The organism is Marixanthomonas ophiurae, from assembly GCF_003413745.1.
Lineage (GTDB): Bacteria > Bacteroidota > Bacteroidia > Flavobacteriales > Flavobacteriaceae > Marixanthomonas > Marixanthomonas ophiurae.
Window position 1 is genome coordinate 1,960,831 of record NZ_QVID01000001.1, and the last position, 57,671, is coordinate 2,018,501.

At 35.2% G+C, this 57,671-nt stretch carries 55 protein-coding genes and 1 tRNA gene (2 of these 56 only partly in view); 32 read left to right on the top strand and 24 right to left on the bottom strand.

From position 1 onward, the window contains the following. A protein-coding gene (locus DZ858_RS09010; protein WP_117159222.1) for a SulP family inorganic anion transporter crosses the window boundary here: on the bottom strand, window positions 1–300 show its start. The gene continues 1,317 nt to the left of window position 1, outside the view; the window shows 300 of its 1,617 coding nt (coding positions 1–300); it begins with the start codon at window positions 298–300; its stop codon lies beyond the left edge, outside the window. Between the two features lie 119 nt (window positions 301–419). Beyond that, entirely contained in the window at window positions 420–2,525 is a 2,106-nt protein-coding gene (recG, locus tag DZ858_RS09015; protein WP_117159223.1) for an ATP-dependent DNA helicase RecG, read from the bottom strand. A gap of 94 nt (window positions 2,526–2,619) precedes the next feature. On the opposite strand from recG, the gene DZ858_RS09020 reads away from it, so the two are divergent. The 5 genes from DZ858_RS09020 to DZ858_RS09045 all read left to right on the top strand — a co-directional run bounded on the left by DZ858_RS09020 (window position 2,620) and on the right by DZ858_RS09045 (window position 8,606). Then, window positions 2,620–4,677, top strand: a complete 2,058-nt coding sequence (locus DZ858_RS09020; RefSeq protein ID WP_117159224.1) for a M1 family metallopeptidase — start codon at window positions 2,620–2,622, stop codon at window positions 4,675–4,677. A 33-nt stretch (window positions 4,678–4,710) separates the two neighbouring features. After that, window positions 4,711–5,622, top strand: a complete 912-nt coding sequence (locus DZ858_RS09025) for a patatin-like phospholipase family protein (RefSeq protein ID WP_117159225.1) — start codon at window positions 4,711–4,713, stop codon at window positions 5,620–5,622. Between the two features lie 184 nt (window positions 5,623–5,806). Then, window positions 5,807–6,514, top strand: coding sequence for a hypothetical protein (locus DZ858_RS09030; protein WP_117159226.1), 708 nt, complete (start codon window positions 5,807–5,809; stop codon window positions 6,512–6,514). 646 nt (window positions 6,515–7,160) lie between these two features. Further along, window positions 7,161–7,934, top strand: a complete 774-nt coding sequence (locus tag DZ858_RS09040; RefSeq protein WP_117159228.1) for a sensor histidine kinase — start codon at window positions 7,161–7,163, stop codon at window positions 7,932–7,934. 36 nt (window positions 7,935–7,970) lie between these two features. Next, window positions 7,971–8,606: a response regulator transcription factor gene (locus tag DZ858_RS09045; protein ID WP_117159229.1), complete on the top strand. Its 636-nt coding sequence runs from the start codon at window positions 7,971–7,973 to the stop codon at window positions 8,604–8,606. A gap of 4 nt (window positions 8,607–8,610) precedes the next feature. Here DZ858_RS09045 and DZ858_RS09050 read toward each other — a convergent pair whose 3' ends face one another. Both DZ858_RS09050 and DZ858_RS09055 read right to left on the bottom strand, forming a co-directional pair. After that, a complete protein-coding gene (locus DZ858_RS09050; protein ID WP_117159230.1) occupies window positions 8,611–9,132 on the bottom strand; it encodes a DUF7935 family protein in 522 nt (173 codons plus the stop codon). Between the two features lie 30 nt (window positions 9,133–9,162). After that, complete coding sequence (locus tag DZ858_RS09055) at window positions 9,163–10,776, bottom strand: FMN-binding glutamate synthase family protein (RefSeq protein ID WP_117159231.1); 1,614 nt, start codon at window positions 10,774–10,776, stop codon at window positions 9,163–9,165. A gap of 187 nt (window positions 10,777–10,963) precedes the next feature. Between DZ858_RS09055 and DZ858_RS09060 the strand changes: the two genes are divergently transcribed. Beyond that, the gene (locus DZ858_RS09060) at window positions 10,964–13,285 is read left to right on the top strand and encodes an ATP-dependent helicase (protein WP_117159575.1); all 2,322 of its coding nucleotides are present in this window, start codon (window positions 10,964–10,966) and stop codon (window positions 13,283–13,285) included. A 15-nt stretch (window positions 13,286–13,300) separates the two neighbouring features. On the opposite strand, the gene DZ858_RS09065 is transcribed toward DZ858_RS09060, so the two are convergent. Both DZ858_RS09065 and DZ858_RS09070 read right to left on the bottom strand, forming a co-directional pair. Next, a complete protein-coding gene (locus DZ858_RS09065; RefSeq protein WP_117159232.1) occupies window positions 13,301–14,236 on the bottom strand; it encodes an alpha/beta hydrolase in 936 nt (311 codons plus the stop codon). Between the two features lie 118 nt (window positions 14,237–14,354). Then, complete coding sequence (locus DZ858_RS09070) at window positions 14,355–15,236, bottom strand: alpha/beta hydrolase (RefSeq protein ID WP_117159233.1); 882 nt, start codon at window positions 15,234–15,236, stop codon at window positions 14,355–14,357. Between the two features lie 140 nt (window positions 15,237–15,376). Here DZ858_RS09070 and DZ858_RS09075 point away from each other — a divergent pair, with 140 nt between their 5' ends. After that, a complete protein-coding gene (locus DZ858_RS09075; RefSeq protein WP_117159234.1) occupies window positions 15,377–15,994 on the top strand; it encodes an L-threonylcarbamoyladenylate synthase in 618 nt (205 codons plus the stop codon). Here DZ858_RS09075 and DZ858_RS09080 read toward each other — a convergent pair. From DZ858_RS09080 to DZ858_RS09105, 6 genes are all read right to left on the bottom strand, one after another. Then, window positions 15,991–16,332, bottom strand: a complete 342-nt coding sequence (locus DZ858_RS09080) for a hypothetical protein (protein ID WP_117159235.1) — start codon at window positions 16,330–16,332, stop codon at window positions 15,991–15,993. The two genes, DZ858_RS09075 and DZ858_RS09080, sit on opposite strands and share 4 nt — an antisense overlap. Window positions 16,333–16,336: 4 nt before the next feature. After that, window positions 16,337–16,819, bottom strand: a complete 483-nt coding sequence (locus tag DZ858_RS09085; protein ID WP_117159236.1) for a nuclear transport factor 2 family protein — start codon at window positions 16,817–16,819, stop codon at window positions 16,337–16,339. Window positions 16,820–16,890: 71 nt separating this feature from the next. Then, window positions 16,891–17,751 (bottom strand): OmpA/MotB family protein, encoded by an 861-nt coding sequence (locus DZ858_RS09090; RefSeq protein ID WP_117159237.1) that lies wholly within the window; start codon window positions 17,749–17,751, stop codon window positions 16,891–16,893. A gap of 84 nt (window positions 17,752–17,835) precedes the next feature. After that, on the bottom strand, window positions 17,836–18,828 hold the full coding sequence (locus DZ858_RS09095; RefSeq protein WP_117159238.1) for a glycosyltransferase family 2 protein: 993 nt from the start codon (window positions 18,826–18,828) through the stop codon (window positions 17,836–17,838). A gap of 89 nt (window positions 18,829–18,917) precedes the next feature. Beyond that, window positions 18,918–19,292 (bottom strand): PUR family DNA/RNA-binding protein, encoded by a 375-nt coding sequence (locus tag DZ858_RS09100; protein ID WP_117159239.1) that lies wholly within the window; start codon window positions 19,290–19,292, stop codon window positions 18,918–18,920. A gap of 64 nt (window positions 19,293–19,356) precedes the next feature. Beyond that, window positions 19,357–21,111, bottom strand: coding sequence for an ABC transporter ATP-binding protein (locus DZ858_RS09105; protein ID WP_117159240.1), 1,755 nt, complete (start codon window positions 21,109–21,111; stop codon window positions 19,357–19,359). 119 nt (window positions 21,112–21,230) lie between these two features. Between DZ858_RS09105 and DZ858_RS09110 the strand changes: the two genes are divergently transcribed. From DZ858_RS09110 to yajC, 4 genes are all read left to right on the top strand, one after another. Next, the gene (locus DZ858_RS09110; protein WP_117159241.1) at window positions 21,231–22,328 is read left to right on the top strand and encodes a Glu/Leu/Phe/Val family dehydrogenase; all 1,098 of its coding nucleotides are present in this window, start codon (window positions 21,231–21,233) and stop codon (window positions 22,326–22,328) included. Window positions 22,329–22,415: 87 nt separating this feature from the next. Then, on the top strand, window positions 22,416–23,360 hold the full coding sequence (nusB, locus tag DZ858_RS09115; RefSeq protein ID WP_117159242.1) for a transcription antitermination factor NusB: 945 nt from the start codon (window positions 22,416–22,418) through the stop codon (window positions 23,358–23,360). 51 nt (window positions 23,361–23,411) lie between these two features. Beyond that, window positions 23,412–23,894, top strand: coding sequence for a DUF1573 domain-containing protein (locus tag DZ858_RS09120; RefSeq protein ID WP_117159243.1), 483 nt, complete (start codon window positions 23,412–23,414; stop codon window positions 23,892–23,894). A gap of 29 nt (window positions 23,895–23,923) precedes the next feature. Further along, window positions 23,924–24,226, top strand: coding sequence for a preprotein translocase subunit YajC (yajC, locus tag DZ858_RS09125; protein ID WP_117159244.1), 303 nt, complete (start codon window positions 23,924–23,926; stop codon window positions 24,224–24,226). Between the two features lie 75 nt (window positions 24,227–24,301). On the opposite strand, the gene pepT is transcribed toward yajC, so the two are convergent. Further along, complete coding sequence (gene pepT / locus DZ858_RS09130) at window positions 24,302–25,543, bottom strand: peptidase T (protein ID WP_117159245.1); 1,242 nt, start codon at window positions 25,541–25,543, stop codon at window positions 24,302–24,304. 89 nt (window positions 25,544–25,632) lie between these two features. Here pepT and DZ858_RS09135 point away from each other — a divergent pair, with 89 nt between their 5' ends. The 9 genes from DZ858_RS09135 to DZ858_RS09175 all read left to right on the top strand — a co-directional run bounded on the left by DZ858_RS09135 (window position 25,633) and on the right by DZ858_RS09175 (window position 36,699). Next, entirely contained in the window at window positions 25,633–26,679 is a 1,047-nt protein-coding gene (locus tag DZ858_RS09135) for a quinone-dependent dihydroorotate dehydrogenase (RefSeq protein ID WP_117159246.1), read from the top strand. Between the two features lie 5 nt (window positions 26,680–26,684). Next, a complete protein-coding gene (locus DZ858_RS09140; protein WP_117159247.1) occupies window positions 26,685–27,320 on the top strand; it encodes a LysE family translocator in 636 nt (211 codons plus the stop codon). 54 nt (window positions 27,321–27,374) lie between these two features. After that, window positions 27,375–28,238 (top strand): hydroxymethylglutaryl-CoA lyase, encoded by an 864-nt coding sequence (locus DZ858_RS09145; RefSeq protein ID WP_117159248.1) that lies wholly within the window; start codon window positions 27,375–27,377, stop codon window positions 28,236–28,238. 1 nt (window position 28,239) lies between these two features. Beyond that, window positions 28,240–29,781: a bifunctional metallophosphatase/5'-nucleotidase gene (locus tag DZ858_RS09150; protein ID WP_117159249.1), complete on the top strand. Its 1,542-nt coding sequence runs from the start codon at window positions 28,240–28,242 to the stop codon at window positions 29,779–29,781. 83 nt (window positions 29,782–29,864) lie between these two features. Further along, window positions 29,865–30,338: a heme-binding domain-containing protein gene (locus tag DZ858_RS09155; protein WP_117159250.1), complete on the top strand. Its 474-nt coding sequence runs from the start codon at window positions 29,865–29,867 to the stop codon at window positions 30,336–30,338. A gap of 135 nt (window positions 30,339–30,473) precedes the next feature. After that, window positions 30,474–31,688, top strand: coding sequence for a DUF4856 domain-containing protein (locus tag DZ858_RS09160; RefSeq protein WP_117159251.1), 1,215 nt, complete (start codon window positions 30,474–30,476; stop codon window positions 31,686–31,688). Between the two features lie 72 nt (window positions 31,689–31,760). Then, entirely contained in the window at window positions 31,761–32,897 is a 1,137-nt protein-coding gene (locus DZ858_RS09165; protein ID WP_117159252.1) for an imelysin family protein, read from the top strand. A gap of 3 nt (window positions 32,898–32,900) precedes the next feature. After that, a complete protein-coding gene (locus DZ858_RS09170) occupies window positions 32,901–34,262 on the top strand; it encodes an HTTM domain-containing protein (protein WP_117159253.1) in 1,362 nt (453 codons plus the stop codon). Beyond that, on the top strand, window positions 34,243–36,699 hold the full coding sequence (locus DZ858_RS09175; RefSeq protein WP_117159254.1) for a TonB-dependent receptor: 2,457 nt from the start codon (window positions 34,243–34,245) through the stop codon (window positions 36,697–36,699). Before DZ858_RS09170 ends, DZ858_RS09175 begins: the two co-directional genes overlap by 20 nt. Before the next feature lie 11 nt (window positions 36,700–36,710). Here the strand turns inward: DZ858_RS09175 and DZ858_RS09180 are convergent, their stop codons facing one another. Further along, the gene (locus DZ858_RS09180; RefSeq protein ID WP_117159255.1) at window positions 36,711–36,959 is read right to left on the bottom strand and encodes a hypothetical protein; all 249 of its coding nucleotides are present in this window, start codon (window positions 36,957–36,959) and stop codon (window positions 36,711–36,713) included. Window positions 36,960–37,165: 206 nt separating this feature from the next. Between DZ858_RS09180 and guaB the strand changes: the two genes are divergently transcribed. Further along, window positions 37,166–38,638 (top strand): IMP dehydrogenase, encoded by a 1,473-nt coding sequence (gene guaB, locus DZ858_RS09185; protein WP_117159256.1) that lies wholly within the window; start codon window positions 37,166–37,168, stop codon window positions 38,636–38,638. Window positions 38,639–38,672: 34 nt separating this feature from the next. Here the strand turns inward: guaB and DZ858_RS09190 are convergent, their stop codons facing one another. The 3 genes from DZ858_RS09190 to DZ858_RS09200 all read right to left on the bottom strand — a co-directional run bounded on the left by DZ858_RS09190 (window position 38,673) and on the right by DZ858_RS09200 (window position 39,967). After that, window positions 38,673–39,182, bottom strand: a complete 510-nt coding sequence (locus tag DZ858_RS09190; protein ID WP_117159257.1) for an OmpH family outer membrane protein — start codon at window positions 39,180–39,182, stop codon at window positions 38,673–38,675. Window positions 39,183–39,266: 84 nt separating this feature from the next. Continuing rightward, entirely contained in the window at window positions 39,267–39,509 is a 243-nt protein-coding gene (locus DZ858_RS09195; protein WP_117159258.1) for a hypothetical protein, read from the bottom strand. After that, on the bottom strand, window positions 39,509–39,967 hold the full coding sequence (locus DZ858_RS09200) for an SRPBCC family protein (RefSeq protein WP_117159259.1): 459 nt from the start codon (window positions 39,965–39,967) through the stop codon (window positions 39,509–39,511). Before DZ858_RS09200 ends, DZ858_RS09195 begins: the two co-directional genes overlap by 1 nt. A gap of 163 nt (window positions 39,968–40,130) precedes the next feature. On the opposite strand from DZ858_RS09200, the gene DZ858_RS09205 reads away from it, so the two are divergent. The 7 genes from DZ858_RS09205 to DZ858_RS09235 all read left to right on the top strand — a co-directional run bounded on the left by DZ858_RS09205 (window position 40,131) and on the right by DZ858_RS09235 (window position 48,985). Next, on the top strand, window positions 40,131–42,089 hold the full coding sequence (locus DZ858_RS09205; RefSeq protein ID WP_117159260.1) for a peptidylprolyl isomerase: 1,959 nt from the start codon (window positions 40,131–40,133) through the stop codon (window positions 42,087–42,089). Beyond that, complete coding sequence (locus tag DZ858_RS09210; protein WP_117159261.1) at window positions 42,089–42,943, top strand: peptidyl-prolyl cis-trans isomerase; 855 nt, start codon at window positions 42,089–42,091, stop codon at window positions 42,941–42,943. The genes DZ858_RS09205 and DZ858_RS09210 overlap by 1 nt, the downstream gene beginning before the upstream one ends. Next, entirely contained in the window at window positions 42,930–44,378 is a 1,449-nt protein-coding gene (locus tag DZ858_RS09215) for a peptidylprolyl isomerase (RefSeq protein WP_239990751.1), read from the top strand. Before DZ858_RS09210 ends, DZ858_RS09215 begins: the two co-directional genes overlap by 14 nt. 91 nt (window positions 44,379–44,469) lie before the next feature. Then, on the top strand, window positions 44,470–45,423 hold the full coding sequence (locus tag DZ858_RS09220; protein ID WP_117159262.1) for an AAA family ATPase: 954 nt from the start codon (window positions 44,470–44,472) through the stop codon (window positions 45,421–45,423). Beyond that, a complete protein-coding gene (locus tag DZ858_RS09225) occupies window positions 45,423–45,623 on the top strand; it encodes a hypothetical protein (RefSeq protein ID WP_117159263.1) in 201 nt (66 codons plus the stop codon). Before DZ858_RS09220 ends, DZ858_RS09225 begins: the two co-directional genes overlap by 1 nt. A gap of 433 nt (window positions 45,624–46,056) precedes the next feature. Further along, a complete protein-coding gene (locus DZ858_RS09230; RefSeq protein ID WP_117159264.1) occupies window positions 46,057–48,321 on the top strand; it encodes an aconitate hydratase in 2,265 nt (754 codons plus the stop codon). A 100-nt stretch (window positions 48,322–48,421) separates the two neighbouring features. Further along, window positions 48,422–48,985: a TlpA family protein disulfide reductase gene (locus DZ858_RS09235; protein WP_117159265.1), complete on the top strand. Its 564-nt coding sequence runs from the start codon at window positions 48,422–48,424 to the stop codon at window positions 48,983–48,985. Between the two features lie 2 nt (window positions 48,986–48,987). Here DZ858_RS09235 and DZ858_RS09240 read toward each other — a convergent pair whose 3' ends face one another. From DZ858_RS09240 to DZ858_RS09270, 7 genes are all read right to left on the bottom strand, one after another. Beyond that, complete coding sequence (locus tag DZ858_RS09240) at window positions 48,988–49,479, bottom strand: nucleoside deaminase (RefSeq protein WP_117159577.1); 492 nt, start codon at window positions 49,477–49,479, stop codon at window positions 48,988–48,990. 28 nt (window positions 49,480–49,507) lie between these two features. Further along, window positions 49,508–50,200 carry a lycopene cyclase domain-containing protein gene (locus DZ858_RS09245; RefSeq protein ID WP_117159266.1) on the bottom strand — a complete coding sequence of 231 codons (693 nt, stop codon included), beginning with the start codon at window positions 50,198–50,200 and terminating at the stop codon, window positions 49,508–49,510. Window positions 50,201–50,203: 3 nt separating this feature from the next. Beyond that, window positions 50,204–50,656, bottom strand: a complete 453-nt coding sequence (locus DZ858_RS09250) for a sterol desaturase family protein (RefSeq protein ID WP_117159267.1) — start codon at window positions 50,654–50,656, stop codon at window positions 50,204–50,206. 2 nt (window positions 50,657–50,658) lie between these two features. Then, window positions 50,659–51,501: a phytoene/squalene synthase family protein gene (locus DZ858_RS09255; protein ID WP_117159268.1), complete on the bottom strand. Its 843-nt coding sequence runs from the start codon at window positions 51,499–51,501 to the stop codon at window positions 50,659–50,661. Continuing rightward, entirely contained in the window at window positions 51,498–52,964 is a 1,467-nt protein-coding gene (locus DZ858_RS09260; RefSeq protein WP_117159269.1) for a phytoene desaturase family protein, read from the bottom strand. The genes DZ858_RS09255 and DZ858_RS09260 overlap by 4 nt, the downstream gene beginning before the upstream one ends. A gap of 58 nt (window positions 52,965–53,022) precedes the next feature. Further along, a complete protein-coding gene (locus tag DZ858_RS09265; RefSeq protein ID WP_117159270.1) occupies window positions 53,023–53,934 on the bottom strand; it encodes a MerR family transcriptional regulator in 912 nt (303 codons plus the stop codon). 130 nt (window positions 53,935–54,064) lie between these two features. Next, window positions 54,065–54,148, bottom strand: a tRNA-Leu gene (locus DZ858_RS09270). Window positions 54,149–54,375: 227 nt separating this feature from the next. Between DZ858_RS09270 and DZ858_RS09275 the strand changes: the two genes are divergently transcribed. The 4 genes in view from DZ858_RS09275 to DZ858_RS09290 are tightly spaced (at most 53 nt apart) and all read left to right on the top strand, a layout consistent with a single transcriptional unit that may run on beyond the window. Continuing rightward, the gene (locus tag DZ858_RS09275) at window positions 54,376–55,101 is read left to right on the top strand and encodes a response regulator transcription factor (protein ID WP_117159271.1); all 726 of its coding nucleotides are present in this window, start codon (window positions 54,376–54,378) and stop codon (window positions 55,099–55,101) included. A 5-nt stretch (window positions 55,102–55,106) separates the two neighbouring features. Beyond that, window positions 55,107–56,486: a sensor histidine kinase gene (locus tag DZ858_RS09280; protein WP_117159272.1), complete on the top strand. Its 1,380-nt coding sequence runs from the start codon at window positions 55,107–55,109 to the stop codon at window positions 56,484–56,486. A 53-nt stretch (window positions 56,487–56,539) separates the two neighbouring features. Beyond that, window positions 56,540–57,043: a hypothetical protein gene (locus tag DZ858_RS09285; protein ID WP_117159273.1), complete on the top strand. Its 504-nt coding sequence runs from the start codon at window positions 56,540–56,542 to the stop codon at window positions 57,041–57,043. Window positions 57,044–57,082: 39 nt separating this feature from the next. Further along, a protein-coding gene (locus DZ858_RS09290; protein ID WP_117159274.1) for a SulP family inorganic anion transporter crosses the window boundary here: on the top strand, window positions 57,083–57,671 show its 5' end (the start). 1,088 nt of this gene lie beyond the right edge of the window; the window shows 589 of its 1,677 coding nt (coding positions 1–589); it begins with the start codon at window positions 57,083–57,085; the stop codon falls past the right edge of the window.

A 57,671-nucleotide genomic window follows, 5' to 3' on the forward strand; every position in this document is an offset into this window, starting at 1 on the left:
TAGTCCTAAGTTATCAATAGGAGCAGCTAAGGTGCTCCCCACTTCATTTCCTTTTTGTATCAAATGGACCATCACGATTGCTGTTGCGCCAGTTGCACCAGAAATCATTCCTGGACGACCTCCAAAAAGTGCGGTAACAATACCCATCATAAAGGCTCCGTATAGTCCGATTAATGGATCTATCCCTGCTACAAAAGCAAAAGCAACAGCTTCAGGGACTAATGCTAATGCTACGGTTAATCCCGAAAGAATATCATTCTTAGGGTTCTGTGTAAAATTTTTGATGGTTTTCTGTATCATTTTCTTCGCTTAAAAAGTCGGCAAAGATACACGATTATTCGAGAGTTAGAAAGTAAAAAAGATACTTCAATTTTAATAAGTTATAAAATTTTACTTAAACGAAAAGATAAAAATTAATTTTAAGAGATGTAATTCCAGATATTTTTAAACTTTACCAATTGCGAATAGGTGTGTTTAATAGGTTTGTTTTCTTCGGAAGCTAAAGCAGGGTCAGTTTTGAGAGTTTGCATAGCATAACTTCTTGCTATTTTTAAAATAGCCGAATCTTTCACAATATCAGCAATGCGAAGGTTGAGCACGCCACTTTGTTGGGTGCCCATAATATCACCCGGACCGCGTAGTTTTAAATCCACCTCGCTAATTTCAAAGCCATCATTTGTTTGAGTCATTGTCTGCAAGCGAGTTTTAGCATCACTGCTCAATTTATGGCTCGTCATTAAAATACAGTAACTTTGTTCAGCGCCACGACCTACACGACCTCTTAATTGGTGTAATTGAGATAACCCGAACCGCTCGGCACTTTCAATAACCATAACCGAAGCATTTGGAACATTTACGCCAACTTCAATTACGGTTGTGGCAACCATTATTTGAGTTTCGCCACGAACAAACCGGTTCATTTCAAAATCTTTATCGGCGGGTTTCATTTGTCCATGGACAATAGAAATTTGATAGTTGGGTTGCGGAAATTCTCGAACGATACTTTCATACCCATCCATCAAATCTTTATAGTCTAAGGCTTCACTTTCTTGAATTAATGGATAGACAATATAGACCTGTCTGCCTTTTGAAATTTCATCTTTTAAAAACCGAAAAACCTTCAGTCTATTCGAGTCAAAACGATGGACGGTTTTGATGCCTTTTCTACCCGGTGGAAGTTCATCAATTACGCTAATATCGAGGTCGCCATAAACGCTCATGGCGAGGGTGCGTGGAATAGGGGTGGCGGTCATAACAAGTACGTGTGGCGGGTACTCATTTTTGTGCCATAATTTGCTTCGCTGCGCTACTCCAAAACGGTGTTGTTCGTCTATTATGGCAAGCCCTAAATTCTGAAATTTAACCTTGTCTTCCAGTAGCGCATGGGTGCCAATTAGGATGTTTATTTCGCCATTTTCGAGTTTTTTATGGATTTCTCTTCTTTTTGAAGTTTTAGTTGAACCTGTAAGTATTTCTATACTGGTGTTCAGTTTGTTACATAATTCTAATAAACCGTTGTAGTGCTGGACTGACAAAATTTCAGTAGGGGCCATTAAGCACGCTTGAAAACCGTTATCAATGGCTATTAACATTGACATGAGCGCTACAATGGTCTTCCCACTTCCCACATCTCCCTGTAAAAGTCGATTCATTTGTGCATTGCTGCCCAAATCGTTCCTAATTTCTTTGATAACTCGCTTCTGTGCATTCGTTAATTCGAAGGGTAAATGGTGGTTGTAAAAGGTGTTAAAATTCTCCCCTATTTCTTCAAAAGGATAGCCTTTAATTTTGCTTTTATGTTGTAGATTTTTCCGAAGTAATTGAAGTTGAATATAAAATAATTCTTCAAATTTTAATCGGTATTGAGACCGTGCTAAAAGCTCTGGACTTTGTGGAAAATGTATGTTTAAAAGTGCAGTACTTTTTGAGACTAATTTTAACGAATCGAGAATGGTTTTTGAAAGCGTTTCAGAAAAATTTCCTTTTAGTTCTGTGAATAATTGTTGCAACAATCCGATGATCACTTTATTGGTAATTCCGCTTTTTGAAAGTTTTTCGGTGGAAGGATAAATGGGTTGCATAGCAGAGCGAACACCTTCTTTATGTTTTGAAACTAATTCCATTTCTGGATGCGGCATGGAGAACGTACCGTTATACCAATTCGTTTTTCCGAAAACTACATACGGCACATTGATTTTTACATTTTCCCGAATCCACTTATGTCCCCGAAACCAAACCAATTCCATTTTTGAAGTACCATCAGTAAAGGTTGCTACTAATCGTTTTCCTCGCTTTTGTTCAACGGTTTTTAAATGAATTACTTTCCCTACAATTTGCACTTCAGCACTATTGCGTTGCAATTCGGTGATTTTATAATATTTGGTGCGGTCCAAATAGCGATTGGGAAAGAGGTTTAAGAGATCTTGAAAGGTGTGAATACCCAATTCTTTTTTGAGCAAATCGGCTCGGTTAGGTCCTACGCCTTTTAAATAATTGATTGGAGTTTGTAGAAAGCCGCCGTTCATATCACGAAAATACAATATTCCTGTTAAGAGCGGAATTACAGACAGATTTTTTAAAGTTATTTGGTTAATTTGTGAGCCTATTGAAATGTTACTTATGAATAAATTTTGTACTTGTTTACTGGTCTTACTTAGTTTTTTCGGAAATGCGCAACAAACAGAACTAGTTGATTTTTTATCGGTTACTGCTGAAATTATTCCAAATGCTTCTGAAGAAAGCGTAAAAGGAACGGTTTCATATCAGTTTAAAATACTTCAGAAAACAGATTCGGTGTATTTAGATGCGATTAATATGCAGGTAGAGGAATCAAAATCAAATCGAGTTTCAATTTCTTCCGAAGAAAAAAAGATATGGCTCATTGGAAATTTCAGAAAAGATAAAAATTACGAGGTTACATTCTCATACACGGCAACCCCAAAGCAAACGCTGTATTTTCCTGGTAACCAAATTTGGACGCAAGGGCAAGGTAAATACACGTCACATTGGTTGCCCAGCATAGATGATATGAACGATAAGTTGGAATTTGATCTAACGATTGCGGCGTCAAACAATAAAACAGTACTGGCAAACGGCAAACTTGTAGAAAAAAAGCAAAAAGACAGTTTACAGTATTGGCAATTTGATATGCAACATCCTATGGCGAGTTATTTGGTAGCTTTTGCCATTGGTGATTTTGATAAAAAAGAAATTACGTCACAATCCGGTATTCCTATTGAATTGTATTATAAACCGGAAGACGCCAATAAAGTAGAGCCTACCTATCGTTACACGAAACAGATTTTCGATTTTTTAGAGTCTGAAATTGGCGTGCCGTATCCGTGGCAAAATTACAAGCAAGTTCCCGTTCGGGATTTTCTGTATGCTGGGATGGAAAATACCACAGCGACTATTTTTTCGGAAGCTTTTGTAGTAGATTCCATTGGATTTGCAGATCGAAATTATGTAAATGTGAATGCACACGAGTTGGCACATCAATGGTTTGGCGATTTAGTTACTGAAGCTAGCGGAACGCATCATTGGTTACAAGAAGGGTTTGCTACGTATTTTGCGCAATTGGCAGAACGGGAAGTGTTTGACGATGATTATTACTACTGGAAACTGTATAATTCTGCCGAGCAATTGAAAGAGATGAGTGATTCAGGGAAAGGAGAAATGTTGTTAAATCCGAAGGCAAGTTCGTTGACCTTTTACGAAAAAGGGGCGTGGGCGTTGACGCTTTTAAGACAGAAAATAGGGGATGAGGCTTTTAAAACTGCTATAAAAAATTATTTAGAAACGTATCAGTTCAACAATGTTACGACGGATGATTTTTTAGCGGAAGTAAAAAAAGTCACCGATGGTGATATTTCAGAATGGGAAGCAGATTGGTTGCAACAAAGTGCTTTTAAAGCAGAACAAGCACTGGGTTATTTATCGCAATCGAGTTTTATGAAATCATATTTTGAAATTTCAGCATTGCGAAATACTCCATTCAGTGAAAAGAAAAACGACTTATCTTTTGCATTGACGGCGCCAAACGATTTTATTGGTCAGGAGGCTGTTTACCAACTTTCAGGAGAGCCCATAGCACAAACGCTGCCTTTATATAGAAAAGCGCTTACAAGCGATAATTTATATGTTAGACAAGCCGTGGCGAATACGTTGGCCACCATTCCGAAGGAATTGCAAACAGACTATGAATCATTATTAAATGATAAATCGTACGTCACGCAAGAAGCCGCTTTGTATAATCTTTGGATCAACTTTCCGAAGAAAAAAGGAGAGTATCTCAATGAAATGAAAGGGGTTGAAGGGTTTCAGAATAAAAATATACGTCAGTTATGGTTGGTTTTGGCCATGGTTACGGAAGGCTATGAAATCGAAAATAAGCAACAATTTGCTTCAGAATTAATTAATTATACGTCAAACGAGTATAGTTTTGAAGTTAGGCAAAAAGCATTGGAGTATTGTAGCGAGCTTCAGATTTATACAGAAGAAGTGTTTAAAAACCTTGTAAACGCTTCAGTACACCCTAATTGGAGGTTTAAAAAACTTGCTAGAACAATGTTGGATACTATTCTGCAAAATTCAGAGTATAAAGAACAGGCAAAAAAGTTGCTGCCGGTTCTTTCAAAAAAAGAACGAGAATTTTTAAGAGGGAAACTTTCAGAATAGAAAGCAATTGTTACTTTTATGTAAATCAAATTTATGCGCGCATTAGTAATTTCAGGAGGAGGGAGTAAAGGGGCATTTGCCGGTGGTGTTGCTCAATACTTGATGGAAGAACAGCATCATAAATATGATATTTTTGTGGGCACCTCTACCGGAAGTTTACTTATTTCACATTTAGCGCTTTCCAAAATTGAAAAGATTAAAGAGGTGTATACTTCGGTAAACCAAAATAATATATTCAGCAATCGTCCTTTTCGCGTTAAAAAAGGAAAGTTTGGGAGTATGGAAATTGGCATTGACCACTTTAGTGTCTTACTTAATTTACTTCGTGGGAGTAAAACCTTTGGGGAAAGTCAAAATTTGAGAAAACTCATTAAAAAAACCTTTACTGAAGTTGAATTTAATCAGCTTAAAGAATCTAGAAAAGAAGTGGTAGTTACAGTTTCTAACCTTTCTTTAAATCAAGTGGAATATAAATCTATCAATGATTTCAACTACAACGATTTTTGTGACTGGATTTGGATTTCTTGCAATTATGTACCTTTTATGAGTTTGGTGCAAAAAGATGGCTGCGAATATGCTGATGGCGGTTTTGGTAGTATGGTGCCTATTGAAGAAGCCATAAATCGTGGGGCAACAACAGTAGATGTTATTATTCTAGAAACCGAAGTCACGTACTACAATCGGTTACCTTCAAGAAACCCCTTTTCATTATTGACAAACATGCATTCTTTTATGTTGGACAGAGTGGAAAAACAGAACATCCGTATTGGTAAATTTGTCGCAGGAAACCATGATGCGATAATTAACCTATATTACACACCAACGGTGTTAACTACAAACTCCTTGATCTTCAATAAGGAAAAAATGACCCAATGGTGGGAAAGTGGTGTTAAATATGCCCAAATGAAAAATAAGGAGCTTAACGAAATCAAGGATACCGAATAGCCATTTATAAAAAGAGGTTTTAACCCATGCTCATAGGGGATTTTACCCCTTTTTTTTAATTTGGATAATTATATATTGTTGATAAATAGGTTTTTATGGTAACTTTACTTTTCAAGGGTTTACCACGGCCTTTCAATTTTAGTAAATTCAACTTAATTTTATATTAACCAATAACAACCAAACTATGAAAACACAACAAAAAAACCTTAGAAGAATTCTTTTTCTTTCTTTATTGGCCAGCAGTTTAATGGCTTGTGAAGGAATCCCGGATAAAACAGACGATGACGTTACCGATTACGATGGGCCACCAAAACAAATTATTACTGTACAACAAGCTAAAACCATGTACGATAGTTATACAAAGCGACGCGTTTCTATCATTAAAGATTTTGAAGAAGCGGAAGATAGTACTCAGGAATTTCATCCAACTCGCTATGGTCAATACACATATGAAACCATGAAACATTATATGGACTTTATAGAAGATGAAGCCAAACTGGCAAAAGTAGAAATTAAGGGGCTACGGTTCTATTTTTCAAATTATCCGGCAGATGGGAGCGTGGGGAGCGCAAAATATGCACGGCATAATTCGTTCTTTTTGCTGCCAACTACCGATTTTAACGGGAAAGAACTTGGTTTCTTTATTCGAGTAGATGACAATGGTGATCGTACAGCCGTACCAGTTCAAGATGTTGTAAAAAGGTCTAACAGCAAATTACGTAAAAAAGGCAATGGTACAGAACAGCAAGGAAATCCAGGCTTCGGTAGTAAAATGTTATTACTTAATCCCGTGTTTCAAGGAGGAGGTGTTGAAGATATAAGCTTGGTTTTGAATGACGCCTCGTTAATACCTCCACCATCTACTGGAAAAGATGATTTTGGTAATAATTAATTAAAGATTAAAGGTAAGTGGACGAAATTCTTAATAGTACTTTTCAGTATATAGTATTTGCATTTTATGGGATTGCCGCATTAACGGCAATCCTTTTTTACAGCAACTACAAGCATACTGTTTTAAAGTACTTTGTTTGGATATTGATTTATACTTTCATAAATGAGGTTTCAGCAAAGTATGTATATTATTGGGTGGATAAAAATGCAATAATGTACAATGTATTTAATACCATTTATTTTCTCTATTTTTTTTACGTATTCTGGAATTTTATCAGGAGTAAAACCTATAAAAATTGGATTGTTTATAGTGTAATTTTATTTTCAATTGTTACACTAATCAATGTATTTATAATTGATATTCTTGAAGAGACTTTAATGTACAGTTATATTACTGGTTCCTGCTTGATTATATTTTGTATAATTTTGTATTATATTGAAATACTTTCAGATTCTAGAGTACTGCACATAAAAGAAGATCTCCTTTTTTGGATTAGTATCGGGTTGTTGCTGTTTTATGTAGGATATATTCCTATAAAAATATCGAGAACTTTCTTTGCCACTAATATGGATGTTTTTCTAACCTTATTCAATGTTCAGCGAACTCTAATAGTCATTATGAACAGTTGCTTTATAATAGGTTTTCTATGGACCAAAAAGAAATAGCTGGTTTAGTTTCGGTTTTAATCCTACTTGTTTTAGTAGTGGTTATAATTACGCTATTCACTGTCTTTGTTCGTCGGAAAAATAAATTACTAGAAGAACAGGAACGAACCAAAAAAGCTTTTGAAAAAGAACTTTCAGAAACCCAGATTGAAATTCGCGAAGAAACCCTACGTAATATTAGCTGGGAACTGCACGATAACATAGGACAATTAATGACACTCGCCAAAATACAGGTGCAATTGGCCAAAAACCGGCCAGAAACCTTAGAAGAAGTAGCAGATACAATTGGGAAAGGTATTCACGAACTGCGCACCCTATCAAAATTAATAAACCCAGAAGCCTTAAAAAGCCTTAATTTGGTTGAAGCTCTTAATTTGGAAATAGAACGCTTTAACCGGTTGGAGTTTATTAAATCTAATATTTTGGTTACAGGTAAAGAGTATGAAATTGATAATGAAAAAGAAATTATTATTTTCAGAATTTTGCAGGAGTTTTTCTCAAATACCATAAAACATTCTAAAGCTTCACATCTAAATGTAGAGGTAGATTATAGACCAGATCAACTTGTAATTTCAGCTATTGATAATGGAGTAGGGTTTACTAGTGATGGTGATTTTTCTGGGATTGGCATGAAAAACATGAAAAATAGAGCAAAAGTTATTGGGGCAGATTTTAAGATTACTTCAGAAAAAAACAAAGGAACTGCTTTAAAACTGAACTATAAATATGATTCCAATGAACTTGATGTTTTTTAACACACTCAATAGTAGATATTTATGTAACTTAGATGTATGAAAAACAAAGTTGTAGTAGTAGATGATCACACTTTATTGCTCGAGGCGATAGGTGGTTTGGTACGCGAATTTGAAAACTTTGAGGTATTGTACTTATGCAAAAACGGACAAGAATTTATAGATAAGCTTAAAATACCTAGTAATATTCCAGATGTGGTATTAATGGATATCAATATGCCGTTGTTGAATGGTATTGAAACCACGAAGGTTTTAAATGATAAATTCCCTCAAGTAAAAGTATTAGCATTATCGGTTGAAGAGAATGAAAAGACCATTTTAAAAATGTTACGAGCTGGAGCAAAAGGGTATTTAATGAAAGATACCAAAAAAGAAATTTTGGAAGAAGCCCTTAACCAAGTTATCGAGAAAGGTTATTACCATACCAATACTATTTCAAAGTTATTAATAGGTTCGCTAACTAAAGATGAAACAGCGGTACAATTAAAAGAACGGGAAGTAGAGTTTATAAAACACGCCTGTACCGAAATGACTTACAAAGAAATAGCCGGAAAAATGTTTTTGAGTCCCAAAACCATTGAAGGGTACCGTGACTCCATTTATGAAAAACTCAATCTAAAAAACAGAATTGGCTTAGTGCTTTATGCGATTAGGAATGGATTATTTGAACCTTAAGTAGTTAAAGTAACTCCCCAACTTCCTTTTTAACGTATGTAAGTGCTTTTTGTGAAGGGGTTACTTCTTCCATAAAATGGCGTAACACCCATTCTTGCATGGTGTTTGCTGTATTTCCGTTTTCATGCATGGCTCCTTGTCGTATAACATGAATAGTAGCGTTTTTTGCAGCTTGTATTAAATTCCAACACTCCAGAGAAACATAAATTTGTTGAGTGATATTATGTTCAAACTCTTGTTCAATATTTTTTATTAATAATCTTTCATAATCTTCCACACTTTCTGAATAAGGTTTTACCCTTACTAGCAGTTTGTTTGGGTCAATCCGTTCCAATAAAAGTGTTAACCGTTCGTAGGCCTGCAATCGTGTGGGTAGTAATTTGTTTTGGGCTTCTTTTTGTATTAAATATCTGCGTCGGCCTTCTTCGTTGGCTGTATGCCCTTTAAAAAAATAATAGGCAACAATACCAACTACAATAGCAGGTAGTAAAAAGGCCACATAACTTATAAGCTGTTCTATTTCCATTGATGGGTGTTTTGATGATAAAAATAAAAATTAATACCGAACCTTGTTTTTCTTTTTCATATCTTTTACATGCTTCTTTTCTTCTTTTCTATGGTAATTACCACCTAGATATGGGCTATCTTGTAAGCTTTGCATACTTTCAAAAGGAACAGATGTTTTTACATAGGTAAAGGTTTGTGCAAGATTTTTCATTAAATTTCGATCACCTAGGGTAATTTCTACATCATCCATAGTAAGTTGACAAGGGTGTTCATAACCACAAGCGTGTGTCATTTCAAGAAACTCTTTTCTAAAATTTTTAAAATAGAAATGTGTTCTAACAGATTTATCATCAATATTGATACCTCGTTGCAACCATTTATTTTGTGTAGCCACTCCACTTGGGCACGTATTGTTGTGACATTGTTGTGCTTGAATGCAGCCAATAGATAGCATGGCTTCACGTGCAACATTAATACAATCTACACCCATTGAAAATGCCATTACTGCTCGAGCAGGAAAGCCTAACTTACCACTGCCAATAAAAACAATGCGATCACATAGGCTATGTTTTTTAAAAATTTGATATACTTCAGCGAAGCCAAAAATCCAGGGAAGTGCTACGTGGTCTGCAAAACTAGGTGGGGCTGCACCTGTGCCACCTTCACCGCCATCGACTGTTATAAAGTCTGGACCTTTACCAGTTTCTTCCATTATTTCAGCAAGCTTTTTCCAGTCTTCCAGTTTTCCCACTGCCGATTTAATCCCTACGGGTAATCCGGTAGCTTCTGCAATATCTTCAACAAAATCAATTAACCCTTCAATGCCCTCAAAAGCAGTATGTGATGGTGGTGAGATTACATCTTTCCCCATGGGTACGTGACGAATTTCAGCAATTTCAGCAGTTATTTTTGATCCAGGTAAAACACCGCCCTTACCAGGTTTTGCCCCTTGTGATAGCTTTACTTCGATAGCACGCACTTGTGGATTATCATTAACGAGCTGGATCATTTTTTCCATAGAAAAACCTCCTTTTCCGTCCCTAACTCCAAAATAACCAGTGCCAAAGTGAAAAATAACATCGCTTCCTGTTTTATGATAAGGAGACAAACCACCTTCACCTGTATTGTGGTAGGCACTTGCAAAACCACACCCACGGTTTAATGATTCAACTGCTCTAGCTGAAAGCGAACCAAAACTCATGGCCGAAACATTAATTACCGATGCCGGTCTGTAGGGTTTTTGCCTTCTGCCTTCACCCATTACCTTAGCACACGGTAAAAAGTAGGGGTCATTTACATTAGGATGTCCTTTTTTTAATTTATAGGGTAGCATTGCATTGTTAACAAAAATGTAATTAGGCTCATAAATATCCCTATCGGTACCAAAACCTTCATAATTGTTTTCATTTTTTGCCGAAGCATAAATCCAACCCCGTTCAATGCGGTTAAAGGGAAGTTCTTCCCGGTTATTAGCTACGATATATTGCCTAAGTTCAGGACCAATGCTTTCTAGCATATACCTAATATGCCCAACGATAGGGAAGTTGTGTAAAATCGTGTGCGTTTTACTAAAAAAAATATCTTTAATGGCAATTAACACTAATACGATAAGAACCCAACCCCACCAAGGAATTGATTTGATAAATTCTAAAAAGGAATCCATTAATAAAATAATTTATGAAGTTATATAAAAGCAACTAATTTTATAATGCTTTTAAAAATTAAAGATACTTGTTTTTGCAGAAAAGACAAGAGACCGTTTTGTTTATAAATTATAGGGAAAGCGCGTATGGTTTTAATTGATTTTAAGTATTTTTCAGCTTCGGAAAATTTCAGAAAAACAAATAGATTTGCAAGAATACCTTCAACAGTTAAATGAAGCACAGCGTGCGCCAGTATTACAAAAAGATGGTGCCATGATTGTAATAGCCGGTGCCGGTTCTGGGAAAACCCGTGTATTGACATATCGAATTGCCTATCTTATGTCGCAAGGTGTTGATCCTTTTAATATTTTATCGTTGACTTTTACTAATAAAGCAGCACGAGAAATGAAAGGGCGAATTTCTCAAATTGTTGGAAGTAGTGAAGCTAAAAACTTGTGGATGGGAACGTTTCACAGTGTTTTTGCAAAAATCCTTCGGTTTGAGGGACATCGATTAGGGTACCCTTCAAACTTTACAATTTATGATACACAAGATTCTCATAGTGTTATTCGGGCTGTAATCAAGGAAATGCAACTGGATAAAGATGTGTATAAATACAAGCAGGTTTATTCCCGTATTTCTTCCTATAAAAACAGCTTAATAACGGTTAAAGCATATTTTAATAATGCTGAACTGATGGAGGCCGATGCCATGGCTAAAATGCCGCGTTTAGGAGATATTTATAATAATTATGTGGAGCGTTGCTTTAAAGCAGGAGCGATGGATTTTGATGATCTTTTGCTTAAAACAAACGAACTGCTTACTCGTTTTCCAGAGGTGTTGATGCATTACCAAAACCGGTTTCGATACATTTTAGTAGATGAGTACCAAGATACCAACCACAGCCAGTATTTAATAGTAAAAGCATTGAGTGACCGGTTTCAAAATATTTGTGTGGTAGGCGACGATGCGCAAAGTATTTACGCCTTTAGAGGAGCAAACATCAATAATATTTTAAACTTTCAGAAAGATTATGACGATGTTAAAATGTATAGGCTAGAGCAAAACTACCGTTCTACCAAAAACATTGTAAATGCAGCCAACAGCATTATTGAAAAAAACAAAACCCGACTTGAAAAAATAGTGTGGACTGCCAATGATGAAGGAAATAAAATAAAGGTAAATCGCACGATGACCGATGGAGATGAAGGTCGCTTTGTAGCCAGTTCTATTTTCGAAACGGCGATGAACAATCAATTAAACCATAATAATTTTGCTGTTTTATACCGTACCAATGCACAATCGCGAGCCATTGAAGATGCGTTGCGAAAACGAGACATTCCATATCGAATTTACGGTGGATTGAGTTTTTACCAAAGGAAAGAGATTAAAGATGTAATAGCTTATTTACGCCTTATTCTAAACCCGAAAGATGAGGAAGCTTTAAAACGTGTTATTAATTATCCTGCAAGAGGGATAGGGCAAACTACAATGGAACGAATCACTGTTGCGGCTAATCATTACAATCGCTCTATTTTTGAAGTAATGCAGAATTTGGATAAGATTAATTTAAAAATTAATAAAGGCACACAAGGTAAGCTCGAAGATTTTGTGACGATGATCCAAAGCTTTCAGATATTTAATAAAAATCAAGATGCTTTTCAGGTTGCAGAGCACGTAGCCAAAAAAACAGGTTTGCTTCAAGAATTGAAAAAAGATGGAACTCCTGAAGGTATAGCACGTATTGAAAATATTGAAGAGCTATTAAACGGAATGCGCGATTTTGTGGAAGAACAAAAAGAGTTAGCAGATACTACAGGGTCTTTAGCTGAATTTCTTGAAGATGTAGCCTTAGCGACCGATTTAGATAATGAGAAAGGTGATGATGACAAAGTAGCGCTTATGACCGTGCATTTAGCAAAAGGTCTTGAGTTTCCATATGTTTATATTGTTGGGATGGAAGAAGACTTATTTCCTAGTGGGATGAATATGAATAGTCGTGCCGAACTGGAAGAGGAACGCCGACTGTTTTATGTAGCTTTAACACGGGCAGAGAAACAAGCTTTTTTAACCTATACACAATCTAGATATCGATGGGGAAAGTTAATCGATGCTGAACCTAGCCGATTTATCGAAGAAATTGATGAGAGTTTTTTAGAATACCTTACTCCAAAAACTGAAAATCGTTTTAAAACTCTTATTGATGCTGATATTTTTGATGAGGTGGACAAAAGTAAATTAAGACTTAATAAACCAAAAGCTGGAACACCACCTTCAAAAGGTCCATCTGAAGCTCAGTTACGAAAACTGAGAAGGTTAAAGCCCGTCTCTAGTGATACCAACAAAAATTTTGATCCTAAAGCAGCTAACCTTGATATAGGAACCATGGTAGAACATGTCCGTTTTGGAAAAGGGAAAATACTTTCTATAGAAGGAAAAGGAGCCGATACAAAAGCAGAAATCCAGTTTGAGAATGGAGGACTAAAAAAATTGTTGCTCCGCTTTGCCAAACTGGAAGTGCTCTCTTAAATTATAGAAACTTATTTATTGTATCTCTAAATATTCATCGATGAATAATGCTAATTCATTATGAAGGTTTTCATAATTAGCTTCTGTCCAATTATTATGGCCGCCATTGTATGTGTGAAAGCTTTTATCAATATTATTATTATTCAACTCTTCTTTTAAAACATAGGCATTGTTAATAGGCACAATAGGGTCATTAAGACCATAAAACATAATGGTAGGACTCGTTTTTTGATCAATTTGATGTGCAGGGCTTAGTATTTCTAGGTTTTCTGAAATATTAGGATATTCATTTTCATCTATTAGCATATCCATTAATTGTTCAAAATCTGGTCTATTTTGATAAAAAGGATCTGTAAAATCTGTAGGGCCTACCATACTGCAAACAAACTTTACTAAGTCACCTTTGTCATATGTGTAGTCATACATCATCGCAATGTGTGCTCCAGCACTGGCTCCTACAAGGCCGAACTCTGGCAAGATCTGTAATTCTTCGTGATTATTATATAGTACTTTAATTAAGGTGTGGAGATCGTTAAATTGATTGGGAAATGCTGGAGTTTGCCGGTTTGCTAATACATAATTCATATTAACAATGGCGTGATCCGGGTTTCGTTCTTGAATATCGGATATATATTTTTCCATTCCTACCTTATCGCCATTTATCCAACCACCTCCGTGCAACAAAATGATAACTTTTGTTTTATTAGACGAATGACCTTCAGGAAGGTATATGTCATAAACTTGTTGCGGATGCTCTCCGTAGGGTAAATTTTCAAAAATGGCTTTGGAAGTACGAAATTTGCTTATAACTGAATGTTCCGATACAGCTTCTTTAATAGCTATAGTATAATTGGATTCTTGGGAAATTTCGGTTCCAATTTCATCTGATGTACACGAAGTGATGACAAGTAAAAACGATAATAAGACGGGGATAAATCGGATGAAATACATAAAAATTAGGTTTAAATGCAAATTTAAACGAAATAATGTTAACAAAAAATTTTCAAAAGACTATTTTGGCTTTCGTAACAGTTTGTTTATAAATGGTTTTACTTTTAGTGATACTCTTTTACTCGAGAATAGGAAGGTGTTCGTTTATAAATGAACTTAACTGTAGCTGTAAGTCTGTATTTGAAGCTTGACTCCAATTACCGTGTCCGCCTTCATAAACAGTAAAACTATTAGAAACCATATCGTTAGACAACTTAGTTTGCAAGGTTTCTCCGTTATTGAGCGGCACCAATGGATCTTCGTCTCCATAGAAAAGTATGGTAGGACTGCTATTTTCGGTTGTTTGTAACGCGGGACTTATAAGTTCGGCAATATTGCTATTTTCAGGGTAAGCAGATTCATCTACCAAAGCATTAAGCAATACTTGAAAATTTGGATTTTCGGTATAAAAAGGATCCGTAAAATCTGTAGGACCCACAATATCACAAATCATTTTTACCTTATCGTCTGTATCATAAACGTAATCGTACTGTAAAGCAATATGTGCTCCAGCACTTGCGCCAATTAAGCCAAATTCGGGGAGCAGTTCTAGTTCTTCACTTTCTTGTGTCAATTTATTAATTACTTTGCCTAAGTCTAAAAATTGATTGGGAAACGCCGGTGTTGAAGGTGGAGCTGCCAATACATAGTTTATATTTACTATAGCATGGTTAGGGTGTTTTTCTTTTAGAATAGGGATATACTCACTCATATCTTCCTTATCACCGTCTACCCAACCGCCACCGTGAATGAGTATGATTATTTTTGTTTTTTCAGAAGAACGTCCTTCTGGTAGGTAGAGATCGTACTTTTGTTTTGGGTTGTCGCCGTATGAAACATTCAGTTGGGTTTCCTCACCCAATGGTTGTTCATTCTCAAAAGTAGGTTTGCTTTCATCGCTACAAGCAGCAAGAAGCAGGCTCATTGTGAAAACAATTATAGTAAGGAAGCTTTTTTTCATAAAAAGTATATTAAGCTTTATTTCCTTAGAACGCTTTATTAATTGAGAGATTGTATATAATATTTTTAAATACTTTTTTTTAAGGGATTTTGAATATACGAAAGAATACAACTATCTTTAAAATACCCAAAAAGGTTATTATGGCAGAATTTATAAAACTATACGAAGAGAATCCAAACCCAAAAGATGTAAAAAGAATTGTAAAAATAATTAGGGACGGAGGTTTGGTTATTTATCCTAGTGATACTGTGTACGCATTAGGGTGTGATATTACAGATAATAGGGCTTTAGAACGTGTAGCTCAATTAAAAGGGGTAAAGCTTGAAAAGGCCAATTTTTCTTTTGTTTGTGAAGACTTGAGTAACCTCTCAGACTACGTAAGGCAAATTAATACCTCTACTTTTAAAATTTTGAAACGAGCATTGCCAGGACCTTACACTTTTATACTTCCTGGTAATAATAACTTACCTACTGTTTTTAAAAAGAAAAAAGAAGTGGGAATACGGGTGCCTAATAATAATATAACTCGTGCTATAGTAAGAGAATTAGGGAACCCGATTGTTTCAACATCCATAAAAGATGAAGATGAAGTTATTGAGTATACAACCGATCCTGAACTTATTTTTGAAAAGTGGGAGAAATTAGTAGACGTAGTAGTTGATGGTGGTTATGGAGACAACGTACCTTCAACCGTTATTGATTTAACAGGTGACGAACCTGTATTGATACGGGAAGGAAAAGGAAGCTTGGAAATTTAATTTTCTCTTAATAAATGTTTAAGGCCAATAAAAATGCTTTGTTCGGCCGCAGTGAATTCATCATCTATATAAAAAAGCTCTTTAATACGTTTAAATAGGGAGTCTATTTCCTTTTTGGTGTAGTTGTACTTTTCTATTGTGTATTCAATTTTTTGAATGCTTTCATAATCACTGTCTTTCTCAAATTCATTGTGAATTTTTTTATAATCGACATTGCTTACTTTAGATTTTATATAGTCTACTTCTTCTTTGGTTTCAATAAAATCTGCGTGCGCACAATATAATAAGATATAAGCTTTTAATTCTTCTCGTGTCCAATTGGTTGTTATTGATTCCATTGTTTTATTTCTTATTATTTTTTTCTTCAAAATCGGTGAGTCGTATGTTGGTTTGTTTATTTAGTTTCTTCTTAAAAAAAGCTGTCCAGCCTAATAAAAAACCAGTGACACCCATAGATTGTTTAGACCATTTGTAGAGATTAAAGCTATCTAGATGGTTTATAATCTTCCCGTCTTTAAACTCAAATTTGGCATTGATAACATTATGCACTTTTCTACCTTTTTTTCCGAAGGTATAATAGGCTTCCCAACGGGCTGTTCCTTTTTCAGGAGTGTATTCTATATGCGTAGTTTTTATTTTAAAATCCTTTCCTTGTTGTGAACTACACAACATGCGCCACATATTTTTTGCTTTTTCTCCCCTTAATATCCCGAAAGCGGGATCTTCAAAAGTTACATCGTCGTGATATGTTTCTACCATGCGTTCGGCATCTAAATGCTCAAAAGCTTGATAAAATTTTTCAATGATATTTTCTTCCTGTTTCATTGTTATTACTAATGTAGCTAAAAAAACCCGGCAACTTGCCGGGTTTTAAATTATTTTAAGATTTTGTAACCTTAGTTTATTTTTGGGTCTTTCAATCCATCTTCAATCATATTATAAAATTGATCGATTTTAGGTAATACTACAATTCGTGTTCTACGGTTTTTAGATTTACCATCAGATGTATCATTACCAGCTAAAGGAACATACTCACTACGTCCACCAGCTGTCATACGGGCTGGAGCAACGCCAAAGTCATCTTGAAGTGTTCTCACTACAGCTGTAGCACGAAGTACACTTAAATCCCAGTTATCTTGAATACATCCTGTACTAATAGGATCAGTATCTGTGTGACCTTCAACTAAAAATTCAAAATCTGGTTTCGCCTTAACAACAGTGGCTACTTTTCCTAGTACCTGACGGGCTTTACTAGTAATTTGGTAACTTCCACTTCGGAATAATAACTTGTCCGAAATATTAACGAAAACAACTCCTTTTTCGACACTTATTTCAATGTCTTCATCATCTAAGTTGCCAATGGCACCTTTTAAACTTTGTACTAAAGCAAGGTTTACAGAGTCACGACGCGTAACTGCATCTTGTAATTTACGTATGGTAAGGTCTTTCTCTTTTAAACTTTCTAATGATTTTTCTAAGTTTGAAGCACCTTTTCTTGTAAGGTCTGTAAAGTCACCAATTTGCTTAATTAAATCACCGTTAGTAGCATTTAATGAAGCTACTTGGCTTTTTAAAGAGTTGTTTGATGCTTCTAATCCTGATTTTTCGGAAAGGCAATCGTTTAATTTAACGGTTGCTGTGTTCAACAAATCTTGTGTTTTTTCTTGCTTGTCCTGTAAATCAGCATATTTCTTTTTCGAAACACACGAAGTAAACAGAAGACCAGAGCAAGCAGCCAGAATCAATATTTTTTTCATAATTATCTTGTTTAAATTGTTACCCAAAATTATCAAAAGCAAGAGTAGCTGGATAACGATTAACAATACTTTAAGTAAAATTTATCAGAGGTCGTTAAAACGTCGCTTGTTTCGGGCAAAATATAACCAAACAACAGTTTTTTTGTTGAAATATTCAAAATTTGAAGCATATAATTTTCTCTTTTTCAGAAAAGTATAAAAAAGAGTATAAAAACTTATGTGTGCTTTAAATATTGCTCCAATGTGTTTAAATTTTCCTTGTATTAAAAATTGGGTTGCAGCTAAACCGTCTAAAAGCATCCTGATTAAGAGTATAAAAAAAACCTTTGGACCTTTTATGTTTTTAAGTAACATAAGTAAGGTATTTCTAAAATTATAAAAGGTCTTTTTTGGATTCTCAGTAGCTAATGTTGCACCACCAACGTGATATACTTTTGAAGCCCCTACATATTTAATTACTCCTCCATTACTTTGCAATCTCCAACAAAGATCGATTTCCTCTTGGTGCGCAAAAAAATCTTCATCAAAACCATTAACTTTTTCAAAAGCATCTTTTTTTATAAATAAGCAGGCACCACTGGCCCAGAAAATTGTTTTTTCGTCATTATATTGACCAGTATCCTTTTCAATGGTATTAAAAATACGGCCCCTACAAAAAGGATATCCTAGTTTGTCAATATATCCACCGGCTGCACCAGCATATTCAAAATAGTCTTTGTTTTTGTAATCGAGTATTTTAGGCTGTGCGGCTACAAGGTTAGGTGTTGTTTTAAAGGCTTCAACAATGGGGGAGAGCCAGTTTTGGGTTACTTCCACGTCACTATTAAGTAATACAAAAATATCTTCCTGTAAGTTTTTAAGTGCCTCATTATAACCTTTGGCATACCCGCCATTTATTTTGTTTTGTATAATGGTAACTTCGGGAAAGTTTACCGCAAGATAGGATACAGAATCATCAGTCGAGGCATTATCAGCTACATAAACTGTTGCTTCTTTGGAAAAAGCCAGCACCGAAGGCAAAAAGGTTTCCAATAACTGCTTTCCATTCCAGTTGAGTATGACTATGGCTATTTTCACGTTTGCAAAATAGTGAAATTTAAGTTTAAAAAATAAAACCGCCCCTGTTGTAGGGACGGTTTTAATATGTTTTTTAAACCTGAGTTGGTTTATATATCGTCAAAACTCACATCAGTAAAATCAGATGCTGCAGAATCCACTTGATTGGTTTCTTCTTGCTCGTCTTTTTTATAGTTTTTTTGGTGACGTTCGCTAATTACTTCTTCACCTTTTTCATTAATGATAAAATCTGTCATTTCTTCAAGGTTATCTCTAAAATCCTGAAAATCTTCTTTATACAAGTAGATCTTATGTTTCTTGTAATGGTACGATCCATCGTCATTTGTAAACTTCTTGCTTTCAGTTATTGTTAGGTAATAATCTCCGGCTTTTGTAGCTCTTACATCAAAAAAATACGTGCGTCTTCCCGCTCGCATCACTTTAGACTGTATTTCTTCTTGCTCCATCGTATGCTGCTCGCTCATTAGTTTTAGGTTTTGTTAAGTTTTTCCAAAAATCTAAAAAAAATAGATATATGACAAGTATTCATTACATTTCTTTTTCTGAAAGTTGCTTAGCATACAATTCTTTATAGTACCCTTCTTCTTTTATAAGTTGATTATGAGTGCCTTGCTGGATTATTTTTCCCTCATCCAGTACAATAGTTTTATCGGCATTCTTGGCTGAAGAAATCCGGTGACTTACTATAATTGTTGTTTTATCTTGGGAAATTTCGTGCAAATTATTTAAAATTTCCTCCTCGGTTTCGGTATCTACTGCGGAGAGGCAATCATCAAACAATAAAATTTGTGGATCTTTAATAATAGCGCGAGCTATCGATACCCGTTGTTTTTGTCCACCACTTAGTGTAATACCACGTTCCCCGAGAACTGTATCGTAACCCTTGCTAAAACCGATAATGTTTTTATGCACTGCAGCCCGTTTTGCAGCTTGTATCACTTCGGCTTCATCGGCTTCTTCTTTACCAAAACGAATGTTGTTTTTAATACTGTCGCTAAATAAAAATGCATCTTGGGGTACATAACCAATGCTGCCTCGCAAACTATCTAAGTTTAATTGTTTAACAGGGGTGTCATCTATTTTTAGATATCCTTTTTGTACATCATACAATCGACCAATTAACTCAAGTATGGTCGATTTACCAGATCCTGTATGGCCAATTATAGATAATGTTTCTCCAGGTTTAACTGTAAATGAAACATCTTTTAAAGCCGTGATATTGGTGTCGGGATAGGTATAGGATAAATTTTCAAACGCTATTTTTCCGCGAATAGGGGTTTCTTTTGCAGTTTGATTTGTAATCTCTGGTTCTTCACTTAAAAATTCATTAATTCGTTTCTGTGAAGCTTCTGCACGTTGTATCATCGAGCTTACAAAGCCTACTACAGCTACTGGCCACGTTAGCATGTTTACATAAATTAAGAACTCCACAATCGTTCCTACTTCAATTTTTCCATCTATAAAACGTTGTCCTCCTATGTAAATTACCAAAATATTACTGGCACCAATTAATAAAATCATCAATGGGAAGAAAAGTGCTTGTACTTTAGCCAGATCTATGTTTTTTTCACGGCTACCTTCAGCTAAATCTGCGAAATTTTCATTGGTGCGTGGTTCAATTCCGTAGGCTTTAATTACAGCCACCCCACTAAAACTTTCTTGTGTAAAGGAGGTGAGCTTTGATAGGTATTGTTGAACGGCTGTACTTTTTTTGTTTATTTCAACACTCAATTTATAAATAAGAACTGAAAGTATGGGCAATGGAGCCACGGCATAAGCTGTAAGTACGGGAGCCGTGTAAAACATATAGCTTATAGCTACCACAAAGAGTGTTATCGTCCTAGTACTATACATCACGGCTGGTCCCACATATAGTCTCACTTTAGATACGTCTTCACTAATACGATTCATTAAATCACCAGTACGGTTCTGTTTGTAAAAGCTTAATGAAAGTCGTTCATACTGCTGAAATATTCTGTTTTTAAGATCGAATTCAACATGACGTGACACAACTATAATGGTTTGCCGCATGAGGAACGTGAAAAAAGCTGAAAGTAGGGTAGCGCCGACAATCAATAAGATATTTTCCAGTAGTTCACTCTTTACATAAGCAAGGTCTGTAATATCACCATTAATATAAGCACGAACTACATCTACGGAATCTCCGATTTTTTTTGGAACAACAATGGTAAAAATAGTGGCAATAATGGTAATTAAAAGCCCTGCTAAAAGGCGACCTCGGTATTTTATAAAATATTGATTGAGATATTGTAACTCTTTCATCTAGCGTTCTAAAATTTATTAACAAATTCTTCTTTTAGCGATAAATTCTTTGTGTGATTATCAATAAACCCGTATTTTTGCACGTCCTTTTTAAGGGATGCATAAAAAACAAAAATATTATGGTGACTGAAGTATTAAATACAAATGAACTTCAAAAAGTAGACCCTGTTTTCGGGCAAATGTCTTTCGACAATCACGAGCAAATCGTTTTTTGCAACGACAAAGATACAGGATTAAAAGCAATAATTGGTATCCACAATACGGTTTTAGGACCTGCACTTGGAGGTACCAGAATGTGGCAATACACGAGTGAATGGGAAGCCTTGAATGACGTGCTTCGCCTATCTCGAGGTATGACTTTTAAATCTGCTATTACTGGGTTAAACTTAGGTGGAGGAAAAGCTGTGATTATTGGTGATGCTAAAACGCAAAAAACACCAGAACTAATGAAACGCTTTGGTGAGTTTGTTCATTCATTAAGTGGAAAGTATATAACAGCGGAAGATATTGGAATGACAACAGGCGATATGGATCTTGTACGCTCAGTGACACCTTATGTTACAGGTATTTCTGAAACATTAGGTGGAGCAGGAAATCCATCTCCTATTACAGCTTATGGTGTGTTTATGGGTATGAAAGCAGCTGCAAAGTATGCTTTTGGAACCGACATATTAGAAGATCGTGTAGTATATGTTCAAGGAATTGGAAATGTAGGAGAAGCTTTGGTGGAAAACCTTACTAACGAGGGAGCTAAAGTGTATATTACAGATATTAATCAAGAACGTTTGGAAGAAGTTCGTGATAAGTATAGCGCAACTATCTATGAAGGCGATAATATCTATGCAGAAGAAATGGATATTTATGCACCGTGTGCCCTTGGAGCAACTATAAACGACCAAACCATAAACCAGCTTAAGGCTAAAGTGATTGCAGGAGCAGCTAACAACCAGTTAGCCGAAGAGCAAAAACACGGTTTACAATTACGTGAAAAAGGTATCGTTTATGCCCCTGATTTTTTAATTAATGCCGGTGGAATTATAAATGTATATGCCGAGTTGGAAAACTATGGTCGTCAAGAGATAATCCGTAAGACGGAAAACATCTTTAACACGACACTCGAAATATTAAAGAATGCTGAGAGTAAAGATGTTACTACACATCAGGCTGCCTTTGATATGGCAAACGCTAGAATAGCGGCAAGAAAAGAGAAAATGTAGTTTTTAACTATATTAAAATAGTATATTTGCAACGCACAAGAAAAAGCTTGTGCGTTGTTTATTTATAAATGTTCTTTATTTTAAAATATGCTCACAAGAAGACATATTAGGGTCAAAGTTTTACAGTCAACTTACGCTTTTTTTCAAAGCGAACATCAAGACCTTGACAAGCAGGAAAAATTTCTATTGTACAGCATGGATCAAATGCAAGACTTGTATGTTTTGCTGCTTCAATTAATGGTTGAAGTAAAGGATCACGCTGAAAATTTTCTTCAGAAATCACAACAAAAACATTTGGCAACAGCCGAAGAGAAAAATCCGAATCGAAACTTTGTTGATAATAAAGTAATTCAGCTTATTGAAGCAAATCCAAATCTTGCTGAAATACTGAAGAATAAAAAACTGAATTATTGGCAAGATGACAATGAATATATCAATATTATATTCAATGCATTAAAAGAGAAGGATTTTTATCAAGAGTATATTTCCAAAAAGGAGGTTTCATTTAAAGAGGATAGGGATTTTATTGTTAAGTTTTATAAAGAAGTAGTAGCTCCTGACGAAAAGCTTTACGACTACTTGGAAGATAAACGCTTAACGTGGTTGGACGATTTTCCATTGGTAAATACTGCAATGGTAAAAATGCTTTCTAAAATTTCAGAAAAAAATGTAGCTACTATTTTGGTTCCATCTTTGTATAAAAATGACGATGACCGTGAGTTTGCTCTACAATTGCTTCGGAAAGTAATACTGAACAATGAAAAACTGGATAATGAAATAGATGGCAAAACACCAAATTGGGATAAAGATCGTATTGCGCATATTGATATGATTATTCTTAAAATTGGTATTTCAGAATTTCTGTATTTCCCTTCTATTCCAGAACGTGCTACTATAAACGAATGTCTTGAGATATCAAAAGAATACTCAACGCCTAAAAGTAGTAGCTTTATTAACGGAATATTGGATAAGCTTGTAAAAGAATATACAAAAGAAGGTAAACTGAATAAATTAGGCCGAGGCCTTCAATAGAAGTAAAAAAATAAGTATTTTAGCGGCGCTTAAACATAAAATATATATACTATGAAAAAATCGATTTTAATTTTAGCTGTATTATCTGCTTTTGCATTTACATCGTGTAAAGAAAAAGCTTCAGATAAAGTAAATGAAGAAAATGTAGCAGCAGCTGCAGACCGTGATGCAGACGCATCTAAATTTCCGGTCATGAAATTTGAAAAAACAGAATATGACTTCGGAACTATTGCCAAGGGTGAGAAAGTAGAACACGAATTTAAATTCACTAACACTGGCGATGCTCCTTTAGTAATTGTTAATGCTACTAGTAGCTGTGGTTGTACTGTGCCAGAATATTCAAAAGAAGCGATAGCACCGGGTGAAGACGGAAAGCTTTTAGTTAAATATGATGGTAGTGGAGTTAATCAAGTGAGCAAAACTGTAACTATTGTTGCTAATACAGAAAAAGGAAAAGAGACCTTAAAAATTAAAGCCTTTGTAACGCCTAAAAACGGAGCTAATGAAGGTCAAAACATGCTTAAAACGAGCTAATTTATAAATTAAAAGAATAGACTATTTTTATGGAACAAATTCAAGGCTTTCTTCCTATTATCTTATTGTTTGCTGTGATGTATCTTTTTTTAATACGTCCGCAAATGAAAAAGCAAAAGCAAGAAAAAAAGTTTGCTAAAGAAATTAAAAAAGGGGATAAAGTAATCACCAAAAGCGGGATGCACGGTAAAATTTTAGATTTAAATGACGATGGTACCTGTATTATCGAAACCGGTGCCGGTAAAATGAAATTTGAACGTTCTGCTCTTTCTATGGAAATGAGCGAAAAGATGAACGCTCCCAAGACTCCTGCTAAAAAGGAAAAGAAATAGTTTTATTTTAACAGAATTAAAAAACCGCAATATTTTTAAATATTGCGGTTTTTTTGTTTGTAAGGATTAGCTTATTTATGCTTCTTTTTCTGCTAGCAATTGAGCAATGTTTACAATTACTTCTATAGCCTTTTGCATATTCTCTAACGGTACATATTCATAACGACCGTGAAAGTTGTGTCCGCCAGCAAAAATATTGGGGCAAGGCAAGCCCATAAAACTTAATTGAGAACCATCTGTACCACCTCTAATAGGTTTAATAATAGGTTTGATATCTGCTTTCTTCATTGCTTCTTCGGCAAGATCAACGATATGCATTACAGGTTCAATTTTTTCACGCATATTAAAGTATTGATCTTTTATTTCAATTGTAATCAATTCTTTTTCGTGCTGTGCGTTGATTTCATCTGCTAATTTAACCATCATTTCTTTTCGAGCTTCAAAATGGTCTTTATCGTGATCTCGTATAATATATTGTAGCTTGGTGCCGTCCACTTCTCCATTTACACTTTGCAGGTGGAAAAAACCTTCGCGACCGTCAGTATGTTCTGGTGTTTCCATTCTAGGTAAGGAATTAATATAATCTGTAGCAATGTACATGCTATTGATCATTTTTCCCTTGGCTGTTCCTGGATGTACAATTTTACCTTTAACAGTTACAACGGCTCCAGCTGCATTGAAGTTTTCATATTCCAACTCGCCAATTTGGCTGCCGTCCATGGTATATGCCCATTCGGCACCAAATTTTTCTACATCAAATTTGTGGGCACCACGACCAATTTCTTCATCAGGAGTAAAACCTATTCGTATTTTTCCGTGTTTTATTTCGGGATGATTTACTAAATACTCCATAGCCGAAACAATTTCAGCAACTCCCGCTTTATCGTCTGCCCCTAATAAGGTAGTACCATCTGTAGTGATTAGCGTTTGCCCTTTATAAAGTAAAAGATCATCAAATTCATCTGGAGAGAGTACTATATCCTTATCAGCGTTTAAGACGATATCCTTTCCATCATAATTTTCAACGATCTGCGGATTTACATTGGCACCAGTAAAGTCTGGTGATGTGTCAAAATGTGATACAAACCCGATAGTAGGAACTTCGTGATCCACGTTTGAAGGTAGGGTTGCCATAATATAGGCGTTATCGTCTATGGTAACGTCTTCTAAGCCAATTCGTTTTAGTTCGGCAAACAAAGCGTTAGCAAGGTTCCATTGTTTTTCGGTGCTAGGAGTGCTGTCACTTTCCGGATCACTTTCCGTATCAACAGTAACGTAGCTGAAAAAGCGATCAATAAGGTGTTGTTTATCTATCATAATTTTTCTTTTTTGCTTTACAAATTAAAGCATAATCAAAATAACCATTACATTCTTTCTTGCTATTTTTGCCACATATCCTTTTATCTATGTACAAATCTATAATCCGTCCCATTCTTTTTCAATCTGATCCCGAAAAAGTACACCACTTTACATTTAAAATGATTCGCTTACTACATAAAATAGGGTTTGGGAGTATTTTCCAAAGTATATATAAAGTAAATGATAAACGATTGGAGCGGGAGGTTTTCGGACTTAAATTTCCTAATCCAGTGGGATTAGCAGCTGGCTTTGACAAAGATGCTAAATTGTACAAGGAACTTTCAAATTTAGGCTTTGGGTTTATTGAAATAGGTACCGTTACGCCAAAACCCCAACCAGGAAATCCTAAAAAAAGGTTGTTCCGTCTAAAGGATGATAACGCAATTATTAATAGAATGGGGTTTAATAATGGTGGCGTAAAAGAAGCTGTAGAACGACTAAAAAAGAATACCCCTGTTGCTGAGAGAAGTCATGTACTTATCGGCGGAAACATTGGTAAAAACAAGGTCACGCCTAATGAAAATGCAGTTAATGATTATGTAACTTGCTTTGAGGCTTTATTTGATTATGTAGATTATTTTGTAGTAAATGTAAGTTCACCAAACACGCCAAATTTAAGAGCATTACAAGATAAAGAACCGTTGACAAAACTACTTAAAACACTCGTTTTAAAAAGAGAAGAATTCTTTAGGCTGAGCGGAGTCGAAATCAAGCCAATACTTCTGAAAATAGCCCCAGATTTGACAGACGGGCAATTGTTGGATATTATTGACATTGTTTCAGAAACAAAAATAGATGGGATTATTGCCACCAATACGACTATTTCAAGAAAAGGTCTTGTTTCAGAAAATAAAACTGAAAAGGGAGGCTTAAGCGGTAAACCATTAACAAACCGCTCTACTGAAGTGATTCGGTTTCTTTCAGAAAAAAGCAATAAAGCCTTTCCAATAATTGGAGTAGGAGGGATCCATAGCCCTGAAGATGCTTTGGAAAAACTAGAAGCTGGTGCAAGCTTGGTACAGTTATACACTGGTTTTATTTATGAAGGCCCACAATTGATTACAGCTATAAATAAGGCTGTTTTAGAGCAATAACTTGTATGACAGAAAACCTACTATCTTTTGCATTAGCTACCATGGCTTTGGCATTTTCACCAGGACCAGATAATATCTATGTGTTGACGCAATCGTTGGTTAATGGAGTAAAAAGCGGAATTGCTACTACTGCGGGATTGGTTACAGGTTGTATTGTGCATACTACTTTTTTAGCCTTTGGTCTTTCAGCAATCATTACAGCCTCCCCAGCTTTATTTTATGGAGTTAAGGTGCTAGGTGCTCTATATTTATTGTATTTAGCTTATGTTGTTTTTAAAAGTGATGCATCAATTGCCGTTCCTATTACTTCAGAAGGAAAAATAAATAGAACGCTAATAAAAACAAATGCTCAACTTTTTAAACAGGGTGTTATCATGAATTTGGTAAACCCTAAAGTAATGATCTTCTTCTTAGCTTTCTTTCCAGCTTTTCTTTGGAATGAAACTGAAAATACCGTGAGTCAATTTTATATTTTAGGTATTATTTTTATGGTAATTTCATTTTTGGTTTTCGGATTAATAGCATTTCTAGCAGGTAGTATTTCATCTTATATATTGAAGCATAAATCAGTTGGTATTGTTTTAAAATGGTTACAGATAGTGGTTTTTATCGGTATAGCCGTTTTTATTTTAATTCCGTAGTCAGAATTATAAAAAGCTTGAGATTGCATTTTAAAATCTAGTATCTTTGAGGTAATGCAAAAAATTAAACTAATAGAGTGTCCTAGAGACGCAATGCAAGGGATAAAGGATTGGGTGCCAACTCAAAGTAAGGTTCAATATATACAGTCACTATTGCGGTGTGGCTTTGATACCATAGACTTCGGGAGTTTCGTTTCGCCCAAGGCAATCCCACAAATGAAAGATACGGCCGAAGTACTCTCGAAGTTAGACCTGTCTAAAACTGATAGTAAATTATTGTCAATTGTAGCCAATGTGCGAGGAGCAAAAGACGCTGTAAAACACCCAGAAATTGACTATTTAGGTTATCCTTTTTCCATTTCGGAAAACTTCCAAATGCGAAATACCCATAAAACTATTGCACAATCCCTTGATATTTTGAAAGAAATTCTTAATTTGGCTAATGCAAACGATAAACAAGTAGTTGCTTATTTATCAATGGGTTTCGGTAATCCCTACGGAGACCCTTGGAATGTTGAGATTGTAGCAGATTGGACCGAAAAACTATCGGCCATGGGTGTTAAAATTTTATCATTAAGCGATACGGTAGGCTCCTCAACGCCCGATATCATTGACTATTTGTTTTCAAATTTAATTCCCCATTATCCCCATATTGAGTTTGGAGCTCATTTACATACAACCCCCGCGTTGTGGCATGAAAAAATAGATGCTGCATACAAAGCCGGTTGTTTTAGGTTTGACGGTGCTATACAGGGCTTTGGAGGATGTCCTATGGCAAAAGATGAATTAACAGGAAATATGCCGACTGAGAAGATGTTAAGTTATTTTACTACTGTAAAAACTGATTGTAATGTAAATCCAATGGCATTTGAAAGTGCTCATAACGAAGCAACTAAAATATTCAGTAAATATCATTAAGATGAAACGACGAATACTTTTACTACCGGTTTTTGCATTATTCTTATTTTATGGTTGTACGCTCATGGAGCCTATACCCGAAGAACCTTTTTATGGAAAGGGTATTGTAACCATTAAGTTTTTACAGGTTAATGATGTTTATGAAATAGCACCATTACAAGGTGGTAAATACGGAGGAATGGCACGTGTTGCTTATGTTAGGGACTCCATAAAGGAACGAAACCCCAACACCTTTTTGTTTATGGCGGGTGATTTTTTGAATCCATCTTTATTGGGGAATTTAAAAAAAGATGGTGAGCGAATTAAGGGTAAGCAAATGATTGAAGTGATGAATGCCATGGAGTTTGACTTGGTAACTTTTGGAAATCATGAATTTGACCTTACAGAAGAAGAGCTGCAAGAACGCCTAAATGAATCCACGTTTCCGTGGGTTTCATCGAACGTACGTCACGTACTTCCAAATGGTACAAAAAGCCGATTTCAAACTAAACTTGAAATGGGGGGAGAGCCCATTTCAGATTATAAAACTATTGCAGTTAGGGATTCTCTTGGCAATGAAGTAGATTTTGGCTTTATAGGATTAACACTGGACTCTAATCCCAAGGAATACGTACAATACGGGAATATTTATAAGGAAGCCCTCCGCGCCTACGATTTGGTGTACCCAAAAGTAGATTTTGTAATCGGGTTAACCCACTTAACAATAGATCAAGATCATGAATTAGCAAAAGAGCTACCTGAAATACCTTTAATAATGGGTGGTCACGAACATGTAAGTAATTTAGAACGGCAAGGAAATACCGTTATCGCTAAAGCTGATGCTAATGCTATTTCCATGTACATACATACACTGGTATATAATTTACGTACTCAGGTTTTATATGTAAACTCGAAGATTATGTATTTAGATGAAAAAGTTCCGCTACAAGCCAATGTAGATAGAGTAGTAAAAAAGTGGAACGAAGTATTGGATTCAGAACTTTCAAAAGTAGTGCCTAATACCAATGAAGTAATTTACACACCAAAGACACCCTTGGACGGAACAGATAGTGCAAACAGAAGCATACAAACCAATTTAGGTGATAAAGTGACCGAAGCTATGGCCTTTTCCTACAATTATAAAGTAGATGCAGCATTGGTTAATGGAGGTTCTTTTAGGGTGGACGATATGCTTTCTGGTAAATTGACTAGTGTTGATATTTTTAGAGTCTTGCCTTTTGGAGGCAGCGTTTTAAAAGTAGATATGAAAGGAGAATTGCTGAAAGAAATATTAGACTTCGGAAAATCACAACGCGGAAAAGGGGCCTATTTACAACGCTATAAAATTTCTCAAAGCGCTTCAGGAAACTGGTTGATTGGTGGAAAACCTATTAATTACAAAAAGACATATACAATTGCTTTGAGCGATTTTCTTTTAAAAGGGTTGGATATCCCATTTTTAACTAGAAACAACAGTGGTATTGTAAAAATATATGAACCTGAGGAAAATGAACTAGCTTTCGATATCAGAAAATCTTTGATTAGTTATTTAAAATCTATTTAACTGCATACTTCTAAATTTTTGCAAATCTTATAAAGAATTGTTCTAAATAATTTCTTAGTTTTACGGCTTAATTTTTATAGCCCATGAAAATAGTTAAGTACATTCTTATTGTATTATTAGTTGCCCTAGTAATCATTCAATTTATTCGTCCTGAAAAAAATAAAGGAGGCTATGAAAGTATCGCTTTTTTTGAAAAAGAAACAAAGCCTTCAGCCGAAGTGGCTTTATTATTAAAAGAAAATTGTTACGATTGCCATAGCGATCAAACTCAATATCCTTGGTATTCTGAAATAGCTCCCTTTTCACTTTGGTTAGATGAGCATATTGAACACGGGAAAGGACATTTTAATGCTTCTGCTTGGGACTCTTATTCCATTAAGAAAAAAGACCATAAAATGGAAGAGTTGGTCGAAATGATAGAAGAAGGGGAGATGCCTCTAGACTCATATACATGGATTCACGGAGATTTAACTGAACAGGAACAAAAATTAATTCTTCAATGGGCTGGATTAGTCCGTCTTCAATATAAAAATCAATTACAAGTTTCTTCTAAGTAATTGATCTTAAGCTTGCAATTTGATTTACAAGTTTTTATTTAAATTTAATCTAAATAAAGTTGTCAGAATACTTTCTCCCTTTTATATTTGCATTCTGAAAAACCAATTATTTATAACAAGTCTAAATAAAACCCAATGAAAAAATTATTGTATTCCGCAATTATTATGAGTCTTGTATTGGCTTCATGTTCATCTGATGATGAAGCTGGTGATATTCAACAAGATATTGAAGTTCCTACAAATTATGTGTTCGAAAGAGGAGGAGAAACTACAGTTCAGTATCCTGGGCAAACTACCCGCTTACAAATGTCAGCAGAGTTAATAGGATCTTTTAAAGATTTTGATTCAGCAACCAAAGAATCTCTTTTAAATATGTTTGCTCATGTGGAAGGTGCTAACGATTTTGATAATTCAGCATTAAATGCTTCTGGAAAAAATATAAAAAGCAAAATAGCGGCTTCAGTTGATTACTTTTCAGCAAACGTTGCAGAAAGTGCAGAAATAAAAGCTGATTTTGAATCATATATTTCACGACAGGTAGATGAAGTCTTTCCAAATGAAAATACTGTAGCAACAACAGGCGTTGCAGGTCAAATTGCAGATGGTTCTTCTGCAAGATATGTTACTGGTAAAGGGTTGGAATTAAACCAAGCTTTTGCAAAAGGCATGATGGGAGCTCTATTGGCAGACCAAATATTAAACAACTACTTATCAACAGCTGTTTTGGACGAAGCTTCAAACCGTGAGGACAATGAAAATGAGGTGCTTGATGGGGATAGTAACTATACAACTATGGAGCACAAATGGGACGAGGCTTACGGGTACTTGTATGGAGATCCTTCCATTCCAGTTGCAGACCCTAATAGTGTTTTGGGTGTAAGCGATGACCATTTATTGTTCAATTATTTAGGTGTAGTTAACAGTGATGATGACTTTGCTGGGGTAGCACAAAATATTTTTGAAGCTTTTAAAACAGGTCGTGCCGCAATCGTAGCAGGCGATTATGAATTAAGAGATGAGCAAGTTACTATTATAAAAGAAGGTGTTTCGACAATTATTGCAGTGCGCGCGGTTCACTATTTACAGGCTGGAAAGCAAGCATTAGCAGATAATAATATGGGCGCGGCTTTTCACGATCTTTCTGAAGGGTTTGGCTTTATGTACAGCCTTCGTTTTACAAATAACCCAAATACAGGAGCGCCTTACGTTTCTCCTTCTGAATTAGAAACGTTTAAAACTCAACTGTTAGAAGGAAACGGTTTTTGGGATGTAACTCCTGAAACATTAGATAGTATTTCAGCAACAATAGCAACAGCTTTTGACTTTACTGTAGAACAAGCTGCAAACTAAAAGGTTATTAAAAGCAAAACAATCGGTTTATATATTAAGCCGATTGTTTTTGCTATTTTTGCAAACCGAAAAATGAAAAAGAAAAAGATGATAAAAAAAGCACTATTTAGTCTAAGTTTTATTCTTGTTTTAGTAGCGTGTTCTAGCGATGATAGCACAAAGCCAGAAGAAGAAACCAACGATAGTTTTGACCGTCAGGCTTTATTAGTTAACTGGGCCGATAATATTATTGTGCTTTCATATGCTGCTTTTAATACAGAAACAAATAGCTTAGTTACAGCGACAACTACTTTTACAGAAAATCCTACAGTTGGAGCTCTACAGCAATTGCGCGAAACTTGGATTGAAGCTTATCTTGCTTTTCAACATGTTTCTATGTTTGAAATAGGTAAAGCTGAAGCCCTTAATTATCGCAACCGTGTAAATGTATACCCTACCAATGCTTCAGAAATTGATGGATTAATTGCTGATGGAAACTACGATTTTTCATTGCCTTCAACAATAGATGCGCAAGGGTTTCCAGCGATGGATTACCTAATAAATGGCTTAGCTTCTTCAGATGAAGAAATTATTACTTTTTATACTACCAATGAAAACGCTGAGAATTATAAAGCGTATTTAAACACCTTAGCCGAAACCATTTCAACCTTAACCGAAACGGTTTTAAATGACTGGAATAATGGGTACAGAGATACGTTTGTAAATAACACCAGTTCGTCTGCATCAGGATCGGTAGATAAATTAGCAAATGACTATGTTTTTTATTATGAAAAAGCGCTTAGAGCTGGGAAAGTAGGGATTCCAGCAGGAGTGTTTTCTAACGACCCACTTCCTGAAAAAGTAGAAGCTTTTTATAAAGAAGATATTTCAAAAATATTAGCCTTAGAAGCCTTAGAAGCATCACAAAATTTCTTTGAAGGAAAAAAGTTTGATGGTACTTCGAATGGTGAGAGCTTTAAAACCTATTTAGCCTATTTAAACACGATTAAAAACGGAGAAAATTTAGGTAACTTAATCACTGCTCAATTTGAGACTTCAAAAAGTAAGTTAGAAGGATTAAATACTAATTTTTCACTTCAAATAGAAAACGATAATTCAAAAATGCTGACTGCTTATAATGAATTACAACGAAATGTAATTTTATTAAAAGTTGATATGCTGCAAGCAATGGATATTAGTGTTGATTACGTAGACGCCGATGGCGATTAATGAATGAGCACAACATTAAAAACATATTTCACGAAACAAACACAGGCCGCACCTCTTGCGGTCTTTCGTGTTTTTTTTGGTGTCATGATGTTTGTGAGTATCATCCGGTTCTGGGCAAATGGGTGGATTGAAAAACTATACATAACGCCTAAGTTTCATTTTTCATATTACGGTTTTGAGTGGGTACAGCCATTAGGGGATTTCACCTATGTTTTATTTGCTGTTTGTGCACTCTCTGCGTTACTGGTTGCTGTGGGCTTTAAATATAGAATTGCTATTATAGCTTTCTTTTTAAGCTTTACCTACATTGAGTTAATGGATAAAACCACCTACTTAAACCATTATTACTTTATAAGTTGCGTAAGCTTTTTAATGATCTTTTTACCAGCTAACAGTTATTTTTCGTTTGACGCCAAAAACCTTAAAAAAGCTTCTTTCTATGTTCCAAATTGGACGATAGATTCAATAAAATTGATGCTTGCTGTAGTATATTTATATGCTGGGTTGGCAAAATTAAACAGCGATTGGTTACTAAAAGCCATGCCACTTAAAATATGGCTACCCTCAAAGTACGATATTCCTTTCTTGGGAAATCTTATGCAGCAAGAATGGGTACATTACGCCTTTAGTTGGAGTGGTGCTTTGTATGATTTAGCAATTCCGTTTTTGTTAGTATATAGGCGTACGCGCTGGTTTGCTTTTATTGTAGTAATTATTTTTCATGTACTCACACGCGTATTATTCCCTATTGGGATGTTCCCGTATATTATGATTGTAAGTGCATTAATATTCTTTGATGCCTCGGTCCATCATAAAATACTTCAGTTTATATCAAAAATAGTTAAGATTAATAAAGCTGAAATAGATAAGGAGATTAAAACAGTATTTTTTAAAAAGAAGAAAAACGTATCAAGGATTGTCATTGCCGTATTTATAGTAGTACAACTGGTCTTTCCGTGGCGGTATTTAGCATATCCGGACGAACTGTTTTGGACCGAAGAAGGCTATCGATTCTCTTGGCGGGTTATGTTGATGGAGAAAGCCGGATATGCTCAGTTTAAAGTAAAAGACAGTGTTAGCGGAAAACAATTTCACGTTGATAATAGCGACTTTTTAAATACATTTCAAGAAAAGCAAATGAGTTTTCAGCCCGATTTCATTTTAGAATACGCCCATTTTTTAGGAGATCATTTTGCATCACAAGGACATAAAAACCTTGAAGTGTATGTAGAAAGCTATGTAGCACTCAATGGAAGACTCAGTCAGCCGTTTATCGACCCTACGGTCAATTTATTACAAGAAAAAGAATCATTTAGACACAAAACTTGGATTTTAGAATTTAACGATGATATTAAAGGACTATAATTTTAAAACAACGCTAGTAGCATTAATCGCTTTATTAACAACTATAGCAGTTGAAGCGCAATATACGGTTTCAGGGAAAGTAGTTTCTGGAGTAGATAATACAGTGATATCTAATGCTGAAGTATTTATTTCTAACACAGGAGACGAAACTAAAACAGACGAAAATGGAATGTTTCAGTTTAATGACGTACCGTCCGGCACTCACTATTTTGTGGTGTTTACCTATGAATATCAATTATTGGAAAAAACGGTTGAAGTTTCTGAAGATACTAATCTAGACTTTCAATTAGAGCCTTTAGGGGAAACCCTTTCTGAAGTGGTTATAAAAAAGCAAAGAGATAGGGTTTTTGCTTTAAAACAATTACGCCCGGTTGAAGGTACCGCTATCTATGCCGGAAAAAAGAGTGAAGTGATTCAAGTGGATAACTTAACGGCTAACCTCGCAACGGGAAATGCGCGTCAAATTTATTCGCAAGTGGTTGGGCTGAATATTTACGAAAATAATGATGGGGGACTGCAATTGAATATTGGTGGTCGCGGGTTAGACCCCAACCGAACCGCAAACTTCAATACCCGGCAAAATGGATACGACATTTCAGCCGATGTTTTGGGGTATCCAGAAAGTTACTATACACCCCCAGCCGAAGCACTTCGCGAAATACAAGTGGTTCGTGGAGCCGCTTCATTACAGTACGGAACCCAATTTGGAGGGCTTATTAACTTCAAACTAAAACAGCCAAATCGTAATAAAAAAATAGAATTAGTTTCTAGGCAAACAATTGGCTCGTATGATCTTTTCAATAGCTTTAATAGTTTAAGTGGACAGGTAGGTAAGTTTGGGTATTATACCTATTTCAACTACAAAAAAGGAAACGATTTTAGACCAAACTCTCAATTTGACTCATATAATGGGTACGCACATTTGGATTATCAACTTACCGATAAAACCAAGCTAACCGGAGAGTTTAGTTACTTATATTATATAGCCCAACAACCTGGAGGGTTAACAGATACACAGTTTGAAGAAGATCCAACCTTCAGTAACCGAACTAGAAACTGGTTTGAAGTAGACTGGAAATTGTATTCTTTGATGTTGGAACATACGTTTTCAGAAAAGACAGATTTCAGCTTAACCTTATTTGCATTAGATGCTTCGCGTAAATCAGTAGGTTTTCGGGAAAATAGGGTTTCACAACAAGATAATCTTACAGAGCCAAGAGAATTAATAGTGGGAAATTTCAATAATTGGGGCGCCGAAGCTCGTCTATTAACCCATTACAACCTTTTTAATACTGAAAATGTATTCTTAATAGGAGGGAAGTATTATCAATCTAAAAATACTAGTAAACAAGGGCCGGGAACAAATGACAGCGATGCTAATTTCAGTTTTGCTGAAAATGAATTCCCAGATTACAGACGCCAAAGTGATTTTGAGTTTCCGAACTTAAACTTGGCTGTATTTGGAGAGAATATTTTTAATCTCACTGAAACGTTTTCTGTAACGCCTGGCTTTCGATTTGAATATATTAAAACCGAAAGTATAGGTACGTATAAAAACATAAACCTAGATAATGCGGGGAACCCCATTTTAAATGAAACGATACCAGATAATAGAACCTTCGACCGATCATTCGTTTTATTAGGTGTTGGTCTAAGCTACAAGCCTTCCAGAAGTATTGAAGTGTATGGAAACATCAGTCAAAATTATCGATCTGTCACTTTTAATGACATTCGTATTACCAATCCGTCATTAACCGTAGACCCCAATATTACAGATGAAGAAGGTTTTACTGCAGACATAGGAGTTCGCGGTAGATTTGAAAAGTATGTATCTTACGACCTAGGTGCATTCTTTTTAGGTTATAATGATAGGTTAGGGGTGATTCTTCGGGAAGTAAGCGATATTGAACAAGAACGTTTCCGTGGAAATATTGGAGACGCTATTACCTATGGCGTAGAAACATTTATTGATTGGAATATTTGGAATACGTTTTATTCTGAAGAAAAAAATATAAAATTAAATCTATTTTCAAATTTAGCTCTAACCCATTCAGAATATACAAAGTCTGAACAGACAAATGTAGAAGGTAATGAAGTGGAATTCATTCCCGCTGTAAATCTGAAGACAGGTTTAAATTTTGGGTATAAAAACTTTTTAGGAAGTCTTCAATACACCTATTTAAGCAAACAATTCACCGATGCCACTAATAGCGATCGTGATTTTGAAAGCCAAAGTGGTATTGTTGGTGAAATTCCAGCGTATGATATACTCGATTTATCGCTATCGTATACCTATAAAATGTTTCAATTAGAGGTTGGGGTCAATAATGTGTTGGATAACAGCTATTTTGTGCGAAGAGCCACAGGATATCCTGGGCCAGGTATTATCCCAAGTCAGCCAAGAACTGGGTATACTGGCTTACAAATAACTTTTTAATATGAAAGCGTTTATGCATTCAGTTGTTGTGGAGCCCAAGCGGCGCATAACATTCCGGGTGCAGCTTTATCAGGATTTGCGCAATCGCTTTCTTCGTATCTTGAACACGTTACGCAGTTTCGCTCGTCATTTAGCTTTGCTTTCATTTCAAAGTTATCGCAAGTGTAATGCGTATTCACCATTACTTTATGAACTGAACAAACGTCGCCTTCCATCAAGTTATCACAGTTTATACAGTTGTGTGCTAGTCTAATTGCCATAATATTATCTTTTTTAGTTACATAAAAATACAGCGGTATTCCTTTAGAAACAATTTAAATAGGTGTATAGGTTCTGTTTTGTTTTTAGATTGAATTAAAATAAACCTTTTTATTACTTAGCTGAACCAAACATTTAATTGTACATTTGCACGCAATTAAACGGTAACTAATTTCCGGTTTCTTTTCGGAATAAAAATTTAATTGCAATGACCGCACACGACAACAAAATTCTTGGAGAAGGCCTTACGTATGACGACGTACTTTTAGTACCCGCATATTCTGAAGTGCTTCCTAGAGAAGTTTCCATCGAAACAAAATTTTCTCGAAATATTACTTTAAACGTTCCTATTGTTTCCGCAGCAATGGATACCGTTACCGAAAGTGCTATGGCAATTGCTATTGCACGCGAAGGTGGAATAGGCGTTTTGCATAAAAATATGACTATCGAGCAACAAGCTGCCGAAGTACGTAAAGTAAAACGTGCCGAAAGCGGGATGATACTCGATCCAGTTACGTTGAAAAAAACAGCTACTGTAGCCGATGCACAAGCTACAATGAAAGAATACAGCATTGGTGGTATCCCTATTATTGATGATGAAGGGAAACTAATTGGAATCGTAACCAATCGCGATCTTCGTTTTGAAAAAAATTACGAACGTAAGTTGGAGGAAGTAATGACTTTTAAAAACTTAGTGACCGTAGCAAAAGGAACTTCTTTAAAAGAGGCTGAGATTATTCTTCAGAAAAACAAAATTGAGAAACTACCGGTTGTTGAAGATGATGGAACCTTATTAGGGTTGATTACGTTTAGGGATATTACCAAACTAACCCAAAAGCCAACAGCCAATAAAGATCAATATGGCCGCCTTCGTGTAGCAGCTGCTCTAGGTGTTACTGCAGATGCCGTTGAACGTGCTGAAGCATTGGTAAACGCTCAAGTTGATGCTGTGATTATCGATACCGCTCACGGTCATACAAAAGGAGTAGTTACTGTTTTAAAAGAAGTAAAAAAGAATTTTCCAGAATTAGATGTGGTTGTAGGTAATATTGCAACTCCAGAAGCCGCTAAATATTTAGCAGATGCTGGTGCTGATGCAGTAAAAGTAGGAATTGGTCCAGGATCAATATGTACAACTCGGGTCGTCGCTGGAGTTGGCTTTCCACAATTTTCTGCGGTATTAGAAGTTTCGGCAGCACTTAAAGGAACGGGTGTTCCTGTAATTGCCGATGGTGGTATTCGGTATACTGGTGATATTCCAAAAGCGTTAGCTGCAGGAGCAGACTGTGTGATGTTAGGCTCTTTATTGGCAGGAACAAAAGAATCTCCAGGGGAAACAATTATTTACGAAGGACGAAAGTTTAAATCGTATCGCGGAATGGGTAGCGTAGAAGCTATGAAAAAAGGTTCTAAAGATCGCTATTTTCAGGATGTGGAAGACGATATTAAAAAATTGGTGCCAGAAGGTATTGTTGGTCGTGTGCCTTACAAAGGTGAATTGCTTGAAAGCATGACGCAGTTTATAGGAGGCTTACGTGCCGGAATGGGCTATTGTGGTGCTAACTCCATTGAAGCGTTAAAAGAAAATGGAACGTTTGTTAAAATCACTTCTTCCGGTATTCATGAAAGTCATCCTCACGATGTTACTATAACTAAAGAAGCACCAAATTACTCAAGGTAATTTAGTGCTTCCTTTATTTGTTTGGCATAAAAGTTTACTCTCCAGTTTCAGGGATAGTAACGCCTAATTCCTTAAGCACATCAAGTGTAAGGTCATATTTGTCGTCAAAGTACACAACCGATGCATCTGCAGTTAGTACTTGAGTATAACTACCTGCTTTAGCAACTTTATCTAAAGCTTGTCCTATTTTGGTATAAACCGGGCGCATTTTATCATCGCGCTTGATACCAATAAGTTTATTACCGTTTTGTTGAAACTTAGCAATATCGTTTTCTGTATCTACTAATTCTTGTTGCTTAGTTTGTTTTTGTGCATCAGTAAAAGAAGCTTCCCCTGCTTTATAAGCTTCAATTTTAGCTTTATAGTCTGTAACTTTCTTTTGAAGATCGGTGTCCAGTGTTTTGCTATATGCTTCTACTTCTTTTTGAACAGTTTCTAATTCAGGCATTAGTGAAACAATATAATCTACATTAATGGTTCCAACTTTTGTTTGTGAAAAACCTGTAATACAGATAAAAAGAAAAATAATGTTTAAATATTTCATGGTTATATTTTGTTTGGCGTAAAATTACATAAATTCTCTTAAATGACTATAAAAAGGATATGGTGTTACAATTAAGACATTGTTTTATGATTTAGAATTATAAAGCTGTCCTCTATTGGGTTTTAAACGTTCTCGTATAAAATCCATTTTGTCTTTTGGGGTTATTAAAAAAGCCGTGCAGTGCATTGGGTTTATTTGTTCCGTATCGCAAGTAGTATTCTCCAAAGATTCTGTGGTTGTAAATTCTTTAAGGTGTTTAGCATGATGTTCGGCTATTTTGATAGCATTTGGGCCTCGAAAGTCCCATATTAGTTTAACTTGTTCCATTAATTTTTTGTAGCTACTGAAATATCTTTTTCTGCAAAATTTTTAAAGTCTTGCATGTATTTTTTAGATTGTTTTTTAAAAACTCTCGGCATAAGCCAAGCCATTAGCTTCATTCCGAAGCCTGAAAAATGAAACTCACTTTCCGAGATCCATTTAGTATGGTTCTTATCTATTTCTTCAAAATAATTTTTTTGAATATTATGCACGCCCTTAGCATCATAAGTAGCGTGAAATTCATGTGGAAAATTTCGGTTTAAAATGGTTTCGATTAATGCCATATCTCGTTTTCCCATTTTGTATTCTAATTTCATTTTAGCTCCTTCTTGGCCAGGTGTTCCTTCAAGTGTTTCATAATGTATAAGTCCTTTTTGCCAATGTTTTAGGTTTTGGGGATTATCCATTTTCTCGATAACCTTTTCACGGGGAAGATTAATTATAACTTCAACAGTATAGTTCATAATCTTTGAAATTTATTACTAAAATACGCAATTTTCACAAAAATTAAACAAAATATATACACTATCGGGTTTTGTAAAAACGTTTAATGTCCGTGCTTGTTTAACAGTACTTTTTTATACTTTTGCGACACTTCATAAAAAATAAACTAAAATAACTGTAAAAATGAATAAATATTCCATAGTGTTGCTTTTGATGGTAATGGTTTCAGCCATTGCTTTAGGTCAAGACAAAAAGGAGGTTTTGTTGACCATTGACGGATCTCCAGTTTATGTTTCAGAATTTAAGCGGGTTTATAACAAAAATTTAGACTTGGTGCAGGATGAATCGCAAAAAAGCGTAGATGGATATTTAGACCTTTTTATTGATTATAAGTTGAAAGCGACCGAAGCTTATGCTCAAAAATTGGACGAAACACGTTCGTATAGAAAGGAATTCAGGAAATATCAAGAACAGCTTTCTAGGAACTATATTTTTGAAAACAAAGTGACTGAAGATCTAGCTCGCGAAGCTTATGAGCGCGGTAAAGATATGATTAGTGCCGACCATATTTTAATATTAGTTGGGTATGATGCTGTGCCGCAAGACACCTTGAAAGCTTACAATAAAATAAAGAATATTCGAGTAAAAGCAGTTAATGGCGAGGATTTTTCGACATTAGCAAAACAATATTCAGAGGAGCCAGGCGCTAAAGAAACTGCTGGTAAGTTGGGTTATTTTTCAGTATTTTCTATGGTTTATCCTTTTGAAACTGGAGCATATAATACTAAAGAAGGGGGCATTTCTAATATTATTCGTACGCAGTATGGCTACCATATTATCAAAGTGGTAGATCGTCGTGAGCGCGAACCAAAAAGAGGTGTTTCACACATTATGATTTCGGATAATGCTGGAGCTCGAACTTTCGATCCTGAAGAGCGCATTAACGAAGTTTATGCTATGCTACAACAAGGAAAATCTTTTGAAGATTTGGCGAAGCAATACTCAGACGATAAAAACTCTGCTGTAAAAGGAGGAGAACTAACTCCATTTGCAAAAGGGGATTTAAAATCTAAAGCTTTTGAAGAAGAGGCATATAAGCTAAAGAATCTAGGCGAGGTTTCAAAACCTATAAAAAGTGAATTTGGCTGGCATATAATTCGGTTAGACACAATACAAGACAAGCCAACCTTTGAGGAAGAAAAAGAATATCTTGAAAAACGCGTTAAAGAGGGGAGCCGCTCAAAAATAGTGAGCCATGCAGTTAATAATAAGATTAAAGAAAAATACCGATTTTCACAAAAAAACGATTACAGCAAATTTTTTAATGAATTTGTAACTGATGATGTGATGAATAGAAAGTGGAAATACGATACCTTAAGTACATCGCAGGATAAAGTACTTTTTAGTATTGGGGAAAGGGACGTAATGTACAGCGATTTTGCCGAATACATAAGTGAACGCCAACGTAGAATGCAGCTTTCAAAAACCAAGTATAAGATTATTCACGACATGTATGATGAATTTGAAACACAAGCTTTAAAAGATTACTTCCGTTATAAATTGGAAGATGAGAACGAGCAATATGCAACGGTAATAAGTGAATATCGGGATGGTTTATTAATTTTCGATCTCATGGAAAGAAATGTATGGAACAAAGCCAAAAGTGACTCTGTAGGACTTCAGAAATTTTATAATGATCATAAAAAAGATTATAAATGGGACAAAAGGTATGAGGCGGAAATCATTTCAGCAACCAATGAAAAAACAGCCCAAGAAGCTTCTAAGCTTTTCAAAAAAGGAAAAACAGGCGAAGAAATAAAAGCCCAATTAAATAAAGACAATACAGTAAATGTTATTCTTACCACTGGTATTTTTGAAAAAGAGGAACGCGAGTTGCCAAAAGGCTTTAAAGGAAAAAAGGGAGTATCAGATATATACAACCAGAACGATTCATATATTGTAATTAATGTAAATGCTGTTCTTCCTGCAGGCACTAAACCTTTAGATAAGGCGAAAGGAAGTGTTTTAAGCGATTACCAAAACTATCTTGAAAAAAAATGGATAGAGAGTCTTCACAAAAAGTATAATGTAATCGTCAACAAAAAGGCACTAAATAAAGTTAAAGAAGCGTTACAGGGTTAATGAAGAAAGCCGGAATACTTGTGTTATTATTGTTAATTGCGGTATCATGCGATTATTTTAAAAAGGATACCGAGCAAATCCCTATTGCCCGTGTTAACGATAGTTACTTATATCAAGAAGATATTGAAAGTATACTACCTAAAAATGCAACACCGCAAGATAGTTCGGTGTTAGTAAACAATTTTATTAATCGTTGGGCAACACAACAGTTGTTAATAGATCAAGCAAAAATAAACTTATCTCAAGAAAATTTAGATAACTACCAAGAGCTAGTCAACGATTATAAAAATGAACTATATGCTGAAGCCTATAAAAATACAATCGTGGCACAACAATTGGACAGTACTATCACTGAAAATGAATTGACAAATTTTTACACCCAAAACAAAGATAATTTTATATTGAATGACGAGCTTATAAAAGTCCGTTACATTGTACTTTCAAAAGATTTTACAAACTCCAATAGTGTTGTTGAAAAATTTAGAAGATTTACAGCCGAGGATAAGAAAGATTTAGAAGATAGAAGCATACAATTTACAAACTATAATTTCAATGATTCTACTTGGGTGAAAAAAGATGCTTTACTGCAAACATTTCCAGCACTTAAAGATAAGGAGTCTGAATTGTTAAAAAAATCAAATTTCACACAAGTACAAGATTCATTAGGGGTATATTTGGTCAAAATTGAAGACGTTCTTAAAACAAACGATGTAGCCCCACTTTCTTATGTTTCTCCAACGATAGAACAAATAATACTGAACAAAAGAAAGCTAGAATTAATAAAAAAACTAGAAAAAGATATAACAAAAGATGCACTTAAAAATAAAAACTTTGAAACGTATGAAAAGCGTTAATGTATTGACGGCAATATTCTTGTTATTAGCAAATTTTGCAATAGCACAAGAAGTAGTTACTGTGGACAGTACAGGTGTTGTAAAAGGCAAAGCTGAAGACTCTATAAAGGTAACAACAAAAAAAGCTGATTCCTTAAAGCCTTTTAAACGTTTTAAAGCAGAAGGAGTAAGTTCTGTGGTGGGCGAGTATGTAATTTTAGATAGCGATATAGATAAAGGCTATCTAGAAATGCAACAACAAGGACTTGATATAAAAGACATAACCCGTTGTGAATTGGTAGGTAAGTTAATGGAAGATAAGCTGTATGCTCATCACGCCAAAGTTGATAGTGTAGTAGTTGCAGATGCTCAAATTAACGACCAGATTACTCAGCAAATGGACTATATGATTAGTGAGTTGGGTAGTGAAGAAAAAGTAGTGGAATACTACCGAAAAGATAATATGGGGCAATTACGTCAAGAATTATTTGAAGTGAATAAAACCATTGCCCTAGCTCAAGAAATGCAACGTAAAATTATCGAAGATGTTGAAGTAACACCAGAAGAAGTTCGAGAGTTTTTCTTTTCCATTCCAGAAGAAGATCGGCCTGTTTTTGGTGCCGAAGTAGAAGTTGCACAAATTGTAATAGAGCCTGAAATCACCGAAAAAGCCAAACAAGATGTAATTAACAGGCTTAATGAAATTCGCCGAGATATTGTTGAAAATGGATCAAGCTTTGCAACAAAGGCTGTTTTATATTCAAAAGATCCAGGATCGAGTTCAAAAGGAGGATTATATAAAGGAATTAAAAAGAATTCGCCTCTTGCTAAAGAATTTATTGATACCGCTTTTTCTCTTCAAGAAGGGGAAGTAAGCGAACCTTTTGAAACAGAGTTCGGGTTTCATATTTTAATGATAGATAAAGTTAAAGGTCAGGAATTAGATGTACGCCATATACTAATGGTACCAGATGTCTCAAGTGCAACTGTAGATAAAGCAAGAGCTAAAATTGATAGTGTACGTACCAAAGTGGTAAACGGAGAACTCTCTTTTGCCGATGCCGCTATGAAATATTCTGATGAAAAAGAAACCCGTTTTAGTGGAGGGCAATTGGTAAACCCTGTATCAAGCGACACTCGTTTTGAATTGACTAAAATGGATCCTGCTTTAAGTGCCCAAGTTTACAACCTAAAGGCTAATGAAATTTCAAAAGTATATTCTGATAGAGATCGATCTGGGAAAACCAAGTTTAAATTCCTTACAATAACCCGTCGATACGAAGAACATACCGCAGATTTTTCAAAAGATTACGAAAAAATTAAGGATTTAGCACTAAAGCAAAAACAAGTAAAAACCATTGAAGAATGGCAAAATGAAAAAATTGACGAAACTTACGTTAAGGTGAACGAAGATTATGAAGATTGTGAATTTGCAAGCAACTGGTTGAAGAAGTAGTTTTCAGTAAGTAGTTTTCAGTAAGTAGTAAGTAGTAATAAGCAGTAAGCAGTAAGAAGTGAACCTAAAACGAATAAATAACTAGACCAATATGTCAGACGTAGCAGCAGTAAAACAACTCGTAACTAAATACAACGCATTGCGTGCCGAAATAAGTAAGGTAATCGTTGGGCAAGACGAAGTTGTAGAACAAGTATTACTGTCTGTTTTTTCTGGAGGTCATGCACTGTTAATTGGTGTTCCCGGGTTGGCAAAAACATTATTGGTTAACACGGTTGCACAAACTTTAGGGTTACAATTTAAACGTATTCAATTTACGCCAGATTTAATGCCGAGTGATATTTTAGGTTCTGAAATTTTAGATAAAGACCGAAACTTTAAATTTATAAAAGGTCCAATTTTCGCCAACATCATCTTGGCCGATGAGATAAACCGTACGCCGCCCAAAACCCAGGCCGCTTTATTGGAAGCCATGCAGGAACGTGCGGTGACAATTGCAGGACAACACTATAAGTTAGATTTACCTTATTTTGTATTGGCAACCCAAAACCCAATTGAGCAGGAGGGAACCTACCCATTGCCCGAAGCACAGTTAGACCGTTTTATGTTTGCCGTAAATTTAGATTACCCTTCTTTTTCTGAAGAAGTTGAGGTGGTTAAATCCACTACAGCTGGGGTGCAAAATGAAGTTAATTCGTTATTCACTGCGGAAGAGATTATCGAGTATCAACAACTCATCAGAAAAATACCGGTTGCTGATAATGTAATTGAATATGCAGTAACGCTTGTTGGAAAAACACGTCCTGACAGTCAAGTAGCACCTGAAATCGTAAAAAACTACATTGATTGGGGAGCTGGGCCACGAGCTTCACAGAACTTGATTTTAGCTGCAAAAGCCAATGCAGCATTACACGGAAAGTTTTCTCCAGACATTGAAGATGTTCAAAAAGTAGCCACCGGAATTCTACGTCACCGGCTAATTAAAAACTATAAAGCGGAAGCTGAAGGGCTGACCATCGAAAAAATCATTACAAGCCTGTTTTAATGGACCTTAAAAAGTTTACACTTCCTATTATTTTATTTGTAATAGGAATGGTTTTAATCACCTTGGGCGCTATTGTTACCATGCTCCATTGGGATTTAGGCTTTATAGACGCCACAATTTTTATAGCAGTAGGGTCTGTTATTGAGGTTGCGGCTTCAATTATTGCAATCGTCAAGCTGGTTTTAATGTATAAAAAGTGATTTTTTTATTTTATTTGTACTTATTAGTTGAGCTTAGAAAATGAAAAAAAAATAATAAGCAAACTGAGAAAGAAAGCAATAAAAATTGGTTTTATAGAACTTTAGATATAATTGCATTTTTATTTTTTCACAGCAAGTAGTTAATTTTAGTATCTGTTATTTGATAATAACCCAAAACTCACAACCGTCCCTCCCCTTATTTAGAATCAAACTTTTTTAGTGCATTTTCACCTCTTTTCAACCACTTCAAAACCAAAGCATTTACAAATTCATAATTTTGCATATCAAAAATTATGTAATTGATAAATATTTATATCAAAAACTATAATTCTTTGTAAAATAAGCAGTGTTTAACGCAGTTCGTTAAACATTTTTAAATTATAATGAAATTTTGTAATTTCGCAGGACTTCAAAAAATCAAAAAAATAAAACTATGGCATTTGACATTGACATGATAAAAAAGGTATATTCCCAAATGGCAGAACGCGTGGATAAAGCACGCGAGATTGTCGGGAAACCTTTAACCCTTTCTGAAAAAATACTATATAGCCACCTTTGGGATGGCAAACCTTCTGAAGCCTTTGAGCGTGGAAAAGACTACGTTGAATTTTCACCAGACCGTATTGCGTGTCAAGATGCTACCGCACAAATGGCATTGCTTCAGTTTATGCAAGCAGGGAAAGATAAAGTTGCCGTACCTACAACAGTACACTGTGACCATTTAATACAAGCAAAACAAGGTGCTGAAAAAGATTTGATAAGTGCCAACAAAAGCAGTCACGAGGTTTTTGACTTTTTAGAATCTGTTTCCAATAAATATGGAATTGGTTTCTGGAAACCCGGAGCTGGTATTATTCACCAAGTGGTATTGGAAAATTATGCATTTCCAGGCGGAATGATGATAGGTACCGATTCACATACAGTAAATGCTGGCGGTTTGGGTATGGTTGCGATTGGTGTTGGTGGTGCAGATGCAGTAGATGTGATGGCCGGAATGCCTTGGGAACTTAAATTTCCGAAGTTAATAGGAGTGAAGCTTACAGGCGAATTAAGCGGCTGGACGGCTTCAAAAGATGTGATTCTTAAAGTAGCTGGTATTTTGACCGTAAAAGGTGGGACAGGTGCTATCGTTGAATATTTTGGACCTGGAGCTAAAAACCTTTCTTGTACTGGAAAAGGAACCATTTGTAATATGGGTGCCGAAATTGGTGCAACCACTTCTACATTTGGATATGACGATTCTATGGAACGCTTCCTTAGAGCGACTGAACGTGAAGATATTGCTGATGAAGCAAACAAAGTAAGAGAACACTTAACAGGAGATGACGAAGTTTATGCTAACCCTGAGCAGTATTTTGACGAAGTAATCGAAATTGACCTTTCTGAATTGCGTCCGCATTTAAACGGTCCTTTTACGCCAGATTTAGCGACACCAGTAGGCGAGTTAGGAGAAAAAGCAAAGAAAAACGATTGGCCAATTAAAGTAGATTGGGGATTAATCGGTTCGTGTACCAACTCTTCTTATGAAGATTTAACACGAGCGGCTTCTATTGCACAACAAGCAATCGATAAAAAGCTAAAACCTAAAAGTGATTTTGGTATCAACCCAGGAAGTGAGCAAATACGTTTTACCGCTGAGCGTGACGGACTTTTAAATGTTTTTGAAGATTTAGGAGCTACCGTATTTACCAATGCCTGTGGGCCTTGTATTGGTCAATGGGACCGTAGTGATCGCAAAGGCGAAGAAAAAAACACCATTGTACACTCATTTAACCGAAACTTCTCAAAACGTGCCGATGGAAACCCAAATACACACGCTTTTGTAGGTTCTCCAGAAATGGTAGCTGCCATAGCAATTTCAGGTCGTTTGGATTTTGACCCAATGAACGATACCTTGGTAAACGAAGATGGACAAGAAGTTAAACTAGATGAACCAAGAGGGATTGAATTACCACCAGAAGGTTTTGAAGTAGAAGAGAACGGTTATGTTGAGCCAATGAAAGATGGAAGTGGCGTAGAAATTAAAGTAGCTAAAGATAGTGAGCGTCTTCAATTGTTAACACCATTCGAGCCTATTCAAGATTCTGAAATGCAAGGGATGAAGTTGTTGATCAAGGCATTCGGAAAATGTACCACCGACCATATTTCAATGGCTGGTCCTTGGTTGCGTTACAGAGGTCACTTAGATAATATCTCTAACAACTGTTTAATTGGTGCCATAAACGCCTATAACAAAAAGACAAACTTTGTTAAAAACCAAATAGATGGTGAATATGGCGGCGTACCAGATGTACAACGTGAATATAAAGCCAAAGGAATTAAAACCATTGTAGTGGGAGACCATAATTACGGCGAAGGTTCTTCTCGTGAGCACGCAGCTATGGAGCCACGCTTTTTAGGCGTTGCAGCTGTATTGGTAAAATCGTTTGCACGTATCCACGAAACAAACTTGAAGAAACAAGGGATGTTAGGATTAACATTTGCTAATGAAGCAGATTACGATCTAATTCAAGAAGATGATACGTTTAACTTTATAGATATAGTAGACTTTGCTCCAAATAAACCACTTACTATAGAAATAGTACATAAAGACGGAAGCAAAGACACCATAAAAGCGAATCATACGTATAATGATGCGCAAATAAGCTGGTACCGTGAAGGTTCTGCTCTTAATTTGATTAAAAAGCAAAACGCTTAAAAAATTTCAGTAGTTTCTGAATTAATAAACTTTTAAAAACCTGCCAAATACTAGTTTTGGCGGGTTTTTTGTTATAACAGTCGAAGAAAATGAACGTGATATGAAGCAATTTTTAAAAAAGAATAAAGGGAATATTTTGTTCCTAGCCGTACTGGCCTTGTTGATAATTCCTCAAACAAGAACTCCTATTCAAGTTTTTGTACAACGATTAATTTCATTTAGTCCCTCTGAGACTGATGTTGAAGAGAGAAAACAACTTACAGACTATAATTGGAATTTAACCTCTTTAGAGAATAATGGAGTAGATTTTTCAGAATCGAAAGGACGTGTAATACTTATTAATTTTTGGGCTACGTGGTGTCCGCCTTGTATTGCTGAAATGCCATCGCTTCAAAATCTATATGATGAATATGGGGAACGGGTTGATTTCTACTTGGTCACTTCAGAAGAACCTGAAATTGTACAGCGTTTTATGGATAAGAAAGGCTATACATTTCCCATCTATATTCAACATACAAAAGCGCCTAAAGTCTTGTTTTCGCAGTCTTTGCCTACAACATATCTTATTTCAAAAAAAGGAGAGATAGTTATTAAAGAAACCGGTGCCGCCGATTGGGACAGCGAAAAAACGAAGGGAATTATTGATGGGTTGCTAGACAATTAATTTTAATAAACTTTCTTGTCGTTTTTATTGGCCCATTTATCAAATACTTTAACAGCTTCATTTCGAAGCATACGGACAAAGGCTATCTCTCGATTCTCTATTTCTTTATCAATTTCATCATAGATAAATTGATCGTCAAAATTAATTTCAGCTGCATCCTCTCTATTACAAGCGTAGAACACTTTTTTGGGACGAGCCCAATAGATTGCGCCCAAACACATAGGGCAGGGTTCACATGAGGTATAAAGAATGCAATCTGTTAATTGAAAGCTTTCTAATTTTTCGCATGCTTTTCTAATGGCCACCACTTCGGCGTGAGCAGTAGGATCGTTAGTGGAAGTAACGTTATTGTGGCCTTCGGCAATAATTTTACCGTCCTTTACAACCACAGCTCCAAAGGGTCCACCAGCGTTTGTATCCATTCCTTTTTCGGCTAAGGCAATGGCGCGTTGCATAAACCTTTTATCATCTTCTGTATAATTACTTTTGCTCATAATGTAGGTTGAAAGATATTTTGTAAAGTTATGCTTTGTTGTATTGTTTTTCAAACAATTCGGTACAAACAAAAACGGTCAATAACATTCCTAAGTTGTAAATAGTATCTTCAATTGGAATGGTTAAAAGACGAAGTCCCATATTTTCAGCATCATTATACCAAACTACTTGGTCTTCAATTCCGGTACCGGTTAAAATTCCGTTTACCAGAAAAAAAGGTATAAAGATGATAAAATAGGTAGGTAGAAAATCCATCAACCACTTTTTCCGATAATTATAAACCACACCTAATAAAATGAGGGCATAGATGAAGTTTATAAATGTATACCAGTGATCGTAATAATACCATAATAAAATTATTAAAGTACTTGCTAACAATACATAAAATATAGAAGTGAACTTTTCAGAAAAAGAAAACTTAGGAAATAATTCATGCAACGCATAATGTGTAAATATACAAGCGTAGGGAATACAAATAAAAAACAGCCATTCTTCTATGGGAAGATGAAAAATGCGGGTACCGGTTATGTAGGCGTCGTTAAATCCCCAAAAACCACTGGCAGTAAATATACTATCCCACGGTATGAAGATAGCCATCATGATGGCGACAGCTGGGAAAAAGGATCGCCATTTTTTATAAAATTGAAGTCGAGGATGAAAACTAAATAAAAAAGGAATGCTAAAGGAGCCCAAAACGAGCCATAAATAAAGGTTGTTCATGTACTACTTTTTTTTAAAAAAGCGCAAAGGAGGAAAAAGCATACCAAAACATTCTCCATCTTCTTTACCTAAATGTTTGTGGTGCATTTTATGTGCTCTACGTATTCCTTTTGCATACCAATTATTGGCATTTCGAAAAAGTTTGAACCGTTGGTGTATAAAAATATCGTGAACCATAAAATAGGCAACACCGTACGCAAAAATACCTAAACCAATGGGCAATCCAGCCCAAAAGCCATAATATTGCCAGGTTATAAAACAGCCTATACTTACAGCAGCGTAAAAGATAAAAAAGAAGTCGTTACGTTCCCACCAGCTGCTGTGATCTTTATGGTGATGATCTTTGTGCAGCTTCCATAAAAAGCCGTGCATAACATATTTATGGGTAAACCACGCCATAAACTCCATAAAACTAAAGGTGGCTAAAAAGATAAGAATCCAAAAAAATGTCATCATGACTATTTAACTAATTTTAATTGGTATTTTACATAGCTTCGTGTTAATAACCCGAATTTCTCGTAGTTAGGAACACGAATACGAGTGTTTTTTATTTCGATGGCAGGTGTTCTCTGTAACTTTTTCAAAAGTCGTTTGTAATAGCGATAGGCCATAAAAACACCAAATTTGGCCTCTGTTGGCAAAAGTAAGATTCCTTCGTACCCTTTTCTAAAATCTTCTTCAATTTCTTCGATAATTCGCTGTTTTGAATTTTCGTCTAGAGCCTTTAAATTAGTATTTGGAAAATACGTTCGGCTTAATTCTTCAAAATCTTCTTTTAAATCACGAAGAAAATTTACTTTTTGAAAAGCAGAACCTAGATGCATGGCAGATTCTTTTAATGCTTCATACTTTAGCATATCCCCTTTTACAAATACTTTCAAGCACATAAGGCCCACTACATCTGCAGAGCCATAGATATAATCTTGGTATTCGGGTTCGGTTATGTATTCTTTTTTTGAAAGATCTAATCGCATGCTTTTCATAAAAGAGTCGATTAAATGTTGTTCAATATTGTATTTGGTTACCGTGTGTTGAAATGAATTAAGAATAGGGTTTAAGCTTATATTTTCATTCAAAGCATGGTGTAAGTCTTTTTCAAATCTATTAAATAATGTTTCCTTATCATACTCATGAAAAGAGTCCACTATTTCATCGGCAAAACGGACAAAACCATAAATATTATAAATATCCTGTCTAATAGTGGGAGCCAGCATTTTTGTAGCAAGTGAAAAAGATGTACTGTACGCATTGGTTACAGATTTGCTGCAGGTTTTAGATACTATGTCGAATATTTCTTTCACGATTTTTTTATTTGTTTTTGTACTAGGCCTGCAACTAATTTTCCAGAAATTAAAGAGGGCGGAACACCAGGTCCCGGAACAGTTAATTGACCTGTAAAAAACAGATTTTTAACTTTGTTACTCTTTAAACTTGGGCGTAAAAAAGCAGTTTGCAGTAACGTATTTGCAAGCCCGTATGCATTTCCTTTATAGGAGTTGTATTCTTCAATAAAATCGTTAACACAAAAGGACTCTTTAAATATAACGTAATTTTTCACTTCTTGGTTGGTAAGATTTTCAAATCTTGTGATTATTTTTTTAAAGTATTCTTCCCTTATTTCAGGCGTGTCTTTTATTCCAGGCGCTAATGGAATTAAGAATATGCCAGCTTCTTTTCCTACCGGGGCAGCATTGTCATCTGTTTTTGAGGGGAAACTAGCGTAAAACAAAGGGTTTTCTGGCCAATCAGGTTTGTCGTAAATAGCTTTTGAGTGCGCTTCAAAATCGACATCAAAAAAAAGGGTGTGGTGATCTACATTTTTAATTTTTTTATCAAATCCTACATAAAATAGTAGAGAAGAGGGCGCAAAGGTCTTTTTGTCCCAATATGCTTCGGAGTATTGTCGGTGTTTTTTATCAAGTAATGTTTCTGTATGGTGATAATCTGCACCACTCACAATGATATCGGCGGCTATTATTTCGCCATTTATCTTTAAGCCTGACGCCGTATTACTTTTAACTAAAATTTTTTCAACTGTTTGTTCGGTTTTAATAGTAACATCTAACTCTTCAGCTAATGATTTCATTCCTTCAATAACACTGTACATTCCGTTTTTAGGATGAAAGGTGCCTAAACCGAAATCGGCATAATTCATAAAACTATAAAAAGCGGGAGTGTTGGAAGGTTTAGCTCCTAAAAATAACACAGGAAATTCTAATATGGATATCAGTTTGGGATTATTAAACTCCTTTCTAACTTCTTTACTAATGGTACTAAAAAATTGATCTATTTTTTTCATCGTAACCGGAGTTACCAACTCAAAAGGGGAGACGCCTGGTCGATACACTAAATCTTTTATGGCTACATCATAGTTGTTTTGTGCTTTGGCAATGAATTTTTTAAGTTTTTTTGAACTTCCAGGTTCTTCTTTTTCAAAAGCAGCACAAATTTTTTCGAGTGTATCTTCAATGGTTATACGTTCTTCTTTTCCGAAGTACACACTGTAAGCAGGATTTAACTTTATTAAACTATAATAGTCTGACGGTTGCTTGTTGAAATCTGAAAAAAAGCGCTCAAAAACATCTGGCATCCAGTACCAAGTTGGACCAATATCAAAGATAAAGCCCTCTTTATTTAGTTGCCTAGCTCTACCGCCAACCGTTTTATTTTTTTCGTATACGGTAACTTCATTTCCTTCAGCTGATAGATAACAAGCAGCCGCCAAAGATGAAAAGCCAGAACCAATTATTGCAATTTTTTTCATATGTTGTTTAACAAATATAGGAAATAATTAAACAAAAAATAATATTGTTTTTTGAATGTTATAATTTTTTTAAAGTTTTAAGTTGCTTTATTAAGCTTTGGTGATCTTTAATCGTAGAAATATTTGATGGTAATGTATGGGTGTCTGTTTTTTGTATTCTCCTGCCCATTAGCCAAAGTTTTTGATTTTTATGATAGCTTATTGCTTTGTTATATTCATTAATATATTCTTGAATAGTTCTTTTTTCTGGCTTTACAGTAAAATAGGATAAGAATATTATTTTTTTATGGTGCTTTAAAACATGTTCTAAGTTTTGCAGCGGAATATTTGTACCTAAATAGATGGTGTTAAAGCCAGCTTTCAAAATTTCATAGTGTGCAAAAAGCAATCCAATTTCGTGAATTTCATTATACGGGAGGTATAAACAAAAAGTTGGAAGTTCTCTAGAAGCTTCTTTTTTCTGAAGCGCTTCAATATTGATTATTATTTTTTGTTTAATTAATTCTGAAATAAAATGTTCGTGGGCGGGGTCTATAGTACCAGTATGCCATAGCGTTCCTAATTCATTTAAAAGCGGGATGAAAACATCAAAAAACAAGGCTCTAAAATCCTTTGTTTTCTCTAATTTGAAAAGTGTATTTGAAAAAAGAGGGTGATTAAACTCAAACATAGCTGTTTTAAGTATAGTAATGGCGTGCTCTTCTCTGTTTTTAGGTATACTACTTTCTATTTCATTAATAATTTCACTTTCAGTTAATGCTGCTATTTTAGAAATTTTAAAGCCAGTATTGTATAAAAAAGCAATATTGAGAAGCTTCTTTAAATTACTTACAGAATACTCGCGTATGTTTGTATTGGTTCTCTCAGGTTCAAGGAGGTTGTATCTTTTTTCCCATATACGAATGGTGTGCGCTTTAATACCACTAAGGTTTTCAAGGTCTTTAATACTAAACTTTGTTTCTACAGACATTGTAAAAAATGAAAATTACAATGTCCAAAATACTAAAAAGAAAAAGAAACTAGATATTTTTGTTTAGTTTAATTAAATATATGATAAACAATTAATAAAGAGGTGAATAGGTTTTAATTGTAGTGAAAAGTGCCCAGGATGGGAGTCGAACCCACACGCCCTAAAGGACACATGGCCCTCAACCATGCCTGTCTACCAGTTCCAGCACCTGGGCTTAAATATAAAGAGATGCTTTTTTAACGAGTGCAAATATAGATATTTTGAGAACAGACATTTTACTTTTTATAAAATTTATTGCTGCCTCTCTCTTTTAAATTTCTAAATAGGGTTGAAGATGGCGTAAAAAAATACAACACTGTTACTAATTAATATTTCACATACTGCTGTGTGAAAACTCTAATACAATTCTAACCTCTAAAGTAAAAAGCTGTTCTTTCAAAAATGTATCTTTGTGATTTTAAAACATATAAAGAAACTAGCATCAACAAGCAAATATTAGTCATAGAGGATGAGCCCAATGTAGCGGCATTTATAAGTCAAGGTTTGCAAGAATCTGGATATAAAGTATTTGTGGCTTATGATGGACTACAAGGCTTAGAATTATTACAGCAAAAAAATATAGATTTAGTTGTTTTAGATATTATTTTACCCAAAATGGACGGTAGAGAAGTGGCAAAAAAAATTAGAGAGATGGGAAATGAAAGCCTTCCCATCATTATGCTTACTGCTTTAGGAACAACTGATAATATAGTAAAAGGCTTAGATGCCGGAGCGGATGATTATTTAATAAAACCCTTTAAGTTTATTGAATTGTTAGCTAGAATACGTGCCCGTACAAGAAATAAACAAGTGCTTGTAGGGTGTAGCAATTCTTTAAAATTAGCAGACTTAGAGTTAGATATGGATGCCAAGTTCGTTGAAAGAGCCGGTAGTAAAATAAAATTAACTTCTACTGAATTTAGATTATTAGAATACCTATTAATAAATAAAAACAGGGTGCTTAGCCGTGTAGATATTCTTGAAAATGTATGGGATATCAACTTTAATCTAGGTACAAATGTAGTAGATGTATATGTAAACTACCTGCGAAACAAGATAGACAAAGATTATGAAACAAAGTTAATTCACACGGTAATAGGTATGGGTTATATCCTTAAAGAAGAATAAAATATATGCGGTTAAGAACAAAAATCACCTCTGTTTTTATAGTGTTAACCAGTTTATTTTTAAGTGGAGTTTTTATTCTTATTTATTACTTTTCAAAAGAATATACTGAAAACGAGTTTTATTTACGCTTAAGCCAAAGGGCAACTATTGCAGCACAAGCTTATTTAGATGAAGATGAATTAAATGATGATATTTATAATGATATTAGAATTCGACATCTACAAACGCTACCCAATGAAGAAGAAGTTATTTACCCTGTCGATGCAGAAAAGAAAGAGCCTTTGACTGCGTTTGATAAAACCTTGCCAGAAAGTTTTTTCAAAAAAATATTTGCTAATGAATATACCGAACTAAAACAAGGCGATTATTACTATACCGGCTTGCTTTATCACGATAATGAAGGTGACTTTATAGTGGTGCTGTCTGCTACAGACTTGTATGGATTCGGAAAGCTAGAGAATTTAAGAAACATCCTCATCATTGCCTTCTTTGTAAGCATTGTATTTATTTTCGTGTTAGGTAGGTACTACGCTATGCAAGCCTTAAGTCCTATTTCTAAAATTACAGAAGAAGTTAATTCTATTCGTGCGGAAAACCTCTCCCTACGTTTGGAAACAGCCACAGGGAAAGATGAGCTTGCCGAACTGTCGCGTACATTCAATAATATGCTAGATCGGTTGCAAATATCTTTCGACCTTCAAAGCAACTTTATAAATAATGCATCGCATGAACTTCGTAATCCACTTACTGCTATATTAGGGCAAACCGAGGTAGCTTTAATTAAAGAAAGAAGCATAGAAGAGTACCACGCAATACTTAAGAATATAGATCTCGAGGCCTCACGTTTAGATTTTTTAGTAAACGGCCTTTTAAAACTAGCCAAAACTGATTTTGACTCAAAGGGATTTGTAATAGACACCATTCGGGTGGATGAATTGATTTTAAATATTAAACAAAATCTTGATGTTGCTATTCCAAATAATAAAATAAAATTAGATTTTGAAGAACTACCTGAAAAAGAAGATGCTATCACCATTTTGGGAAGTGAATCACTATTACATGTTGCTTTAAGTAATATAATAGAAAATGCGTGTAAATTTTCAGATAATAAAGTAGTGACCTTAAAAATACTTTCCGATTCCGATTATATTCTAATTACTATAAACGATGAAGGTGTAGGCATTCCAGAAGATGAATTAAAAAATATATATGTACCATTTTTTCGAGCTTCAAACGTAAGAGGTATCGAAGGTTTTGGGTTTGGTCTTCCGCTAGCCTATCGTATTATAAAAATGCATTCTGGAGAAATACGAGTGCTCTCTCAAGTAGACAAAGGAACAATAGTGAAAATTAAGCTCCTTAATAAAAACACCTACAATTCTTAAAATTCTAATCTTGTTCTAATTTCACTCTTATATGGCTCTAACCTTCAGTAACTATGTTTGCTGAAAAGTTAGAAAAAATGAGAAAAATACTTATTCCTACAGATTTCACTGTTGAATCATTACAACTTGTTGAATACGCAATTTTAAATTTTCCAAACACCAAATTGGATATCATTTTAATTGCGGGTCATAAGCTGCCAAATACTCGATGGGGCATAACCCACTTTAGTTCAAGAGAACAAATACGTAAACAATTTACAGATGAATTTGTTAAGGCCAAACAGCGCCTGCTTGTAGAACACAAGCAATCCCTAGATACAATAACTTGTGAGCTTTTTACCGGCTTGAACTCTATAGCCTTTAAAAATTTTATGGAAAAATTGGGGGCAGAAAATGCAATTATTCCAAAAGATAAAGTACTTCAATACCCCGGTGTTAAATGGTTTGACACAACAAAATTCTTAAAAAAGAATGCTACAGAGGTTGTAGAAGTTCCAGCAAAAATAGATACTGAATTATCTCAAAAAAAATATTCATTTAGCAGTCTTTTTAGTTAAAACTCACATAAAAAATAACGCATACAATTTAATATAGCTATGAAAAATTTCACAACTAAATATTTAAAATCCGATATTAAATCGGGACTAGTGGTCTTCTTGGTCGCATTACCTTTATGTTTAGGGATTGCCTTAGCCAGTGGAGCACCCTTGTTTTCTGGTATTATATCTGGTGTTGTTGCCGGTATTGTAGTAGGAGCCCTTAGTGGTTCTCAGCTTAGTGTCTCGGGGCCTGCAGCAGGGCTGTCGGCTATTGTTTTAGCAGCCATTGCAAGCTTGGGTTCTTTTGAAGCCTTCTTATTGGCCGGCCTTTTAGCAGGAGCCATGCAATTACTGTTAGGCTTTTTAAAAGCGGGTGTGCTATCTAATTACCTACCTTCTAATGTAATTGAAGGAATGCTTGCTGCCATCGGTATTATCATCATCTTATCTCAAATTCCACACGCGTTTGGATATGATGAAATGCATGAAGGCGACTTCTTTGCTATTAATGCAGCAGGAGAACATCAAATTTTTACTGCTTTGGCAGATACCATTAACTACATCCACCCTGGAGCGGTGATTGTTGTACTTGTTTCATTGGCAATCTTAATTGCCTTTTTAAAGATACCCTTTTTAAAGAGGTTAA

Coding starts and splice junctions, on each gene's coding strand:
- recG (WP_117159223.1), bottom strand. CDS start 2,525: ATGAACGGCGGCTTTCTACAAACTCCAATCAATTATTTAAAAGGCGTA.
- DZ858_RS09020 (WP_117159224.1), top strand. CDS start 2,620: ATGAATAAATTTTGTACTTGTTTACTGGTCTTACTTAGTTTTTTCGGA.
- DZ858_RS09025 (WP_117159225.1), top strand. CDS start 4,711: ATGCGCGCATTAGTAATTTCAGGAGGAGGGAGTAAAGGGGCATTTGCC.
- DZ858_RS09030 (WP_117159226.1), top strand. CDS start 5,807: ATGAAAACACAACAAAAAAACCTTAGAAGAATTCTTTTTCTTTCTTTA.
- DZ858_RS09040 (WP_117159228.1), top strand. CDS start 7,161: ATGGACCAAAAAGAAATAGCTGGTTTAGTTTCGGTTTTAATCCTACTT.
- DZ858_RS09045 (WP_117159229.1), top strand. CDS start 7,971: ATGAAAAACAAAGTTGTAGTAGTAGATGATCACACTTTATTGCTCGAG.
- DZ858_RS09050 (WP_117159230.1), bottom strand. CDS start 9,132: ATGGAAATAGAACAGCTTATAAGTTATGTGGCCTTTTTACTACCTGCT.
- DZ858_RS09055 (WP_117159231.1), bottom strand. CDS start 10,776: ATGGATTCCTTTTTAGAATTTATCAAATCAATTCCTTGGTGGGGTTGG.
- DZ858_RS09065 (WP_117159232.1), bottom strand. CDS start 14,236: ATGTATTTCATCCGATTTATCCCCGTCTTATTATCGTTTTTACTTGTC.
- DZ858_RS09070 (WP_117159233.1), bottom strand. CDS start 15,236: ATGAAAAAAAGCTTCCTTACTATAATTGTTTTCACAATGAGCCTGCTT.
- DZ858_RS09075 (WP_117159234.1), top strand. CDS start 15,377: ATGGCAGAATTTATAAAACTATACGAAGAGAATCCAAACCCAAAAGAT.
- DZ858_RS09080 (WP_117159235.1), bottom strand. CDS start 16,332: ATGGAATCAATAACAACCAATTGGACACGAGAAGAATTAAAAGCTTAT.
- DZ858_RS09085 (WP_117159236.1), bottom strand. CDS start 16,819: ATGAAACAGGAAGAAAATATCATTGAAAAATTTTATCAAGCTTTTGAG.
- DZ858_RS09090 (WP_117159237.1), bottom strand. CDS start 17,751: ATGAAAAAAATATTGATTCTGGCTGCTTGCTCTGGTCTTCTGTTTACT.
- DZ858_RS09100 (WP_117159239.1), bottom strand. CDS start 19,292: ATGAGCGAGCAGCATACGATGGAGCAAGAAGAAATACAGTCTAAAGTG.
- DZ858_RS09105 (WP_117159240.1), bottom strand. CDS start 21,111: ATGAAAGAGTTACAATATCTCAATCAATATTTTATAAAATACCGAGGT.
- DZ858_RS09110 (WP_117159241.1), top strand. CDS start 21,231: ATGGTGACTGAAGTATTAAATACAAATGAACTTCAAAAAGTAGACCCT.
- nusB (WP_117159242.1), top strand. CDS start 22,416: ATGCTCACAAGAAGACATATTAGGGTCAAAGTTTTACAGTCAACTTAC.
- DZ858_RS09120 (WP_117159243.1), top strand. CDS start 23,412: ATGAAAAAATCGATTTTAATTTTAGCTGTATTATCTGCTTTTGCATTT.
- yajC (WP_117159244.1), top strand. CDS start 23,924: ATGGAACAAATTCAAGGCTTTCTTCCTATTATCTTATTGTTTGCTGTG.
- pepT (WP_117159245.1), bottom strand. CDS start 25,543: ATGATAGATAAACAACACCTTATTGATCGCTTTTTCAGCTACGTTACT.
- DZ858_RS09135 (WP_117159246.1), top strand. CDS start 25,633: ATGTACAAATCTATAATCCGTCCCATTCTTTTTCAATCTGATCCCGAA.
- DZ858_RS09140 (WP_117159247.1), top strand. CDS start 26,685: ATGACAGAAAACCTACTATCTTTTGCATTAGCTACCATGGCTTTGGCA.
- DZ858_RS09145 (WP_117159248.1), top strand. CDS start 27,375: ATGCAAAAAATTAAACTAATAGAGTGTCCTAGAGACGCAATGCAAGGG.
- DZ858_RS09150 (WP_117159249.1), top strand. CDS start 28,240: ATGAAACGACGAATACTTTTACTACCGGTTTTTGCATTATTCTTATTT.
- DZ858_RS09155 (WP_117159250.1), top strand. CDS start 29,865: ATGAAAATAGTTAAGTACATTCTTATTGTATTATTAGTTGCCCTAGTA.
- DZ858_RS09160 (WP_117159251.1), top strand. CDS start 30,474: ATGAAAAAATTATTGTATTCCGCAATTATTATGAGTCTTGTATTGGCT.
- DZ858_RS09165 (WP_117159252.1), top strand. CDS start 31,761: ATGAAAAAGAAAAAGATGATAAAAAAAGCACTATTTAGTCTAAGTTTT.
- DZ858_RS09170 (WP_117159253.1), top strand. CDS start 32,901: ATGAGCACAACATTAAAAACATATTTCACGAAACAAACACAGGCCGCA.
- DZ858_RS09175 (WP_117159254.1), top strand. CDS start 34,243: ATGATATTAAAGGACTATAATTTTAAAACAACGCTAGTAGCATTAATC.
- DZ858_RS09180 (WP_117159255.1), bottom strand. CDS start 36,959: ATGGCAATTAGACTAGCACACAACTGTATAAACTGTGATAACTTGATG.
- guaB (WP_117159256.1), top strand. CDS start 37,166: ATGACCGCACACGACAACAAAATTCTTGGAGAAGGCCTTACGTATGAC.
- DZ858_RS09190 (WP_117159257.1), bottom strand. CDS start 39,182: ATGAAATATTTAAACATTATTTTTCTTTTTATCTGTATTACAGGTTTT.
- DZ858_RS09195 (WP_117159258.1), bottom strand. CDS start 39,509: ATGGAACAAGTTAAACTAATATGGGACTTTCGAGGCCCAAATGCTATC.
- DZ858_RS09200 (WP_117159259.1), bottom strand. CDS start 39,967: ATGAACTATACTGTTGAAGTTATAATTAATCTTCCCCGTGAAAAGGTT.
- DZ858_RS09205 (WP_117159260.1), top strand. CDS start 40,131: ATGAATAAATATTCCATAGTGTTGCTTTTGATGGTAATGGTTTCAGCC.
- DZ858_RS09210 (WP_117159261.1), top strand. CDS start 42,089: ATGAAGAAAGCCGGAATACTTGTGTTATTATTGTTAATTGCGGTATCA.
- DZ858_RS09215 (WP_239990751.1), top strand. CDS start 42,930: ATGAAAAGCGTTAATGTATTGACGGCAATATTCTTGTTATTAGCAAAT.
- DZ858_RS09220 (WP_117159262.1), top strand. CDS start 44,470: ATGTCAGACGTAGCAGCAGTAAAACAACTCGTAACTAAATACAACGCA.
- DZ858_RS09225 (WP_117159263.1), top strand. CDS start 45,423: ATGGACCTTAAAAAGTTTACACTTCCTATTATTTTATTTGTAATAGGA.
- DZ858_RS09230 (WP_117159264.1), top strand. CDS start 46,057: ATGGCATTTGACATTGACATGATAAAAAAGGTATATTCCCAAATGGCA.
- DZ858_RS09235 (WP_117159265.1), top strand. CDS start 48,422: ATGAAGCAATTTTTAAAAAAGAATAAAGGGAATATTTTGTTCCTAGCC.
- DZ858_RS09240 (WP_117159577.1), bottom strand. CDS start 49,479: ATGAGCAAAAGTAATTATACAGAAGATGATAAAAGGTTTATGCAACGC.
- DZ858_RS09245 (WP_117159266.1), bottom strand. CDS start 50,200: ATGAACAACCTTTATTTATGGCTCGTTTTGGGCTCCTTTAGCATTCCT.
- DZ858_RS09250 (WP_117159267.1), bottom strand. CDS start 50,656: ATGATGACATTTTTTTGGATTCTTATCTTTTTAGCCACCTTTAGTTTT.
- DZ858_RS09260 (WP_117159269.1), bottom strand. CDS start 52,964: ATGAAAAAAATTGCAATAATTGGTTCTGGCTTTTCATCTTTGGCGGCT.
- DZ858_RS09265 (WP_117159270.1), bottom strand. CDS start 53,934: ATGTCTGTAGAAACAAAGTTTAGTATTAAAGACCTTGAAAACCTTAGT.
- DZ858_RS09275 (WP_117159271.1), top strand. CDS start 54,376: ATGTATCTTTGTGATTTTAAAACATATAAAGAAACTAGCATCAACAAG.
- DZ858_RS09280 (WP_117159272.1), top strand. CDS start 55,107: ATGCGGTTAAGAACAAAAATCACCTCTGTTTTTATAGTGTTAACCAGT.
- DZ858_RS09285 (WP_117159273.1), top strand. CDS start 56,540: ATGTTTGCTGAAAAGTTAGAAAAAATGAGAAAAATACTTATTCCTACA.